51 protein-coding genes, 3 pseudogenes and 1 riboswitch (2 of these 55 only partly in view) are annotated in these 55,597 nt (G+C 65.4%); of the genes and pseudogenes, 36 read left to right on the plus strand and 18 right to left on the minus strand.

Features of this window, described 5'->3' with window-relative positions; all coding sequences use genetic code 11:
• Positions 1-936 carry the 5' portion of a sugar ABC transporter substrate-binding protein gene (locus tag K5H97_RS17135; RefSeq protein ID WP_028691455.1) on the minus strand. Its footprint begins 12 nt before the window's first position, so the window shows 936 of its 948 coding nt (coding positions 1-936); its start codon is at positions 934-936; its stop codon lies off the left edge, out of view.
• Positions 937-1,276: 340 nt separating this feature from the next.
• Between K5H97_RS17135 and K5H97_RS17140 the strand changes: the two genes are divergently transcribed.
• From K5H97_RS17140 to K5H97_RS17150, 3 genes are all read left to right on the plus strand, one after another.
• Positions 1,277-2,365 carry an asparaginase gene (locus K5H97_RS17140; RefSeq protein WP_028691454.1) on the plus strand — a complete coding sequence of 363 codons (1,089 nt, stop codon included), beginning with the start codon at positions 1,277-1,279 and terminating at the stop codon, positions 2,363-2,365.
• Between the two features lie 226 nt (positions 2,366-2,591).
• Positions 2,592-2,834, plus strand: coding sequence for a DUF1654 domain-containing protein (locus K5H97_RS17145; protein ID WP_028691453.1), 243 nt, complete (start codon positions 2,592-2,594; stop codon positions 2,832-2,834).
• A gap of 6 nt (positions 2,835-2,840) precedes the next feature.
• The gene (locus tag K5H97_RS17150; RefSeq protein ID WP_028691452.1) at positions 2,841-3,530 is read left to right on the plus strand and encodes an endonuclease; all 690 of its coding nucleotides are present in this window, start codon (positions 2,841-2,843) and stop codon (positions 3,528-3,530) included.
• A 6-nt stretch (positions 3,531-3,536) separates the two neighbouring features.
• Here K5H97_RS17150 and K5H97_RS17155 read toward each other — a convergent pair whose 3' ends face one another.
• On the minus strand, positions 3,537-3,962 hold the full coding sequence (locus K5H97_RS17155; protein WP_028691451.1) for a GTP pyrophosphokinase: 426 nt from the start codon (positions 3,960-3,962) through the stop codon (positions 3,537-3,539).
• Between the two features lie 391 nt (positions 3,963-4,353).
• Here K5H97_RS17155 and K5H97_RS17160 point away from each other — a divergent pair, with 391 nt between their 5' ends.
• On the plus strand, positions 4,354-5,766 hold the full coding sequence (locus K5H97_RS17160; protein WP_028691450.1) for a purine-cytosine permease family protein: 1,413 nt from the start codon (positions 4,354-4,356) through the stop codon (positions 5,764-5,766).
• 268 nt (positions 5,767-6,034) lie between these two features.
• Here the strand turns inward: K5H97_RS17160 and K5H97_RS17165 are convergent.
• A pseudogene (locus K5H97_RS17165) lies at positions 6,035-6,184 on the minus strand (SPFH domain-containing protein); the annotation flags it as partial.
• 120 nt (positions 6,185-6,304) lie between these two features.
• Positions 6,305-7,534: an acyl-CoA dehydrogenase gene (locus K5H97_RS17170; RefSeq protein ID WP_028691448.1), complete on the minus strand. Its 1,230-nt coding sequence runs from the start codon at positions 7,532-7,534 to the stop codon at positions 6,305-6,307.
• A gap of 140 nt (positions 7,535-7,674) precedes the next feature.
• Between K5H97_RS17170 and K5H97_RS17175 the strand changes: the two genes are divergently transcribed.
• A complete protein-coding gene (locus tag K5H97_RS17175; RefSeq protein ID WP_028691447.1) occupies positions 7,675-8,616 on the plus strand; it encodes a LysR family transcriptional regulator in 942 nt (313 codons plus the stop codon).
• A 45-nt stretch (positions 8,617-8,661) separates the two neighbouring features.
• The gene (locus K5H97_RS17180; RefSeq protein WP_028691446.1) at positions 8,662-8,880 is read left to right on the plus strand and encodes a DUF2970 domain-containing protein; all 219 of its coding nucleotides are present in this window, start codon (positions 8,662-8,664) and stop codon (positions 8,878-8,880) included.
• Positions 8,881-9,220: 340 nt separating this feature from the next.
• Here K5H97_RS17180 and K5H97_RS17185 read toward each other — a convergent pair whose 3' ends face one another.
• A complete protein-coding gene (locus K5H97_RS17185; RefSeq protein ID WP_028691445.1) occupies positions 9,221-10,297 on the minus strand; it encodes an ABC transporter substrate-binding protein in 1,077 nt (358 codons plus the stop codon).
• A 217-nt stretch (positions 10,298-10,514) separates the two neighbouring features.
• On the opposite strand from K5H97_RS17185, the gene K5H97_RS17190 reads away from it, so the two are divergent.
• Together K5H97_RS17190 and K5H97_RS17195 are read left to right on the plus strand one after the other, a co-directional pair.
• The gene (locus tag K5H97_RS17190; protein ID WP_028691444.1) at positions 10,515-12,167 is read left to right on the plus strand and encodes a nitrite/sulfite reductase; all 1,653 of its coding nucleotides are present in this window, start codon (positions 10,515-10,517) and stop codon (positions 12,165-12,167) included.
• Positions 12,151-12,645 (plus strand): DUF934 domain-containing protein, encoded by a 495-nt coding sequence (locus tag K5H97_RS17195; protein WP_028691443.1) that lies wholly within the window; start codon positions 12,151-12,153, stop codon positions 12,643-12,645. The genes K5H97_RS17190 and K5H97_RS17195 overlap by 17 nt, the downstream gene beginning before the upstream one ends.
• Before the next feature lie 65 nt (positions 12,646-12,710).
• Here the strand turns inward: K5H97_RS17195 and K5H97_RS17200 are convergent, their stop codons facing one another.
• Entirely contained in the window at positions 12,711-13,571 is an 861-nt protein-coding gene (locus K5H97_RS17200; RefSeq protein WP_028691442.1) for an AraC family transcriptional regulator, read from the minus strand.
• A 309-nt stretch (positions 13,572-13,880) separates the two neighbouring features.
• Between K5H97_RS17200 and dkgB the strand changes: the two genes are divergently transcribed.
• The 3 genes from dkgB to K5H97_RS17215 all read left to right on the plus strand — a co-directional run bounded on the left by dkgB (position 13,881) and on the right by K5H97_RS17215 (position 16,708).
• On the plus strand, positions 13,881-14,684 hold the full coding sequence (gene dkgB / locus K5H97_RS17205) for a 2,5-didehydrogluconate reductase DkgB (RefSeq protein WP_028691441.1): 804 nt from the start codon (positions 13,881-13,883) through the stop codon (positions 14,682-14,684).
• Between the two features lie 56 nt (positions 14,685-14,740).
• A complete protein-coding gene (locus K5H97_RS17210) occupies positions 14,741-15,922 on the plus strand; it encodes an MFS transporter (protein WP_036986217.1) in 1,182 nt (393 codons plus the stop codon).
• Between the two features lie 144 nt (positions 15,923-16,066).
• Entirely contained in the window at positions 16,067-16,708 is a 642-nt protein-coding gene (locus K5H97_RS17215; RefSeq protein ID WP_028691439.1) for a YceH family protein, read from the plus strand.
• 1 nt (position 16,709) lies between these two features.
• Here K5H97_RS17215 and K5H97_RS17220 read toward each other — a convergent pair whose 3' ends face one another.
• The gene (locus K5H97_RS17220) at positions 16,710-16,901 is read right to left on the minus strand and encodes a hypothetical protein (protein ID WP_028691438.1); all 192 of its coding nucleotides are present in this window, start codon (positions 16,899-16,901) and stop codon (positions 16,710-16,712) included.
• 182 nt (positions 16,902-17,083) lie between these two features.
• Here K5H97_RS17220 and K5H97_RS17225 point away from each other — a divergent pair, with 182 nt between their 5' ends.
• The 5 genes and pseudogenes from K5H97_RS17225 (at position 17,084) to K5H97_RS17245 (ending at position 20,811) form a co-directional block, all read left to right on the plus strand.
• The gene (locus K5H97_RS17225) at positions 17,084-17,548 is read left to right on the plus strand and encodes a nuclear transport factor 2 family protein (protein WP_028691437.1); all 465 of its coding nucleotides are present in this window, start codon (positions 17,084-17,086) and stop codon (positions 17,546-17,548) included.
• A 204-nt stretch (positions 17,549-17,752) separates the two neighbouring features.
• Positions 17,753-18,133, plus strand: coding sequence for a hypothetical protein (locus K5H97_RS17230; protein WP_028691436.1), 381 nt, complete (start codon positions 17,753-17,755; stop codon positions 18,131-18,133).
• 185 nt (positions 18,134-18,318) lie between these two features.
• Positions 18,319-18,535, plus strand: a pseudogene (locus K5H97_RS17235) (ArsB/NhaD family transporter); the annotation flags it as partial.
• A 126-nt stretch (positions 18,536-18,661) separates the two neighbouring features.
• A complete protein-coding gene (locus K5H97_RS17240) occupies positions 18,662-19,702 on the plus strand; it encodes a hypothetical protein (protein ID WP_028691435.1) in 1,041 nt (346 codons plus the stop codon).
• A 245-nt stretch (positions 19,703-19,947) separates the two neighbouring features.
• Positions 19,948-20,811, plus strand: a complete 864-nt coding sequence (locus K5H97_RS17245; RefSeq protein WP_028691434.1) for a sensor domain-containing diguanylate cyclase — start codon at positions 19,948-19,950, stop codon at positions 20,809-20,811.
• A gap of 48 nt (positions 20,812-20,859) precedes the next feature.
• Here K5H97_RS17245 and bla read toward each other — a convergent pair whose 3' ends face one another.
• Positions 20,860-21,735, minus strand: a complete 876-nt coding sequence (gene bla / locus K5H97_RS17250; RefSeq protein WP_028691433.1) for a class A beta-lactamase — start codon at positions 21,733-21,735, stop codon at positions 20,860-20,862.
• Between the two features lie 205 nt (positions 21,736-21,940).
• On the opposite strand from bla, the gene K5H97_RS17255 reads away from it, so the two are divergent.
• The 8 genes and pseudogenes from K5H97_RS17255 to glsB all read left to right on the plus strand — a co-directional run bounded on the left by K5H97_RS17255 (position 21,941) and on the right by glsB (position 27,793).
• On the plus strand, positions 21,941-22,258 hold the full coding sequence (locus K5H97_RS17255; protein ID WP_028691432.1) for a hypothetical protein: 318 nt from the start codon (positions 21,941-21,943) through the stop codon (positions 22,256-22,258).
• 99 nt (positions 22,259-22,357) lie between these two features.
• On the plus strand, positions 22,358-22,741 hold the full coding sequence (locus tag K5H97_RS17260) for a tautomerase family protein (protein ID WP_028691431.1): 384 nt from the start codon (positions 22,358-22,360) through the stop codon (positions 22,739-22,741).
• Between the two features lie 96 nt (positions 22,742-22,837).
• Positions 22,838-23,491: an HD domain-containing protein gene (locus tag K5H97_RS17265; protein ID WP_028691430.1), complete on the plus strand. Its 654-nt coding sequence runs from the start codon at positions 22,838-22,840 to the stop codon at positions 23,489-23,491.
• Positions 23,492-23,533: 42 nt separating this feature from the next.
• A complete protein-coding gene (locus K5H97_RS17270) occupies positions 23,534-24,313 on the plus strand; it encodes an ATP-grasp domain-containing protein (protein WP_028691429.1) in 780 nt (259 codons plus the stop codon).
• A gap of 144 nt (positions 24,314-24,457) precedes the next feature.
• Positions 24,458-25,627 (plus strand): MerR family transcriptional regulator, encoded by a 1,170-nt coding sequence (locus K5H97_RS17275; protein ID WP_028691428.1) that lies wholly within the window; start codon positions 24,458-24,460, stop codon positions 25,625-25,627.
• Between the two features lie 25 nt (positions 25,628-25,652).
• A pseudogene (locus tag K5H97_RS29725) lies at positions 25,653-26,210 on the plus strand (HD domain-containing protein); the annotation flags it as partial.
• Between the two features lie 9 nt (positions 26,211-26,219).
• Positions 26,220-26,726 carry a GNAT family N-acetyltransferase gene (locus K5H97_RS29730; protein ID WP_247284610.1) on the plus strand — a complete coding sequence of 169 codons (507 nt, stop codon included), beginning with the start codon at positions 26,220-26,222 and terminating at the stop codon, positions 26,724-26,726.
• Positions 26,727-26,875: 149 nt separating this feature from the next.
• The gene (glsB, locus tag K5H97_RS17285) at positions 26,876-27,793 is read left to right on the plus strand and encodes a glutaminase B (protein ID WP_028691427.1); all 918 of its coding nucleotides are present in this window, start codon (positions 26,876-26,878) and stop codon (positions 27,791-27,793) included.
• A 254-nt stretch (positions 27,794-28,047) separates the two neighbouring features.
• Here the strand turns inward: glsB and K5H97_RS17290 are convergent, their stop codons facing one another.
• The 4 genes from K5H97_RS17290 to K5H97_RS17305 form a co-directional block, all read right to left on the minus strand.
• On the minus strand, positions 28,048-32,268 hold the full coding sequence (locus tag K5H97_RS17290; protein ID WP_028691426.1) for a hemagglutinin repeat-containing protein: 4,221 nt from the start codon (positions 32,266-32,268) through the stop codon (positions 28,048-28,050).
• A gap of 38 nt (positions 32,269-32,306) precedes the next feature.
• Positions 32,307-34,016, minus strand: coding sequence for a ShlB/FhaC/HecB family hemolysin secretion/activation protein (locus tag K5H97_RS17295; RefSeq protein ID WP_028691425.1), 1,710 nt, complete (start codon positions 34,014-34,016; stop codon positions 32,307-32,309).
• Positions 34,017-34,436: 420 nt separating this feature from the next.
• Complete coding sequence (locus tag K5H97_RS17300) at positions 34,437-35,129, minus strand: hypothetical protein (RefSeq protein WP_028691424.1); 693 nt, start codon at positions 35,127-35,129, stop codon at positions 34,437-34,439.
• Between the two features lie 12 nt (positions 35,130-35,141).
• On the minus strand, positions 35,142-35,717 hold the full coding sequence (locus tag K5H97_RS17305; protein WP_028691423.1) for a hypothetical protein: 576 nt from the start codon (positions 35,715-35,717) through the stop codon (positions 35,142-35,144).
• A gap of 142 nt (positions 35,718-35,859) precedes the next feature.
• On the opposite strand from K5H97_RS17305, the gene K5H97_RS17310 reads away from it, so the two are divergent.
• The 10 genes from K5H97_RS17310 to glpT all read left to right on the plus strand — a co-directional run bounded on the left by K5H97_RS17310 (position 35,860) and on the right by glpT (position 46,430).
• A complete protein-coding gene (locus K5H97_RS17310) occupies positions 35,860-36,318 on the plus strand; it encodes a GNAT family N-acetyltransferase (RefSeq protein ID WP_028691422.1) in 459 nt (152 codons plus the stop codon).
• Positions 36,319-36,463: 145 nt separating this feature from the next.
• Positions 36,464-37,966, plus strand: coding sequence for a glycine betaine/L-proline transporter ProP (gene proP, locus K5H97_RS17315; RefSeq protein ID WP_028691421.1), 1,503 nt, complete (start codon positions 36,464-36,466; stop codon positions 37,964-37,966).
• A gap of 149 nt (positions 37,967-38,115) precedes the next feature.
• Positions 38,116-38,571: a (2Fe-2S)-binding protein gene (locus K5H97_RS17320; RefSeq protein ID WP_028691420.1), complete on the plus strand. Its 456-nt coding sequence runs from the start codon at positions 38,116-38,118 to the stop codon at positions 38,569-38,571.
• Positions 38,571-40,814, plus strand: a complete 2,244-nt coding sequence (locus K5H97_RS17325) for a xanthine dehydrogenase family protein molybdopterin-binding subunit (protein ID WP_028691419.1) — start codon at positions 38,571-38,573, stop codon at positions 40,812-40,814. Before K5H97_RS17320 ends, K5H97_RS17325 begins: the two co-directional genes overlap by 1 nt.
• A 17-nt stretch (positions 40,815-40,831) precedes the next feature.
• On the plus strand, positions 40,832-42,166 hold the full coding sequence (locus K5H97_RS17330) for a c-type cytochrome (protein ID WP_028691418.1): 1,335 nt from the start codon (positions 40,832-40,834) through the stop codon (positions 42,164-42,166).
• A gap of 47 nt (positions 42,167-42,213) precedes the next feature.
• Positions 42,214-43,230, plus strand: a complete 1,017-nt coding sequence (locus tag K5H97_RS17335; protein WP_028691417.1) for an XdhC family protein — start codon at positions 42,214-42,216, stop codon at positions 43,228-43,230.
• An 81-nt stretch (positions 43,231-43,311) separates the two neighbouring features.
• A complete protein-coding gene (locus tag K5H97_RS17340; protein WP_028691416.1) occupies positions 43,312-43,887 on the plus strand; it encodes a hypothetical protein in 576 nt (191 codons plus the stop codon).
• 63 nt (positions 43,888-43,950) lie between these two features.
• Positions 43,951-44,505, plus strand: coding sequence for a lipocalin family protein (locus K5H97_RS17345; RefSeq protein WP_028691415.1), 555 nt, complete (start codon positions 43,951-43,953; stop codon positions 44,503-44,505).
• A gap of 58 nt (positions 44,506-44,563) precedes the next feature.
• Positions 44,564-44,869, plus strand: coding sequence for an NIPSNAP family protein (locus K5H97_RS17350; protein WP_028691414.1), 306 nt, complete (start codon positions 44,564-44,566; stop codon positions 44,867-44,869).
• Between the two features lie 208 nt (positions 44,870-45,077).
• Positions 45,078-46,430, plus strand: a complete 1,353-nt coding sequence (glpT, locus tag K5H97_RS17355; protein ID WP_028691413.1) for a glycerol-3-phosphate transporter — start codon at positions 45,078-45,080, stop codon at positions 46,428-46,430.
• Positions 46,431-46,515: 85 nt separating this feature from the next.
• Here the strand turns inward: glpT and K5H97_RS17360 are convergent, their stop codons facing one another.
• On the minus strand, positions 46,516-46,860 hold the full coding sequence (locus K5H97_RS17360) for a hypothetical protein (RefSeq protein ID WP_028691412.1): 345 nt from the start codon (positions 46,858-46,860) through the stop codon (positions 46,516-46,518).
• A gap of 88 nt (positions 46,861-46,948) precedes the next feature.
• Positions 46,949-47,137: a DUF1289 domain-containing protein gene (locus K5H97_RS17365; RefSeq protein ID WP_028691411.1), complete on the minus strand. Its 189-nt coding sequence runs from the start codon at positions 47,135-47,137 to the stop codon at positions 46,949-46,951.
• A gap of 154 nt (positions 47,138-47,291) precedes the next feature.
• Here K5H97_RS17365 and K5H97_RS17370 point away from each other — a divergent pair, with 154 nt between their 5' ends.
• Positions 47,292-47,744: a thiol-disulfide oxidoreductase DCC family protein gene (locus K5H97_RS17370; RefSeq protein ID WP_028691410.1), complete on the plus strand. Its 453-nt coding sequence runs from the start codon at positions 47,292-47,294 to the stop codon at positions 47,742-47,744.
• Between the two features lie 44 nt (positions 47,745-47,788).
• On the opposite strand, the gene crcB is transcribed toward K5H97_RS17370, so the two are convergent.
• Entirely contained in the window at positions 47,789-48,106 is a 318-nt protein-coding gene (crcB, locus tag K5H97_RS17375; protein WP_036986235.1) for a fluoride efflux transporter CrcB, read from the minus strand.
• Positions 48,107-48,179: 73 nt separating this feature from the next.
• Positions 48,180-48,241, minus strand: a riboswitch (Fluoride riboswitch).
• A gap of 360 nt (positions 48,242-48,601) precedes the next feature.
• Here crcB and nhaA point away from each other — a divergent pair.
• Entirely contained in the window at positions 48,602-49,804 is a 1,203-nt protein-coding gene (gene nhaA / locus K5H97_RS17380) for a Na+/H+ antiporter NhaA (protein WP_028691409.1), read from the plus strand.
• A 111-nt stretch (positions 49,805-49,915) separates the two neighbouring features.
• Here the strand turns inward: nhaA and K5H97_RS17385 are convergent, their stop codons facing one another.
• The 3 genes from K5H97_RS17385 to tssA all read right to left on the minus strand — a co-directional run.
• Entirely contained in the window at positions 49,916-50,680 is a 765-nt protein-coding gene (locus tag K5H97_RS17385) for an SDR family oxidoreductase (protein WP_036986214.1), read from the minus strand.
• Positions 50,681-50,782: 102 nt separating this feature from the next.
• Entirely contained in the window at positions 50,783-54,373 is a 3,591-nt protein-coding gene (tssM, locus tag K5H97_RS17390; protein WP_028691407.1) for a type VI secretion system membrane subunit TssM, read from the minus strand.
• Positions 54,374-54,379: 6 nt separating this feature from the next.
• Positions 54,380-55,597 carry the 3' portion of a type VI secretion system protein TssA gene (tssA, locus tag K5H97_RS17395; protein WP_028691406.1) on the minus strand. It continues 240 nt past the right edge of the window, so the window shows 1,218 of its 1,458 coding nt (coding positions 241-1,458); the start codon falls outside the window, past its right edge — the gene reads right to left on this strand; it ends in the stop codon at positions 54,380-54,382.

The following is a 55,597-nucleotide window of genomic DNA, read 5'->3' on the forward strand; positions in this document are numbered from 1 at the left end:
CAGCTCGACCGGCGTCTGGATGACATTGTCGGCATCCACGCCCGGCTGCTCGCCCTTGAGCATCTTCAGCGCCGCCTGAATGCCGAACACCGCCTGCTGGCTGGCCGCCTGGTCGAGGGTGGCGAGCACACGGCCATCCTTGAGCATCGGTTTGATGGCGTTGATGTTGTCGTAGCCGACCACCTGCACCTGGCCGGTCTTACCGGCGGCGCGCACGGCCGAGACGGCCCCCAGGGCCATGCTGTCATTGCCGGCAAGCAGCGCCTTCAGCTCGGGGTATTCGTTGAGCATCGAGGCGGCCACGGCGTTGCCCTTGTCGATCTCCCAGTTGCCCGACTGCACCGAGACGATCTTCATCTGCGCGGCTTCCATGGCGTCCTTGAAGCCGGCGGTGCGCTGCTGGGCGTTGGTGGTGGTCGGCACGCCTTCGATGATGCCGACCTGATCGCCGGCCTTGAGCTTCTGCTGGGCCAGGTAGTCGCCGACCAGGCGCGCGCCCTTGCGGTTGTCCGGGCCCACGAACGGCACGCTGATGCCCTTGCTCTTGAGCACGGCAGGGTCGAGACGGTTGTCGATGTTGATCACGGTGATGCCGGCGTCCATGGCCTTCTTGATCACCGGCACCAACGCCTTGGAGTCGGCCGGGGCGATGACCAGGGCATTGGCGCCGGTGGCGATCATCTGCTCGACGATGCGGATCTGGTTGCCGGTGTCGGTCTCGTCCTTGATGCCGTTTGCCACCAGGGTGAAATCGTTCGGGTGCTCTTTCTGGTAGGCCTTGGCGCCGTCCTCCATGGTGCGGAAGAACTCGTTGGCGAGGGATTTCATCACCAGGGCGACCTTGGGCGCTTCCTCGGCGTGGGCAGTGGAGAGGGCGAAGATCAGCGAGGAGAAAACGGCGAGGGCCAGTGGACGGCCGGGGAACGGCAGTTTCATGGAAATGACTCCGAATCTTGTGGTTTTTATCGGATCGCAAACGTTTGCGGTGATCAACTATGGAAACAGCCGTAGGTTTTGTCAAATCCATTGCGTAGGCAGCCACAGCTCCACGCGTCGGATTATCCGCAATCCATCCGAAAAACCGAACATTTTTCCTACATAAATTCGGCCAGCCGAACAAAGACTACCTTCCTGACCCTGCGGTCGATTCGAGTACCCCCAGTCAAAACAGGGGTTTCAAGATGAAATTCGACGAACGGTAGTTGCTGGTACGAAATCTGCCTTATCCCAGTGCGACATAACGCACATCTCCTCCAGGAAGAGAGAAGCAGAAATGATGAAAACCGCTATCAAGACCTTCGCACCGAGCGCCCTGGCGCTGCTACTGGTACTGCCGACCACCGTTTCCGCCAAGGAAGCCGCGCAACAACAGAAACTCGCCAACGTGGTGATCCTGGCCACCGGCGGCACCATCGCCGGCGCCGGCGCCAGTGCCGCCAACAGCGCCACCTACCAGGCCGCCAAGCTGGGCATCGACAAGCTGATCGCCGGCGTGCCGGAGCTGCAGGACCTGGCCAACGTGCGCGGTGAGCAGGTGATGCAGATCGCCTCGGAGAGCATCGGCAACGACGACCTGCTCAAGCTGGGCAAGCGTGTCGCCGAACTGGCCGACAGCAAGGACGTCGATGGCATCGTCATCACCCACGGCACCGACACCCTGGAAGAAACCGCCTACTTCCTCAACCTGGTGGAAAAGACCGACAAGCCGATCATCGTGGTCGGCTCGATGCGCCCGGGCACCGCGATGTCCGCCGACGGCATGCTCAACCTGTACAACGCCGTGGCCGTGGCCAGCAGCAAGGACGCCCGCGGCAAGGGCGTGCTGGTGACCATGAACGACGAGATCCAGTCCGGTCGTGACGTGAGCAAGGCGGTCAACATCAAGACCGAAGCCTTCAAGAGCCAGTGGGGCCCATTGGGCATGGTGGTGGAAGGCAAGTCGTACTTCTTCCGCCTGCCGGCCAAGCGCCACACGGTCAACTCCGAGTTCGACATCAAGACCATCAGCAAGCTGCCGGCCGTGGACATTGCCTACGGCTACGGCAACGTGACCGACACCGCCTACAAGGCGCTGGCCCAGGGTGGCGCCAAGGCGATCATCCACGCCGGCACCGGCAATGGCTCGGTATCGTCGCGCGTGGTACCGGCGCTGCAGGAGCTGCGCAAGGACGGCGTGCAGATCATCCGTTCGTCCCACGTCAACCAGGGCGGCTTCGTGCTGCGCAACGCCGAACAGCCTGACGACAAGAACGACTGGGTCGTGGCCCACGACCTGAACCCGCAGAAGGCGCGGATCCTGGCGATGGTCGCGATGACCAAGACCCAGGACAGCAAGGAGCTGCAGCGGATCTTCTGGGAATATTGATCGGCCTGCGCCTCGGGCTGGTGTGTTGAACATACCGACCCTATCGCGGGGCAAGCCCGCTCCCACAAGTCTGCAACGACTTTGTGGGAGCGGGCTTGCCCCGCGATGCTTTCGATGGAACCAATCCCTCTACCACGGTCTTATACGGCTTTCATCCTACCTGCTGTTGCGAAACGGCTTACAGTGAAATACTGTATGCACATACAGCAAAACAAGGAACAGCCCCGTGGCCAAACCCGCCTCCGCGTCGCCAAGCAGTTATGAACTCCTGGGTCAGCGCATCCAGAAGATCATCAACAGCCCCACCGCCCAGCGCAGCCGCGCCGCCTTGATCTTCCGCCTGGAGCACGAGTCGCCCGACGACTGGGCAACCCTGCTCGAGGAAATCGCCGAGAACGACAACGTCACCCTCGCCCACCGCGACGATGGCGGCGTACAGATTTTCTGGACCGTGCCGAAGGAAGACTGACCGCGCATGAGAGTTTCGCTTTTCGCCGCCTGCCTGCTGCTGCTTGCCCCCCTCGCCCACGCCGACGCCCCGCGCACCTTCCAGGAGGCCAAGAAGGTCGCCTGGAAGCTGTACGCGCCGCAGTCCACGGAGTTTTATTGCGGCTGCAAGTACAAGGGCAACAAGGTCGACCTGGCCTCCTGCGGCTACGCGCCGCGCAAGAACCTCAACCGCGCCTCGCGCATCGAATGGGAGCACATCGTCCCGGCCTGGCAGATCGGCCACCAGCGCCAGTGCTGGCAGGATGGCGGGCGCAAGAACTGCTCGCGCCACGACAAGGTCTACCAGCGCGCCGAGGCCGACCTGCACAACCTGGTGCCGAGCATTGGCGAGGTCAACGGCGACCGCAGCAACTTCAGCTTCGGCTGGCTGCCCGAGCAGCATGGCCAGTACGGCAGCTGCCTGACCCAGGTCGACTTCAAGGCCAAGAAGGTCATGCCGCGCCCATCGATCCGCGGGATGATCGCGCGCACCTACTTCTATATGAGCAAGCAGTATGACCTGAGGCTGTCCAAGCAGGACCGCCAGCTGTTCGAGGCCTGGAACAAGACCTACCCGCCGCAGGCCTGGGAGCTGCAGCGCAACCAGCAGGTGGCATGCGTGATGGGCCGTGGCAACGAGTTCGTCGGGCCTGTCAATCTCAAGGCCTGTGGCTGAGCAGGGTCAGGCCAGCGTCTGCAGGTAGGCGCTGGCCTCCCGGTAGCGGGATAGCCGGGCCAGGTCGGCCGGGCCAGGATGGGCAATGCGCGAGAGGTCGCTGTTGTCGGCCAGGTCGGCGAGCTTGACCTGGCGCGCCAGGGGGTCGACGCCAAGACGGATGACGAAGGCCTCGTAGCTCTCCCCTTCGCGGCGGCTCAGCGCCAGCAGCGCGGCGAGGATCTTCAGCGGGAAACCTTCGCGGGCGAGGTCGGACAGGGTCAGCGGGGTGTCTTCCAGCACGTCGTGCAGCACCGCGACGATGCGCTGTTCCGGGGTGATCACTCGCTCCATCACCCGCAGCGGGTGGAGGATGTACGCCGCACCGCCTTTGTCGAACTGCCCTTCATGTGCCTTGATGGCCATCGCGATGGCCCGCTCCAGCGTCGCCATGAAGTCATCCCCTCTTTGCCCCCCCATTAGACAGCATAGCCGCTGTGCGCCCTCACTGCAGCGGACTGCCAACGGGAGCGGACGTGCCGCGTGATCACCCACGCAGCCAGTGCCAGGTTATTGCGCAGCGCGCACCACAATGGACCTTTCACGACCCGAAGGCGCTGTGCAGCCCCCGCCCGCCAAGGCCTCCGGCCACCTGGCATCCTCCTTGCTGCCGTCCCCCGCTTAACCTTTTGCCAGCCTTAGGTTTTTTAAGGTTCATGAGCACAAATTTACTAATTTCTCGATACCCGCCCACCCCGCATCATCGCTCCAACAAGAACGCGTCGCCCCTTGCCGGCACGCACCCGGGCTTCCCCCGATGCCCCACCTTGCCTTGGAGTCAGTCATGACCAGTGCAGCCAATTCGGCACCCCTCATCGAGAAACACACAATCGGCTACGTGCCGCCGCAAGACCGCCATGGAAAGGTAAGGGATCTGTTCACACTGTGGTTCGGCGGCAATATCGCGCCGTTGCCCATCGTCACCGGCGCGCTGGGCGTGCAGCTGTTCCACCTCAACCTGGTCTGGGGCATCGTCGCCATCCTCGTCGGCCACCTGGTCGGCGGTGTGCTCATGGCCCTGCACTCGGCCCAGGGCCCACAGATGGGCATCCCGCAGATGATCCAGAGCCGTGCCCAGTTCGGCTCGCTCGGCGCCCTGCTGGTGGTGGTGATCGCCGGGGTCATGTACATCGGCTTCTTCGCCTCCAACATCGTGTTGGCCGGCAAGTCGCTGCACGGCGTGGTCGACAGCGTGCCGGTGCCGGTGGGCATCGTCATCGGCGCCCTGGGCTCGGGCATCATCGGCATCATCGGCTACCGCTTCATCCACGTGCTCAACCGCATCGGCACCTGGGTGCTGGGCATCGGCATCGTGGTTGGTTTCGGCTACATCTTCAGCCATGTGCAGAGCGACGACTTCCTCACCCGCGGCGGCTTCAACCTGGCCGGCTGGCTGGCCACCGTGTCGCTGGCGGCGCTGTGGCAGATCGCCTTCGCCCCCTACGTTTCGGACTACTCGCGCTACCTGCCGGCCGACGTCAAGGTGTCCTCGACCTTCTGGACCACCTACCTGGGCTCGGCCCTGGGCTCGAGCCTGTCGTTCATCTTCGGCGCGGTCGCGGTGCTGGCGATCCCGGCCGGGATGGACACCATGGACGCAGTCAAGCTCGCCACCGGCACCCTTGGCCCACTGATGCTGGTGCTGTTCCTGCTCAGCGTGATCAGCCACAACGCCCTCAACCTGTACGGTGCGGTGCTGTCGATCATCACCCTGGTGCAGACCTTCGCCTACCGCTGGATCCCCACCGCCAAGAGCCGCGCCGTGCTGTCGCTGATCGTCCTGGCCGCCTGCTGTGTGGTGGCGGTGTTTGCCTCGGCGGACTTCATCGGCCACTTCGTCGACATGGTGCTGGTGTTGCTGGTGGTGCTGGTGCCGTGGACGGCGATCAACCTGATCGACTTCTATGTCATTCACAAGGGCGACTACGACATCGACTCGATCTTCAAGGTCGACGGCGGCATCTACGGCCGCTACAACCCACAGGCGCTGATCGCCTACGCGGTGGGCATCGCGGTGCAGATCCCGTTCATGAACACGCCGCTGTATGTCGGGCCGGTATCCGTACACATCAATGGCGCCGACCTGTCGTGGCTGGTGGGGCTGGCGATCACCTCGCCGCTGTACTGGTGGCTGGCCACTCGCGACAGCGCGTATCGCCGTCGCCAGGTGAGTGCAAAGCTGGCGGCGGGGGTCTGAATCCGCCGGGCTGATGATCGACAGGAAGACCCGCCACGGCGGGTCTTCTGCCCTTGCCAGGCATACTCAAGGCTCATCAAGAAACGTCCTACATCGCAAGCGGACCCAGCTGACTACTTCAGGCAAAACACCTTGGCGAGCATGCGCACTTCCCGCACAAGGAGTGTCCCATGCAAAAATTGCCAGCCCCCGACTTCCCGGTCCGACAAGCCAGCCCCGCATTGGGAGTCTCAGGTACCAATGCGGGGACCAGTGGCCAGATTTTTACTCAAGGCGTCTTGAGGTCCAGCACCAGATCCCTCGCCGCCTTGGTCGCGAGCACGCTTATCAGTTTGCCCATCTCGTCCTGACGCCCAAGCCCCGCGTCGGAGCCTCCCATCATCACGCTGGGCACCGGCGCCTGGGCTGCTGCGTTGGCGTGGGTCATCTGGCCCGCTTCGTTGTAGAAGAACACTTCGTTGAACACGGCAGCGATGGCGCCGAGGGTGAGCCCGTTCAGGCGTGCAGCCGAACCTGAGCGGGCGGTTCACGATGTTCTTCAGTGTCCGCTGCGCAACATCTCCTTGGGCACATACTTGCCAATCTCATACTTGCCGATCGCCGCCCGGTGCACTTCATCCGGTCCGTCGGCCAGGCGCAGGGTGCGTTGCATCGCATACATGTACGCCAGCGGGAAATCACCGCTCACCCCGGCCCCGCCATGAATCTGGATGGCCCGGTCGATCACCTTCAGCGCAACATTCGGCGCCACCACCTTGATCTGGGCGATCTCGCTGCGCGCCACCTTGTTGCCGACGGTGTCCATCATGTAGGCGGCCTTGAGGGTCAGCAGGCGGGCCATGTCGATCTCCATCCGCGAGTCGGCGATCTTGTCGACGTTGCCGCCCAGCCGCGCCAGGGGCCGGCCGAAGGCGGTGCGCTCGACCGAGCGCTTGCACATCAGCTCCAGGGCGCGTTCGGCCATGCCGATCGAGCGCATGCAGTGGTGGATCCGGCCTGGGCCGAGGCGGCCCTGGGCGATTTCGAAGCCGCGGCCCTCACCCAGGAGCACGTTTTCATAAGGCACGCGCACGTTCTCGAACAGCACCTCGGCATGGCCGTGGGGCGCGTCGTCGTAGCCGAACACCGGCAGCGGGCGGACGATCTTCACCCCGGGCGCGTCGGTGGGCACCAGGATCATCGAGTGCTGCTGGTGGCGCTGGTCGTCCGGGTTGGACAGGCCCATGAAGATCATCACCTTGCAGCGCGGGTCGCAGGCGCCGGAAGTCCACCACTTGCGGCCGTTGATCACCCATTCGTCACCGTCGCGCACGGCGGTGGCGGCCATGTTGGTGGCGTCCGAGGAGGCCACGTCCGGCTCGGTCATGGCGAACGCCGAGCGGATCTCGCCGCGCAGCAGCGGCTCGAGCCACTGGCGTTTCTGCGCCTCGCTGCCGTAGCGCACCAGCACCTCCATGTTGCCGGTGTCCGGCGCCGAGCAGTTGAACGGCTCGGGCCCCAGCAGCGAGCGGCCCATGATCTCCGCCAGTGGCGCGTACTCGAGGTTGGTCAGCCCCGCGCCGTACTCCGATTCCGGCAGGAACAGGTTCCACAGCCCCTCGACGCGGGCCTTGGCCTTGAGCTCCTCGACAATCGCGGTGGGCTGCCAGCGGTCGCCCTCGGCGACCTGGCGCTCGAACACCGGCTCGGCCGGGTAGACGTATGCATCCATGAATGCGCTGACGCGCTCGCGCAGTGCCTGGACCTTGGGCGAATAGGCGAAATCCATCGGGGCTACCTTCAGTCAATGAAGAACATGGGCCTGAGCCTAGAACAGCCACCCTTCATCCACCTAGTCTATTTTCTACGTGTATAAACATTCATAACCAATATATGATCACCCGATAATTCCAACAAAGAGCGGCGCCCATGAACCTCAGCAAGGTCGACCTCAACCTGTTCATCGTCTTCGACGCCATCTACACCGAAGCCAACCTGACCCGCGCCGGGCAGATCGTCGGCATCACCCAGCCGGCGGTGTCCAACGCCCTATCGCGCCTGCGCGAGACCTTCAACGATCCGCTGTTCGTGCGCACCGCCCAGGGCATGGTGCCCACGCCCATGGCGCAGAACATCATCGGCCCGGTGCGCAACGCGTTGTCGCTGCTGCGCACCTCGGTGCAGGAAAGCCGCATCTTCACCCCGCTGCAGGCCAGCAAGACTTTTCGCATCAGCATGACCGACCTCACCGAGGCGGTGATCCTGCCGCCGTTGTTCCAGCGCCTGCGCCGCCTGGCCCCGGCACTGGTGATCGAGAGCTTCCTGTGCAAGCGCCGCGAGACCACGAAGGAACTGGCCGCCGGGCGCCTGGACTTCGCCGTCGACGCGCCGCTGAATACCGACCCACAAGTGCGCCACGTCAAGCTGATGCAGGACCGCTACGTCTGCGCCATGCGCCCCGGCCATCCGCAGGCCGACGGCAAGCTGACCCTGGACAGCTACCTGGCCATGACCCACATCCATATTTCCAGCCGCCGCAACGGCTTGGGCTATGTCGACCTGGCCCTGGGCAAGATGGGCGTGCAGCGCCGTGTCGCGCTGCGCTCGCAGCACTACCTGATGGCTTCGCAGGTGCTGCAGCAGACCGACATGGTCATGACCGTGCCCGAGCGCTTCGCCCGCCGTCATCAGCTGCGTCACCAGCCGCTGCCGGTGGAGGTGCCGGCGCTGGAGACCCACCTGTACTGGCACGAAAGCACCGACCAGGACCCGGCCAACCGCTGGATGCGCGAGCAGATCATCGAGCTGTGCGAGCGGGTGGTGGCCCAGGATGAGCAGGAGCAGGCGGATTCGTCCATGGCATCGGCCTGAGTCGCCTACACTGTGGGGGATTGCCTCTGAACCCGGGAGCCACTCATGGACGACCACCAACACGGCAAGCCACCGACCTTCTGGCAGATGCTGCAAAGCATCCTCGCCGCCGCCTTCGGCGTGCAGAGCGGCAAGAACCGCGCGCGCGACTTCACCTACGGCAAGGCCAGCCATTTCATCGTGATGGGAACGCTGTTCACGCTGATCTTCATCTTCGTGCTGATTGGCCTGGTGCAGCTGGCGCTGCACCTGACGGCGCGCTAGCCGCGCCAGGGCCAGCCCCTGCACAAGGCCGCTCCTACAGGGGGTATGCATTAGCTGGCCCAAACGCAACCCGCCCGCGGATATCCCTTCCGCGGGCGGTTCAGGTGTTACTCACGGTCTCGAGCAGTTTTGCGCTACTGGCTACTGATGGCTGACCCAATACACCGCAGTGACCACCACCAGCACGATCAGACACAGGATCGCCCAGGCATCGACACTGCTGTCAGCTTTGCGGACCTTGGTAGAGTTTCCCATTGCATTGCCTCTTGTAGTGGTTATGGGAATGCACTTCACAAGCAGCAGTTAAGTCCAGCAATGCCCTTCCCTCAAGCAGGGGTTTTCAGTAGTCGACGGGTGACGTGAGAAAGGGGTAGCGAAAGTCCGTCGGCCTGCCCTCGGCACTGAAGCGGTGGAAGTCGATGCCGTGGTTGTCCTGTTCCAGCAGCTTGAGCCAGCGCCGGGCCTTGTCCGCGTCGATCAGTTGCAAGGCCGGCACGCTATGTTCCCGCTGGCCGTCGCGCCCCACTGCCAACCCCTGGGCATCATCATGCAACATGACCATGGCCCAGCCGCCGAGGGTAAAATGCCCGCCCATCAGCACGCTCAGACGCCCGTCGATCCGCGCCCGCAGGGCCTCGGGCGAGCTGTTGACCGCGCTGAACAGGGCATCGCGCCCCGGCACCTTGCCCAGGGCCTCGAACGCTTGCATGGCGCCGAACGCCATCTGGTCGTTGGCCGACCACACCAGGCGCGTGTCGGGGTAGCGCTCCAGCAGCATCTGCGCCTGCTCGAAGGCGCGTTCGCGGCGCCAGCCGCCATACACCACCTGGCGCAGGCGCACCTGGGGGAACTCCGCCAGCGCCCGGCGCATGCCCTGCACCCGCAATTGCGAGGCGGGCGTGGTCTTGATCCCGGCGAAGGCCAGCAGGTCAACCGGCCCTGCGTCAGTCGGCACCTGCGCCACCATCGCCTTGAGCATCTGGTAACCGGCCTCCTCGTCGTTGCTGACCAGGGTGCCGAGCACTTCAGGATACTTGTCGGGCTGTGCCTGGACGCTGTGCGCCTGGCTGTCGGTGAGGCCGTTGTTGACCAGAAAGAGCTTGACCCCGGTGCCCCGTGACAGGCGGATGATCTCTGGCGCGACATACTGCTCGTTGACCAGCACCAGGTAGTCCGGGCGCTGCGGTCCTTGCAGCACTTCGCGGGCCTGGGTCAGCGCGAGGTCGGCACGGCGCTCGCTGTACTGCACGCGCAAGGCCATGCCCAGGTCCTGGGCGGCGGCCTGCATGAAGCGCGAATAATCGACCCAGAACGTCTCATTGGAATAGCCCGGGTTGAGGAACACCACGGACGCTGCCTGTGCGCTCGCTGCCAGTGGCAGGCTCAGGCACAGGCTCTGGCACAAGGCCTTGAGCATGCTGATACTTCCCTGCGGAGCAAACCCCGGATTATAGCGCCGCGATGTACCGGCGCGGACAAATGCCAGTCAGTCTCACTTAGTCCAAATGGTTCTTTTCATATGCAAAAACATCACTTTAGCGCATAAACCCACTCTGCTATCGTGCCTCGGCTCCGACCTGGAGTGCGCGGCCGTGCGCGCGATTAGCTGCATGCTAGCCTGAGACAGGACTTATATGTACGTATACGACGAGTACGATCAGCGGATCATCGAGGACCGCGTCAAGCAGTTCCGTGATCAGACCCGCCGCTACCTGGCCGGTGAGCTGAGCGAAGAAGAATTCCGCCCTCTGCGCCTGCAGAACGGCCTGTATATCCAACGTTTCGCGCCGATGCTGCGTGTCGCCGTGCCCTATGGCCAGTTGAACGCCCGCCAGGCCCGCATGCTGGCGAAGATCGCCCGCGACTACGACAAGGGTTACGCGCACATCAGCACCCGCCAGAACGTGCAGTACAACTGGCCGGCGCTGGAAGACATCCCGGAAATCCTGGCTGAACTGGCCACCGTGCAGATGCACGCGATCCAGACCAGCGGCAACTGCCTGCGCAACGTCACCACCGACCAGTTCGCCGGTGTCGCCGCCGACGAGCTGGTGGATCCGCGCCCGTGGTGCGAGATCGTCCGCCAGTGGACCACCTTCCACCCGGAATTCGCCTACCTGCCGCGCAAGTTCAAGATCGCCGTGAACGGCTCCAGCGACGACCGCGCCGCCATCGAAGTGCACGACATCGGCCTGGAGCCGGTGCGCAACGCCGCCGGTGAGCTGGGCTTCCGCGTGCTGGTCGGCGGCGGCCTGGGCCGCACCCCGGTGATCGGCTCGTTCATCAACGAGTTCCTGCCCTGGCAGGACCTGCTCAGCTACCTGGATGCCATCCTGCGCGTGTACAACCGTTACGGCCGCCGTGACAACAAGTACAAGGCGCGGATCAAGATCCTGGTCAAGGCCCTCACCCCGGAAGTGTTCGCCGAGAAGGTCGAGGCCGAGATGGCCCACCTGCGCGGTGGCAGCACCACCCTGACCGAGGACGAGGTGCAGCGCGTTGCCCGTCACTTCGTCGACCCCGAGTACCTGGCCCTCGACAATGTCGACTACAGCGCCCTGGACGCCGAGCACCCAGGCTTCACCCGCTGGCGCTCGCGCAACACCCGCGCGCACAAGAAGCCGGGCTACGTCGCCGTGACCCTGTCGCTCAAGCCCACCGGCGTCGCCCCGGGCGACCTGACCGACAAGCAGCTCGACGCCGTCGCGGACTTCGCCGAGCGCTACAGCTTCGGTTTCCTGCGCACCTCCCATGAGCAGAACATCATCCTCGCCGACGTCGAGCAGCGCCAGCTGCACGCGCTGTGGCTGGAACTGCGCGAGCAAGGCTTCGCCACCCCGAACATTGGCCTGCTGACCGACATCATCTGCTGCCCGGGCGGTGATTTCTGCTCGCTGGCCAACGCCAAGTCGATCCCGATCGCCGAGTCCATCCAGCGCCGCTTCGACGACCTGGACTACCTGTTCGACATCGGCGAGCTCGACCTGAACATCTCCGGCTGCATGAACGCCTGCGGCCACCACCACGTCGGCCACATCGGCATCCTTGGCGTGGACAAGAAGGGCGAGGAGTTCTACCAGGTCTCGCTGGGTGGCAATGCCGCACGCGACGCGAGCCTGGGCAAGATCCTCGGCCCCTCCTTCGCCCAGGACGACATGGCCGACGTGATCGAGAAGCTGATCAATGTGTACGTCGAGCAGCGCACCGAAGACGAGCGCTTCATCGACACCTACCAGCGGATCGGCATCGACCCCTTCAAGGAACGCGTCTATGCAGCGAATCATTAAGAACAACCAGATCGTCGACGAAACCTGGCACCTGCTGCCCAAGGACGTCTCGATCGACGAGCTGACCAACTGCGACGACTACATCGTGCCGCTGCAGCTGTGGCGTGACCATCCGAGCCTGCTCAAGGCCCGCGACGGCGGCCTGGGCATCTGGCTGGACAGCGACGAGGAAGCCGAGGAAATCGGCGAAGACGTCGAGCACTTCCAGGTCATCGCCCTGAACTTCCCGGCCTTCACCGACGGGCGCAACTACTCCAACGCGCGCCTGCTGCGTGACCGCTACAAGTTCAAGGGCGAGCTGCGCGCCATCGGCGACGTGCTGCGCGACCAGCTGTTCTACATGGCCCGCTGCGGCTTCGACGCGTTCGCCATCCGTGCCGACAAGGACCCGGAAGACGCGCTGCAGAGCCTGAAGGACTTCTCGGTGACCTACCAGGGCGCCACCGACGAGCCGCTACCGCTGTTCCGCCGCCGCTGATCGCTCCTGGCCCTACGCAACAGCCCGCCAATCGGCGGGCTGTTGCGTTTGGGGCCGACCGTGCTTTAGCGCAACGGCACGTAGATATCGGTCTGCCACTGCTCCAGCGGCGTCTGCGGGTAGATGCTCAGGTAATGGAAGAACAACGGATGATCGCGCAATTCCTCGCCACTGGCCGGCAGCCAGTCGCGGTAGAGCGGATAGATCGTCTCGCCGATATGGTCCGGCGAGCCGACATGCCGCACCACCGCGCAGCGTCCGGCGGGCAGGCTCGACTCCCGCACGCCCTGGGCGTTCGGCGCCACCGCCTCGTGGATTTCCCCGCAGATGGCGAAGCGGAAGTCTTCCGGCGCCGTGGTGTCCGGATTGTTGTAGGGAATGCCGAAGCTGCGGCTGCTGGCCACGGGCGACTGCCCGCTGCTCATGCGCCAGTCGATGAAGTGGCGCACGGTCTCGCTGACCCGATTGGCCGGCCCACGGTGCTCGAGCGCCGCAAGGCGCACGGCGGCGAAATCGACGATTCGTACCTGCATGGTGATGCTCCTGGAAAAATGAGGAATGGCCAACACCGTATTCCATACCTGCCAGTCAGGCCGGCGGCGGAACGCGCTGGGCGCATGCCCGAAGGCCCGGCGGAACGCCCGGCTGAACGCTTCCGGGCTTTCGAAGCCCGCCTCCAGCGCCACCGCCAGCACCGAGTGGCCTGGCTGGCCGAGCAGCCGCTGGGCCGCGCGACGCAGTCGCATCAGTTGCACGTAGCGGGCAACCGGCACGCCCACATAGGCGCTGAACTGGCGATGGAAGTGGAACACCGAAAAGTGCGCCACCGCGCTCAGGGCCTCCACCGACAGGTCGCCTTCCAGGTTGTCCTGGATATAGGCGAGCACGGCGTCGAAGCGGGTCTTGTAATGAACGTTGACGGGCAAGGTCAGTGTGCTCCTGGAAATACGGCAGGCCACAGCTTCGTCGATCCGCGCTCGGGCCTGCCTAGCCGCATTTGCTCAATCACAACCACCTGCAGGTTTGCCATGATGCCGGATGCATCCCCCTGCTTGATACCCCTATTGCCTAGCCACCAATCACAACCCACCCTCCCATTCATGACTCCAAGTCAAAGGACCTTGACTCACCGGCGTCTTAATCAATCCCGCCGAACGGCGCAAACTGCGCTCACTCGTTCGAACCCGCACCCCACTGTCCGGGCTTCGATCCCCTCACTCGACAGGAGCAGATCCATGAGCATTCCTTCCTTCGGCCTGGGCACCTTCCGCCTCACCGGCCAGGCCGTCATCGATTCGGTCAAGTCGGCGCTGGAGCTGGGCTACCGCGCCATCGACACCGCGCAGATCTACAAGAACGAGGCCGAAGTCGGCCAAGCCATTGCCGAAAGCGGTGTGCCGCGCGACCAGCTGTTCATCACCACCAAGATCTGGGTCGACCACTACGCCGCCGACAAGCTCATCCCCAGCCTGCGCGAGAGCCTGGCCAAGCTGCGCACCGACCATGTCGACCTGCTGCTGATCCACTGGCCGGCACCAGGCAACGGCGTCGAGCTGCCCGAATACATGCAGGCCCTGGCCGAGGCCAAGCACCAGGGTCTTACCCGCCAGATCGGCATCTCCAACTTCAACATCGAGCTGACCCGCCAGGCCATCGCCGTGGTCGGCCAGGGCGAGATCGCCACCAACCAGATCGAGCTCAGCCCGTACCTGCAGAACCGCAAGCTGACTGCCTTCCTCCAGGAGCAGGGCATCACCACCACCTCCTACATGACCCTGGCCTACGGCAAGGTGCTGAAGGATCCGCTGCTGGCGCAGATCGCCGCCAAGCACAAGGCCACCGTGGCCCAGGTGGCCCTGGCCTGGGCCTTGCAACTGGGCTACGCGGTGATCCCGTCGTCCACCAAGCGTGAGAACCTGGCCAGCAACCTGCTTGCCCAAAGCCTGCGCCTGGACGCCGACGACATGGCGCGCATCGCCACCCTGGAACGCAACGGCCGCGAAGTCAGCCCGGACGGCCTGGCGCCGAACTGGGACTGATCTGCACCGGGCATGGAAGCCCACCCCCGTTCTCAACCGCTTTTTCGGAGCTCCCAATGAGCACGCTTTCCCCCAAACGGGTGCTGTTCGCCCTGGCCATCGGCGCCTTCGGCATCGGCACCACCGAGTTCACGCCCATGGGCCTGTTGCCGGTGATCGCCGATGGTGTCGGCGCCAGCATTCCCAGCGCGGGCATGCTGATCACCGCCTACGCCATCGGCGTGATGGTCGGCGCGCCGATCATGACGTTGCTGTTCAGCCGCTTCGGCAAGCGCGCCGCACTGATGATGCTGATGGGCATCTTCACCCTCGGCAACCTGCTCTCGGCCCTGTCGCCGGACTACTACACCCTGCTCCTTTCACGCCTGATCACCAGCCTCAACCACGGCGCCTTCTTCGGCCTGGGCGCGGTGGTGGCCGCCAGCGTGGTGCCCCGGGACAAGCAGGCCAGTGCCGTGGCCACCATGTTCATGGGCCTGACCATCGCCAATATCGGCGGCGTGCCAGCCGCCACATGGCTCGGCCAGCAGGTCGGCTGGCGCATGGCCTTCGCTGGCACCGCGGTGCTCGGCGTGCTGGCCATCGCGGCGCTGTGGTACGCCCTGCCCAAGGGCGAGCGCGGCAGCGTGCCCCATGTGCGCAAGGAACTGGCGGTGATCGCCCGCCCCAACGTGCTGCTGGCCATGGCCACCACGGTCCTGGGTGCCGGCGCCATGTTCACCCTGTACACCTATGTCGCCCCGGTGCTGGCCGAACTGACCGGTGCCTCCGACAGTTTCGTCACCCTCGGCCTGGTGCTGATCGGCGTCGGCTTCACCCTCGGCAACAGCCTGGGCGGCAAGCTGGCCGACTGGTCGCTGGACGGCGCCGCGCGGATCTTCCTCGGCGCGCTGGCGGCGATCATGCTGCTGATGCCGCTGGTGCTGGGCAGCCATGTCGGCGCCGCCCTGGCGCTGCTGGTGTGGGGCGTGTTCACCTTCGCCGTGGTGCCACCGCTGCAGATGCGGGTGATGACCGCCGCGGCCGAGGCGCCGGGGCTGGCGTCGTCGATCAACGTGGGCGCGTTCAACCTGGGCAATGCCGTCGGCGCCGCCCTGGGTGGCGCGGTGATCAGCCTGGACCTGGGCTATGCGGCGGTGCCAATGGCCGGTGGCCTGCTGGCCGCGACCGGCTTGCTGCTGGTGTGGCTGGGCGGGCGCGGCAAGGCCAGCGACCAGGCATTGGGCAGCACTGCCTGATCGCTGTCGCCGCAGCGGGTCGGCTCCGCTATCACTCATACCCTGGGTGATGCGTGCAGGCCCGGCTCGCGACGGCGGCAGTGATTGCTTAAGCCCGACGCTTTACCTAGGCTAGTGGCCTTTTCCTCGCAACGAGACAGGGCCATGTCAGAACACGAAACCATCGGCGAAGGCCGTTTCAGCAGCATCGAGATCCGTGTGCTCGGTTCGCTGATCGAGAAGCAGGCCACCAGCCCGGAAACCTACCCCCTGACCCTCAATGCCCTGGTCCTGGCCTGCAACCAGAAGACCAGCCGTGAACCCGTCATGAACCTGACGCCCGGCCAGGTCGGCCAGGCCCTGCGCAACCTGGAGAGCCAGGAGATGGCGCGCCTGCAGATGGGCAGCCGCGCCGATCGCTGGGAGCAGCGGGTAGACAAGGCCCTGGAGCTGGTGCCGGCGCAACTGGTGCTGATGGGGCTGATGTTCCTGCGCGGCCCGCAGACCCTCAGCGAGCTGCTGACCCGCAGCAATCGCCTGTACGCCTTCGAGGACGTCGATCAGGTCCAGCACCAGCTCGAACGCCTGGTCTCGCGCGAGCTGGCCCTGCACCTACCGCGCCAGGCCGGCCAGCGCGAAGACCGCTACACCCACGCCCTGGGCGACCCGGCCGAGATCGAGGCGATTCTCGCCGCCCGCCAGCAGGACGGCGGCCACCGCTCCGCCAGCGTGGCGGACGAGCGCATTGAGGCGCTGGAAGCCCGGGTGGCTGCGCTGGAAGCGCGCCTGGCCCAACTCGAAGGTTGACTCAGGGCTTTTCGGCGTCGGGAAAGTTGCGGCAGCTCTTGCGTTCGGCCAGCTCCCGCGCGCTGGGGCGCTGGTCGACAAACACGGTGCGGCCGTCGGCGTAGATTTCCAGGTAGCCCCAGTGCAGGTCCTGCTCGGTCTGCCCGGGTTTGGGTGGGACGAGCCACCAGGGTTCGCGGCTGATCAGGGTCATGGGTGGGCTCCAGTGGGGCTGGGGGTAGTTTGTGCGGTAACTATAGACAGCCAGGCTTGGCACTCCCGCCCGGACTGTTCCTCCAGGCACAATTCTCAAGTGCCCGGCGCACCGATTCTCCCTGTCCTGGGATGGGTCTAATCTGGCTCCTGCAAACCCACTCCCCACAAGGAACGACCACGATGTCCCGCCCACCACTGCCCCCCTTTACCCGTGAAACCGCCATCGAGAAGGTACGCCTGGCCGAAGACGGCTGGAATAGCCGCGACGCCGCCAAGGTGGCCCTGGCCTACACCCTCGACACCCACTGGCGCAACCGCGCCGAGTTCTGCAACAGCCGCGAGCAGGCCCAGGCCTTCCTCACCCGCAAGTGGAACCGCGAGCTGGAATACCGCCTGATCAAGGAACTCTGGGCCTTCACCGACAACCGCATCGCCGTGCGCTACGCCTACGAGTACCGCGACGACAGCGGCCAGTGGTACCGCGCCTACGGCAACGAGAACTGGGAGTTCGCCGAGGACGGGTTGATGCGCAACCGCCACGCCAGCATCAACGAACAGCCCATCAGCGAGGCCGAGCGCAAGTTCCGCTGGCCGCTGGGGCGCCGCCCGGACGATCATCCGGGGCTGAGCGAGTTCGGTTTCTGAACAGTGACGCCGGATTTGCGGGGCCGCTCAACGGCCCCGAACAACCGGCGGGCACATAGCGGGATTACCGAGCAGACGAGACAGGTCGTACGCAGCCTCCAGAACTTTTTCCGTTTTCCCGGTCTATTGGGTGAGTGCGCTCCACGGTTGTTCCAGCAACCACCGAACGCACCTTCAATTGCCAATCAGAGGTTGTCTTCACTCATGAACTTCCCTGCCCCATGCCTGCTGCTCGTTGGCCTGTTCGCACTTGTGGCCGCAGGCTCGGCATCCGCCGCCCCCATGAAGACTTCGACACCTCCCGCCCACAGCCTCGACCTGGCGGACCGCCAGGCCAGCGAACGCCCTTGGCCAAGCCTGGCCAGCACGCCGTCCGCACCGCTGCTGGCCCACGACGAACGCTACCGGCACGACGAACGCTGGCATGACCACCGCGACGACTGGCGTCGGGAACAGTGGCGGCGAGAACAATGGCGCCGGGAACAGCACCGTCGGGAAATGCAACGGCAACGCTACTGGGAGCGCCATCACGAGCGTGCCCTGCGTCATCGCTATGACGACGATCACCGCTACTATCGTCGCTGAACAGTTCACAGGCTGCCTGCCTCGGGCAGGCAGTACCTTCGCCTCTCTCTCCTGAACCACACCCCTGCCATCGCGCAGACGGGCTTGCTATTCACATATGGGAACCCGCATATTCGGCCCTCCACATGTATAGACCATCATCATGCTCACGCCCCGAGGTATTCAAATGCCTCGCCGGCGAGACCATCGGTGCCCTGTCGATCCAGGCCAGCGATGCCCAAGGCCTGGTGCGCGAAGCGATGATCTACGCCAATGTCATCGGCTGCGACCTGGGGCCCAAGCCCCCCCATCGGCAGCCTCGCCACCCTGCTCTGGCTGCACGTACTGGAGCGCAAGGGCATGTGCGTCACCTGGGGCGACTACTTCAAGGTCGGCATCCTGAACGCCGGAGAAAGCCTGTAGGCGCTCAAAAGCACCTGGCCTCATCGGTTCGCTCAACTACCGTGGGCTGATCATCTTCGGCCCACTGGACGAGTAGCCAGAATCGCCCTAGCATCGGCGCCCCCACGGCCTCACTCACGGACGATCATGCCCTCCGCCACCCGCCTGCTTGCCCTGTTCGCCCTGTCCACCCTGGTCAGCGCCTGCAGTATCAATGGCACCTACATCGACAGCACCCGCCCTGATGCAGCCAAGCTGCGCTACATCTCGGGCAATGGCAGCGCCACCCTCGACCTGTTCGACAGCGCGCGCTGTGAAGGCCGGACCAGCGGCATCCTCAACAACCTGTTCGTGCCCGACTCTCGCCGACGGGCCGACATGAGCGTGCCGCCGCCGGCAAACAGCAACAGTTACTACGAGATCCGCCTCGAACCCGGTCAGCCGATACATGTTCGCGCCAACACCCAGAGCGCCAACACGGTCTGCTCGGCCTCGTTCACCCTGACACCGCAGGCAGGCTCCGAATATGAACTGCGCTTCGACCAGTCGCCTGGCTACTGCCAGGCAACGCTGGTGCGCCTGCAACGGGTCGAGGGCAAGGACCAACGCCAGCCCTATCCGATGATCGACACCATCCCGAGCGCCTGCTGGGGTACCTCGGCGTTATTCCCGAAACAACCCACACCGCTGCCCGACACCGCCCGGCGCACCGCGTTGATCGACAGCATCATCCGCGACAGCGTCACCCCGGAGATGGAGCAACTGACCACGTTGCGCAAAGCCGTCGCCCTGACTCGGCAAGCCTCCCCCGAAGTCCAGGTAGCGGCGCGCAAGCGGGAACTGGGCCTCGATCTGCCAGAGGCCTACTGGCAGCAGTACCAGCAGAACCTGCAAACCTTCGCCGAGGCGCTCGCCAACCTCAAGGCACGCACGCTGGAACGCTACGACGCCGACAGCCGCGCCTACCTGCGCAGCGTGCGCGACGAGCAGTTGCAGGTCTGGGCCGGTGGCACCAACGATGCGCGCCTGCCGAGCAAGGCCCAGCGCATGCGCGACATGGCCTACTACTACAACTATGTCCTGCAGGAGACGATCGCGCAGATCAGCCTCGAACACTTGCGCAACATGGCTGAACTGGATCAACGCGAAGGGGTTTGCAAGCGCTTCGCCGGATGCTGGAAACTCTAGGCCGTCACCGAGCGACGGTCTGCCCCATGCTATCGGGGCATGACGGTCACGGTCTGCGACCCGGACCTGGCAGGGGCGCTGAAGCTGCCGACGGTTTGCTTGTCCGCAGGTAGTGTGCCGCGCCCCCGAGCCTGTGTATGCTGCACGGGCGCGGCGAGCGGCCCCCGGCGGCTTGCAGGACCTCGCGCGGCCGCCCTGCGTGATCGGACCATGACCGGGCTACCCGTTTCGGACACTTCTGCCCTATGCCCGTCGATCTGCAAGCGCTCTACCCCAGGCTGATCCACCTGATGCTGGACACCGTGTTCGTGGTCGACCGGGACGACACCATCGCATTCGTGAGCAACGCCTGCGAGGCCTTGCTCGGCTACCGCGCCGACGAACTGACCGGCACCCCGATCACCCGCTACATGCACCCGGATGACCTGGAAACCACCCGCGCCTCGATCGCCCGGGTCATGGACGGCACCCCGCACTTCGACTTTCGCAACCGCTATGTACGCAAGGATGGCGAGATCGTGCATATCCTCTGGGCGGCCTTCTGGTCCGACGAGGTGGGCGCGCGGATCGGCGTCGCCCGCAACATCACCGCCCTCACCCAGGCCGAGCAGGAACTGCGCTTTCTCGCCCATCATGACCCGCTGACCAAGCTGACCAACCGCTCGCTGTTCAACGACCGCCTGGCCACCGCCCTGCGCGCCGCCCGCCAGCAGCAGCGCCGGCTGGCCCTGCTGTTCCTCGACGTCAACGACTTCAAGGGTATCAACGATGTACACGGTCACGCGGCCGGCGACCGCGTGCTGTGCACCATCGCCCGACGCCTGCAGGACAGCGTGCAGGAAGCGGACACCGTGGCGCGGATCGGCGGCGACGAGTTCATCGTGCTGCTGACCGATGTACCGTCGGAGGACGCCGTGTACGAGGTGGTCGAGCAGATCGCCATGGTCATGGAGGAGCCGCTCGGCGCCGAGTTCGGCGACGTCAGGATGCCGTCCTGCAGCATCGGCGTGGCCTGCTACCCCACCGATGGCGAGGATGCCGACACCCTGCTCAGCCATGCCGATGGCGAGATGTACCGCAAGAAGCGGCGGCGGGCGCGGGTGGGGTGATGGCCAGGTGTTATCTGGTCTTGCCCGCGATGTGGCCCGCACACTTGCTCAGCCCTTCCAGGCTTCCACCACCACCCGCGTGGCCGCCGCGATCGTCTCGCTGTTCCACGGCGCATCCTGTTTCGTGCCACGGCTGAACACCACCAGGATCCACGGCGCCCGGCCCTTGGGCCAGATGACCGCGACGTCGTTGGCCACGCCATAGTCGCCCGAACCGGTCTTGTCGCCCACCACCCAGTCCTTTGGCAGCCCGGCGCGAATACGTGCATCACCCGTGGTGTTGCCCTTGAGCCAGGCCTGCAGCTGTTGTTGCGCGGCGGCGGGCAGGCCATCGGTGAGCAGCAGGCGCTGCAAGGTCACGCCCATGGCCAGGGGCGTCGTTGTGTCACGCGGATCGCCCGGCAAGGCGGTGTTCAGTGTCGGCTCGTTGCGATCGAGGCGGAAGGTCGGATCGCCCAGGCCGCGGACGAACGCCGTCAGCCCGGGTGGACCGCCGACCAGCTCGAGCAGCAGGTTGCCAGCAGTGTTGTCGCTGTACTGCACGGCGGCGGCGCACAGTTCGGCGACGGTCATGCCGGGCCCGACATGCTTTTCGGTGACCGGTGAATAGACCACCAACTGCTCGGCGCCATAGGCGATGCGCCGCGCCAGCAAGCCCGGCTCGGCCTCGTTGCGGTGCAGGACGGCACCGGCGAGGACGGCCTTGAAGGTGCTGCAGAAGGCGAAGCGCTCTTCGCCGCGCCAGGCCAGCTGCCGACCGCTGCCGGTGTCCAGGGCCCACAGGCCGATGGTACTGCCGCTGGCCGCCTCGAGCTGTTGCATCGCCTGACGCAGCGGATCGTGCGCCCAGGCGGGCAAGGTCAACAGGGCCGAGCAGCCGAGCGCGCCCTGGAGCACGCGGCGGCGGCTGAGGGTTGAAATCATGCAGGCATCCCTTGTGAAAATAATCAAAACGCGAAGGCTAGAACGTTTTAGCACCCGAGCCAAGCACCTCCTTACCGCTCCGGCAGGCGAGCATAGGCCGTGGGCAAGCGGATTCTTTTCGCGCCACTGCCCTGGCCACCCTTGCGTTGACCGGCAAAAGGCAGGACAGTAACCGGGTGTTCCCGCAATGAAACGGAGATTCGCCTTGACTACCGATCGCCTGAGCCTGCTCCAGTTCGAGCAACTCAGCCTGAAGCCCGCCGCCGCCAGCCAGTTCGCCCTCTCGCTCAAGGAGCTCGAACAGCTGACACTCCCCGAGCGCTACGCCTATCGTGCAGCCCACTACCTGGGCGACATGGCCGAGGCAGAGAACAGCCAGCAGCTGGCTGTCGCCAAGGACCAGGGCATCGGTTTCACCCAGGGCCTGCTCACTGCAGCGGCCATCGAAGATGCCCTGGCGAAAAGGCTGATCGAGGTCTTCAATAACGCGAGCGAGCGCGCCTCCAAGCTGCTGCCACAGTAACGGTAGTTGCCTTCTCGAGCCCGGCGCCTGTCCGGGCTCACGCCTGATCCTGCCCTACCAGCTTCTGCGTCTCGCCTGGCCATCGTCCAAGGAGTCCACATGCCACTGGTACGCATCGATATCAAGCGCCACCCCGACCCTAACCATCTGCGCACACTCGGCCAGATCGTCTACGCTTGCATGCGGCGCACGATCAATGTGCCCGAGCACGACAATTTCCAGATCCTGACCGAACACGACGGCGACGGCCTGGTGAGCGACCCACGGTACCTGGGCATCCAACGTTCCGACGGCCAGGTGTTCATCCAGATCACCCTCAACGAAGGCCGTACCCTGGAGCAGAAGAAGGCGCTGTACCAGGCCATCGCCGAAGGTTTCGAGCACGAGGCCGGGGTGCGACCGCAGGACGTGTTCATCAACCTGGTCGAGGTGCGCAAGGAGAACTGGTCGTTCGGCAACGGTATCGCCCAGTACGCCAGTTGAGGTAAGGCCGCGCCCGGACAACGGCAAGGACAATGCTCCGGCTTCGCTAATCGCCAACGTAGAATTCAATCCTCCCTTTGATCGGTGAACCCTTTCATGGCAAGCGCGCCATTTTTCCCCTTGCAAGCCCTGGCGGCCCAACTGCTGCCCTATCTGCCCGCCGACGGTAACGACGGCTCCCACGACCTCGCCCATCTGCAACGGGTCTGGCGCAATGTCCAGCGTATCCAGGCCAAGGAAGGCGGCGACCTCGACGTACTGCTCGCCGCCACCGTGCTGCACGATTGCGTGGCGGTGGAAAAGAACTCGCCCCTGCGTGCGCAGGCCTCGACGCTTTCGGCCGAACGCGCCGCCGCGATCCTCGCCGACATGGGCTGGCCGCTACCGCGCATCGAACAGGTGGCCCATGCAGTGATGACCCACAGCTACTCGGCAGGTTTGCCGCCACAGATCCTGGAAGCGAAGATCCTCCAGGACAGCGATCGCCTCGACGCCATCGGTGCCGTCGGCATCGCCCGCTGCTTCTATGTGGCCGGGCGCACGGGGTCGGCGCTCTACTACGTCGAGAACCCCACCGCCGCAGACCGGGACTATCGCGACAACCGCTTCGCCATCGAGCACTTCCCGACCAAGCTGCTCAAGCTCGCCTCAGGCTTTCAGACCGGCGAAGGTGCGCGACTGGCCGCGCTCAGGCATCAGCGGCTGGCGTCGTTCCTCGCCGAATTCATGGAGGAAATCGGGGTAGACTGACAGCCTTTGCGCCTCCCACCCTTGCCATGGACAGCAAACCCGATGCGACTGCTCTATCCCTGCGAACCCTTCAACCTGAAACAGCCCGATGAACAGTACGCCGAGGAGTACAACGCGGCGCTGGCGGCCGGACTGGACACCCTGCTGTTCTCATTCGAAGCCCTTCAAGCCGGTCTGCTCGAAACCTCCCGCGCCCTTAATCCCGGCGATTGCATGTTGTACCGGGGCTGGATGCTGACGCCCGAGGCCTACGCCGTGCTGGTCGACCTGCTGCATGGTTGTACCGCGGTCGCGCTGACCAGTCCCGAGCAATACCGGCAGTGTCATCACCTGCCGCAGTGGTACCCGTTGCTGGCCGCGCATACAAGCGAAACGGTGATACTGCCCGACGACGCCGATTTCGAGCAGGCGCTCGCCGGCCTGCAATGGCCGGGCTATTTCATCAAGGACTATGTGAAATCGCTGAGCACCGGCAACGGCAGCCTGGTGGACAGCCCTCGGGAAATCGCGCCGCTGGTGGCCCAAATGCGCCAATACCGCGGCCAGGTCGAGGGCGGTATCTGCGTCAGGCGGCGGGAAAGCTACCTCGAGGAAACCGAGCGTCGTTACTTCGTACTCGATGGATGCGCCCACGGTGCGGATGGCAAGGTGCCCGAGCTGGTGCGAGAGTGCGCAAAGCGGATCGACAGCCCGTTCTTCTCGGTCGACACGGTGATGCGCGCCGATGGCGTGCTGCGGCTGGTGGAGCTGGGCGACGGCCAGGTATCCGACCTCAAGGAATGGCCCACAAAGCGCTTCGTGGGCCTGTTGAAGAGCCGCTGAGAAAACATCCTTCAAGGGCACGCCGGCGCTGCCTGTGATCACAGGCAACCCCGATCTCAAGAAACGCCTGTTTCTGTAGAAACCCGCTTTACCTGTCTATAGCTTCATAGTTCATCATCGCCCCACTGCATGAGGGGAAGACTGGTGTACCGCATATCCGAACTGGCGGCGAAGGTGGGCCTGAGCCGCTCCACGCTGCTCTATTACGAAAAACTCGGACTGGTGTCCTCGCGGCGCCAGGCCAACGGTTATCGTACCTACGGCGAGCAGGACCTGCAGCAGCTGCGGCTGTTGCAGCAACTGCAGGCCGGCGGGCTGAGCCTGAAGGAGTGCCAGGCCTGCCTGGAGGCACGCCTGGACCGCGCGGCCCTGCTCGAACGCCTGCACACCCTGGACGAAGAGATCGCCGCCCGGCAACGCTCACGTGACCTGCTGGCGGCGATGCTCGGCATGTCGTCCATGCGCCCCTGGCACGAGGCCCTCGAGCAGCAGGCGCCCGGCGCCCACCTGGCGTGGCTGCGCCGGCAAGGATTCAATGAGAAGCAGGCCCTGCGCCTGAAATGGCTGTCCCGCGACATGAACGAACACGACCGCTACATGGCCGACTTCGAACGCCTCTTCGAGGGCCTTGAGCACCTTGGCCCAGGGTCGCCAGAGGACTCACTCAAAGCACTGCACGCCCTGCCCCACGCCCCCGCGACACTGCTGGACATCGGCTGCGGCCGTGGCACCTCCAGCGTGCTGCTGGCCGAACACAGCCAGGCGCACATCACTGCGCTGGACAACGACGAGCACAGCCTTGGCTGCCTGCGGGCGACCCTGTTCGACAAGGGCCTGCAGGCACGGGTCACGCCGATTTGCGCGAGCATGACCCAGCTGCCGTTCGCGCCTCGGCACTTCGACGCGATCTGGGCCGAGGGCTGCGCCTACATCATGGGCTTCGACAACGCCCTGGCGTACTGGCGTACCTTCCTCAAGCCCCAGGGTTACCTGGTCGTCAGCGACCTGGTGCGGGTGGCCGACAGGCTCGCCCCTGCGGCCGAGGCGTTCTGGCAGACCGCCTACCCCGACCTGCACAGCGTCGACACGCGCCTGGCCGCCATCGCCCGCCTGGGCTATCGCACCCTGTCGCACTTCCCCTTGAGCGCGCAGGCCTGGGCCAACTATCTGGAGCCGCTGCGCGCACGCGTGGCCAGCCTGGCGAACGAGACCTTCGCCTCCCAGGCCCTGGCCGACATCCGCCGCGAACTCAAGATCCACGAAAACCACCTGGGCGAGTATGGGTATCATCTGTTCGTCATGCAGACGCGCTGAACCCGCCCCAGGACATGGAGCCACCATGAACATCGAAAAACTGCAGAACCGCCTCGCCTTCCTGCGCCAGGCCGAACAACTCAAGAGCGTGATCCGCAGCGCCCACACCTCCAGCGGCCGCGCCGAGAGCACCGCCGAGCACACCTGGCGGCTGTGCCTGATGGCCATCACCTTCGCCGACGAACTGGGCGACCTCGATCTGCTCAAGGTGTTGAAGATGTGCCTGGTCCACGACCTGGGCGAGGCCATCAGCGGCGACGTCCCGGCCGTCAGCAAACAGGGCTTCCCCGACAAGAGCCGGCAGGAACGCGAAGACCTGCTGCAACTGATGGCGAGTCTGGACGCCGCCCTGCGCGACGAGATCATGGCGTTGTGGGAGGAGTACGAGGCCGCCACCTCGGCCGAGGCACAGGCGGTCAAGGCCCTCGACAAGCTGGAGACCCTGCTGCAGCACAACCAGGGGCGCAATCCTCCGGGCTTCGACTATGCCTTCAACCTCGACTACGGCAAGCGCTACACTGCCGCCACGCCGCTGTTCGAGGCCCTGCGCGGCCTGATCGACGCCGACACGCGCCGGCATCTCGACAATGGCATCAGCCTGCGCGACGAGCGCCCGGAGGACGCCACCACGATCGGCCGGCTGACCGAAGCCGCCTTTGCCAACGCCGAACACAGCAGCCACACCGAGCAGTTCATCGTCAACGCCCTGCGTCAGGCCGGAGCGCTCACGGTATCGCTGGTGGCCGTGGAGGCCGGTGTCATCGTCGGCCATGTGGCGATCTCCCCGGTGACGCTGTCGTCGGGTGCCGAGGGTTGGTACGGGCTGGGGCCGGTCTCGGTGCTGCCGCGGCGTCAGGGCCAGGGCATCGGCTCGGCGCTGATCAACGCCGCGCTGGCCCGCCTGCACGGTCTGGGTGGCCAGGGCTGCGTGGTGCTGGGCGACCCGGGGTACTATGGCCGCTTCGGTTTCAAGGCCCAGCCGGGCCTGAGCTTGCCGGGCGTACCGGCCGAATACTTCCAGGCCCTGTCCTTCAGCGGTGATGTGGCGCAGGGCAGCGTGCAGTACTGCGCGGCGTTCGAGGCAACCTCCAACGCGTAAAACGCGGTCACTGCAGGAGCGGGCTTGCCCCGCTCCCGGAGGTTGCGCATCACCCCGCGAGCCGACACGAACAAATGTGCTCCGCAGCCAGCGACCATCGTCTACCTGAACGTTTTCGAACGCGCCTTTCCTTCGCACCAGGTTTCCCGATGCAAGCACTCCTGCAAGAGATCCTCGACCACGTCCGCCCCCTGCTCGTCCAGGGCCAGGTGGCGCAATACATCCCCGCCCTCGCCCAGGTCGACCCGAACCAGCTGGGCATCGCCGTGCAGAGCCTGGACGGCCAGCTGCACTGCGCGGGCGATGCGCACACGCCGTTCTCGATCCAGAGCATCTCCAAGGTGTTCAGCCTGGTGCAGGCGATCAACCACAGTGGCGAGGACATCTGGTCGCGGCTGGGCTACGAGCCGTCGGGCCAGGCGTTCAATTCGCTGGTGCAGCTGGAGGTGGAGAAAGGCCGGCCCCGCAACCCGTTCATCAATGCCGGGGCGCTGGTGATCTGCGACATCAACCAGTCGCGCTATGCCACCCCCACCCTGTCGATGCGCGACTTCGTCCGCCGCCTGGCGGCCAACCCGCGCATCGTCAGCGACACGGTGGTGGCCGAGTCGGAATACCAGCACCGCGCGCGCAACGCGGCCATGGCCTACCTGATGCAGGCCTTCGGCAACTTCCACAACGATGTCGATGCGGTGCTGCGCAGCTACTTCCATCACTGCGCGCTGTCGATGAGCTGCGCCGACGTGGCCCGCGGCTTTGCCTTCCTGGCCAACAGCGGCTACTGCCCGCACAGCGGCGAGCAGGTGCTCAGCCCGCGCCAGGCGCAACAGGTCAACGCGATCATGGCCACCAGCGGGCTGTATGACGAGGCCGGCAACTTCGCCTACCGGGTCGGCCTGCCAGGCAAGAGCGGCGTGGGCGGCGGCATCGTCGCGGTGGTGCCGGGGCGCTACAGCATCTGCGTGTGGTCGCCGGCGCTGAACGCCTCGGGCAACTCGCTGGCAGGGCTGCGGGCGCTGGAGCTGCTGAGCGAGCGAATGACCGGGTCGGTGTTCTCGGCGGTCTGAGCGAGGTTGTTGCAGGCAGGCACTGGACTGCACACATAACCTGCGTGGGGGCGGGTTTGCCCCGCGCTGGAGTCAGATGCGCCCATGGTACGGCCTGGTCCTGTGCTATCGCGAGGCTAGCTCGCTCCTACAGCTCTCGCGCCAGGCCCAAGGGCTCACCCCCACCCATCGGTTTTTCGTACGAAGCTTAGAGTTTCAACCAACAAAAAGGGGCGCAAAGCGCCCCGGACCTCATTGGTGTGAATGGAAGACGTTCAGCCTTCGATACGCCCTTCGACCGTCACCGGCCCAACCTTCAGCTTGCCGTCATCCAGCGACACGCTGGGCAGACCGGCTTCAGGCAGCTTGGGCAGGTCGAGGGTGGCCTTGACCTGGTAGCCGAGCGGTTTCACATCGGCACCGAGCGTGGTACCGCCCTGCTCCACACCCTTGACCTGCAGACCCAGCCCACGCTGTGCCGAGATGCCCGAAGCCTGCGTAACTCCGGCCTTGCGCACGAACTCGCCCTGGGCATTGAACGACGGCGTGTAGTCGAAGCCTGGTTTCTCCTGGCCCTCCTTCGCCTCGCCCGGCTTGCCGGCCAGGCCCGCGCCCAGGTCGACCCGTACCGAGGTGGTGGTGTCCTGGCGTTCCGCGACCGTCAACCCGCCCGCCAGCTTGCCGCCGACCTGCTGGCCGTCGACCCGTGCGCCGCTGAGTTGCGCCGCACCGGCACTGTTCAAGGTCACATCGCCAGCGGAGATATGGCTGTTCTGCTGGGTGGTGGCCTGCAGATGGTCCACCTGCACCTTGCCGCCCAGGTCGAAGTCATGGGACGAGCTGACCTCTTGCCCCGCGTCCGCCGGCGTAGTGCGGCTCAGGTTGCTCCCGGCCTTCACCTCGACGCCCCAGTTGGTGCGGGCCTGAGTGGACTGCGCCGACTCCAGCGCCAGGCCACCCTCGCCTGCGCTGGCGTTGACGCCCGTGGCACCGACCTGCGTACCCTGCAGATGCACCGACTGGCCGGACAGGTCCACGTTGCCATGGCTGTTCAACTGGCCGCCGGCCAGGGTCTGCGAACGTTCGTTGGTCTGGCCCACATTGAAGTTGCCGCCCAGCTTGCCGCTCAGATCACGCCCTTTCTCACCGGTGGCAGCCTTGCCGCCGAGGTTGAGGCCGCCGCCCAGATGGCTGCCGCTGACAGTCCGGGTATCGCTGGCGGCCTGCAGGTCGAGGGCGCCACCGGCCTTGAGTTCGACCGGGCCGTTCGCGTCGATGCGCGTGCCCTGCAGGGTCTGGTCGCCACCACTGCCCAGTCGCACCGGGCCGTTGCCGCTGATGCTCGCCACCTGGGCCTTGCTGTCGACACTGTGCTCGCCGGCATGGTCGAGTTGGAACCCGGCGCCCAGGTCGACCTTGTCGCCCACCGGCAAGGTGCCCACGGTCAACGAACCGCTGCCACCGAGGCTGCCGGTGTCGCGACGCGCCTGGTTGCTGGCCTGGTCCAGGGCCAGCTTGCCGCCGGTGTTGACCGCCACCGCGCCCTGGCCACCGTCGAGGCGGCTGCCTTCGAAGCGGGCATCGCCACCGACCTGGATGTTCAGGCCCTGGCTGCCACTGAAAGTACCGACCACGGCAGTGGATGTATCTTCGCTCAAGTGCTTGCTGCCACCGGAACCATTGGCGGTCACGTTGAGGTCTTCGCCGGTCTTGGTGTAGATCCGGGCGGACACATCGGCGTTCACCTGCTGCTCGCTGCGGCTGTGGGTGTTGCTGGCCGCGTCGGCCTGAAGCGAACCGGCCTTGATGTCCAGCGCGCCGCCGTTGGCGTTGTAGCGGGTGCCCTGGTCCTTCAACGCACCGGCCACGTCCAGTTGCACACCCTGGCCATTGAACTGGCTGACCACCGCGGTGCCAGTCTGCTCGCCCTGTTGCTGGCTGGCATGGCCCACGGCCAGGTCGACGCCCAAGTTCGGCGTGCCAAGCTTGCCCAGGGCGGCGGTCAGCGAAGTCTTGCCGTCCAGCACGTCTTTGACGTCATTAAGCGGCAGCTTGCCGTCGAGCGTATCCTTGACCGACACCTTGCCGTCCACCACATCCTTGACCGCCCCGGCGATTGGCCGGGCAATGTCCTTGTACTCGACGTTGACACCGACATCCGCCGTCCAGCTGCTCTGCTGATGGCTAGTGTTGGTGGTGTCGCGGGCCGCGCGGTTGTCCACCTGACCTGCGCTGATGCTCAGGGTACCGGCGCTGTTCACCTGCGCGCCTTCGCTGGCCAGTGTGTCGGCCTTGATTTTCAAGCTGCCGGCGCTGTCGAGGCCGGTGGTCTTCGCCGTGGTGCTGCTCGAGGCGTCCTGCTGGGTGCCATGGGCGAAGTCGACCCCGGCGCCGGCACGGTCGAGGCCAGCGGTAAGGTAGACGCCACCGCCGGTGTGGCTGCTGTCGCGGGTCTCGCTGCGGCTGTCCTGCTCGGCCAGCAGCGACACCTGCTTGCCGACCAAGGTGGTATCGCCCGCGGTTGACTTCACCGCGGCGCCCTTGACGCTCAGGTCACCGCCGGCGGTCAACTGAACTTCGCTGCCGCTGAGGCTGGAGCCCTGCTGGCTGACCTGGCTGCCACTGGTGCTCTGACGATCGCTCGCATAGCCGACGCCAGCACGATACTGCCCGGAGCCCGGCGCGGTCTCCTTGGCCGACGCAACGAAGCCACGGCTGCTGCTGGCGCTCTTGTGCTCGCGGGTGTCCTGGGCCGAGGCGACCTTCAGATCCCCCGCCGCATCAGCGTTCAGCGCACCGCTGGCCTTGACCGTCGAGCCGACCACGTCGATGCCCTCGGCGCTGTTCAGGCCGACGCTGCCACCGGCTACCAGCTCGCTGCGCACCGCGGTGCTTTCCCGGCTGTTCTGCTTGGCTTCGTTGTGGCTGACGCCGAAGAACTTGCTCTGCTGGTTCTGGCTGTCACGCTGGTCGGTGCGCAAGGCGTTGCTGATCTGCACCTGCTTGCCGGCGATGCGGATGTCCTGGCCACTGGTCAGCTGGGCACCTTCGGCCAGCACCGAGGCCTTGGCGTGCAGTGCGATGTCGCCCCCCTTGAGCTGGCTGGTGACGCTGCGCTGGGTTTCATTGCGGTTGTCCCAGTCGGCCTTCCAGAAACCCTTGGCGTGCTTGCCCTGGTCGGTCTGCACCTGGCGCTCGGTGGCAGCGGTCAGACGCAGGTCGGCGCCGCTGTCCAGGCTCAGCTTGCCGGGCGCCTCGAGGCTGGCGGCGCTGAGGGTGAGATCCTGGCCGGCGTTCAGCCCGGCATCACGCTGGGCCACGACCCGGGTGGCGTGCTCGCGGGTGTCGCTGTCGGTCTGGGTGCGCTGGTAGGTCTCCCAGTCGATGCCCAGCGCGCCGCTGCGCCAGTTCTCGCGTTTTTCCTGGAGCTTGCGGCTTTGCACGGTGCTCAGGGTGAGGTTGCGTCCGGCGTCGAGCTTCACATCGCGCCCGGCCACGTCGGCGGCGGCCAGGGTCAGGTCCTGGGCGCCACGCAGTTCGACATCACCCTGGCTGCTGCGCACGCCGGCACGGGTCGCTTCCAGCGAGTCGGCCACGGCAGCGCCGCTGACGTTCAGGTCTCCCGCCGAGTCGATGCGCACGCCGTCGCGGCCGTCGACCTGCCCCGGCCCAACCCGCACCCCGGCACCTTGCGCGGTGCTGACGATATTGATGCGTCCGGCCTGCATCGCGCCGAACAGGCTGGCATCGATACGCTGCTCGCCACTGGCCGCGCCGCGGTCGACGACCTGGACCTGGCCGCTGACGTAGTCCACCTGGTTGCGGCCCACGGTGAGGTTGAGCTGATCACGGGCATCCAGACGGCCCTGGCTGTCGATGCGCGGGGCGATCAGGTTGACCGAGCCGCCATCGTTGCGCAGGCCGGCGCCCTGCACCTGCAACTGGCCGCTGGCGTCCTGGGTGCCCAGGGCCTTGAGCCGGCCCGCGTCCAGTTCAGGGCGGCCCACCACCAGGCTGGCATTGGGCGCGTTGATGAAGCTGGCGCCGTTGATCGAAATGCCGTTGGGGTTGGCCAGCACGTAGTCGGCGGCGCGGCCGAAGATTTCCTGGGCGCCATTGATGGCGGAGGCGTTGCGGCTGACCACTTCGTTGAGGATCACGCTCGCCGCCTGGCCCTGGAACTGCGGGTTGGCCGCCAGCTCACCGGCCAGCTGCGAGTGGCCGGCCTGCAGGGCGTTGTTCAGCACCAGGCCCTGGCGGTCGACGTTGTAGTCGAGAAACTGGTTGTGCGACAGGCCCGCGCCGTTGGGCGCGACGATATTGACGATGGGCACGCCGCCCTGGGTCTGCAACTGTGCCGTGCCCCCGGGGCCGGGGGCGACCACGACGCCGCCGGCCAGCGCCTGGGGCAGGCTCGTGGCCAGGAACAGGCTGGCTATCGCCCAGCGCAGCTTGCCTTGCGGGGACAGGTTGAAGGTAAAAGGGGTCTTGGGCATAGGTCACTCTCCATGTCGGTACTGCTAATTCGGTGCGCTCAAATCTGCACGGCGGCCCTGAACAGCCAGACTTCGGGCTCGCGGTGGTAACCGCTGGGGGTGGTCAGGCTGCGCTGGTAGTCAACGTCCAGCTGCAGCGCCTTCCAGCTCAGGTTCAGGCCCAGGCTCGCGCCGCTCAGGCGCTGGCTGGCGGCGCCGTGGTCGGCCTTGATCCAGCCGTGGTCCAGCCCCAGCCGCGGGGTGATGGTCAGCAGCCCCTGGGGCTGCAACGGCAGGCGCAGGGTGTTGCGCCACACCGCTCCGCTGGCCCCGGACAGGCTGCTGAGGCGGTAGCCGCGCACGGCGGAATCGTCGGTACCGAGCAACTGCTCGATGGCCGGCAGCGGGTCGGGGCTGTACTGCAGGTTGAGCTGGCTCTGCCACTGCCAGGCCTGGCCCAGCAGGTGGCCATTGCGCCACTGGCCGAGGCCGGCGCGGTACTTGCGAAACTGCGCCATGGGCAGGTCGGGCACTGGCCGATCGGCATCGTCGTCGGCGCCAAACCAGTGCAGCCCCTGGGCGTAGTTGAGGTCCAGGTTCCACACCGCGCTGTCGAGCCAGAACAGGTTGAGCCCGGCTTCGGCCACCGTCAGCGTCGGGCTCTGCACATCCAGGCGGACCTTGGCGAATTCGCTGTCGACGTCCTTGTGCGCCAGTTGCAGGCTGGCGCTCAGTTGATGGCGCTGGTCGCGCCACAGCACGCGCTCGCCGCGCAGGCTGAGCTGATCGGTGATGCCGGTGCTGTGCAGGGTCAGGGTGCTGAGCTTGATCGGCGAGCGGTACTCGGCATGGCTGGCGAACAGGCTGAACGTCCAGTAGCCGTAGGGAATCGCGTAGTACAGGCTGGCATTGCGGCTGTAGCGATCGCCCTGGTTGAGGGTGTCGCTGGCCGACAGGCTGAGCAGGTCGTTGAGCGCCAGCGGATTGTCCAGGCTCAGGCTGTACACGCTGCGGTCACGGCCAGTGCTGGCGCTGCCGAGATTGTCCAGGCCCAGGCCCACGGAAACCCGCGGTTGGCCGGCGCTGCGTGGGCGCAGGATGATCCGTGAGGCACCCGGCTGGCTGCCGGGGGCGATGTCGGCACTGAGGTCTACCGAACGCAGGCGATTGAGCTGGTCCAGGCCCTGCTCCAGGTCGCGCAGGTTCAGCGGCTCGCCGAGCATGCCGGGGAAGGCCCCGGCCAGGGACACCGGCAGGCGCTGGTCGGCCAGCTCGATGGCCTCCAGGTAGCCTTCGTCCACCAGGATGTCCAGCGACTGCCCGGCCGTCGGGGCGCTGCTCAGGTAGGGGCGGCTGGCGATATAGCCCTTTTCCAGGTACAGCGCGGTGATGCCCGCCAGCAGCTGGTTGATCTGCCCCACGCCCATGCACGCGGCCACCAGCGGGTCGATGCGGGCATCGAGGGTGGCACGGTCGATCAGCGTGACACCGCCGATGCGCACCCCGGCCAGCGGCCAGCAGCGCGCATCCGCAGCCGAGGCCTTGGGTGTCTGCGCAGTGTTGTCGGGTGCGGTGAATGCACCGCGTTGCAGTTGCCGGCGGCGTTGTTCCAACTGCAGTTGCTGCAGGTCGTGTTGCTGCTGTTGTTGTTGGCGCAGCACTTCCTGACCGGGCGTAAATGTCTCGGCATGCAGGTTGCCAACACACAGGCAAGCCAATGCGACAGACAGCGTTAATTGACGACGATCAACAGCAGACAGGTACGACATACAACACCCATTCGCAGGCAAAGGCACAGCGAGAATCGCAGTACTTGGAACTTCCCGGCACGGTCACCGAGGGTTATCGGCACACGCGCAATAACTTTAGAAAGTTGAGCGTTGTTTGTTGAAACGCTCGCGGAAAAGTTAACGACTGCTAATTACCACATGGCGCCAGGCATGACCGCATGGTCACTGGCTAGCCCGTGGCAGAGCGGGTAAAGGGGTTGACGAGATCTAATTGTCCAACAATCGAACTTGATGACTGTCTGGCCCCACGGTACTTGTAGAAACGAGTGAGAGACACCGGACTTTAGTCGTACGTGACCTGCTGGTTAAACTTTCCGGCTTGCGAGCAGAAGGAAAGTCTGGCGAACATCAATAGAAAGCTCAACGTCGTATCACTGATCAAATTTTCTGTACACCGGACTACTCCACCAGATAAAGGGGGTGAGTATCACACAAGGGGTGAGCGCTATTCAGCACCCGCTCCAGCAAGCAACGTTCTAATTCGGTGAAATACGTCGCCCCGAAGTCGAAAAAGGCCCCGGCTGGATTTCGCTGTACATGGAACAAGCCGACAAGGTTATCGCCATCACGTTCGAAGATCAGTTCCAGATGCGACTCGGCTCGCGTACTACCGACAAGATAAATGTACCCCGCCACCTCTGCCCAACCGCACCAGCTCAGTTCCGCCCATAACTGCAGGCTGCCATTCTCGGTCGCTGCTTGAGGCAACGCCCAAGCCCCGGTACCGTTTGCCCATCCACACAAGGCCGGTAGCAATCGCTCCAGGGACAGAACCTCCAGCATGTGCCCGCGCAGACCGAAATGCACAGAGTCGATCGTCGATTCAGGGGCAGCATCGAGTGCAACCACCCTGGCGTGCAGCACATGGCTAAAGGCGATTTCAGAAGGTTGCTCACTCCAGCCATTGAGGTCGGAAACACTTGGGCACCAGATGAGCCGAACGGTTTCATCAACCTGAATGCGCTCATTGCGCTCGAAATAAGCGAGCGTGACCGCCCCGACAACCGGCAACAGCGCATCGAGACGCACCTGCGGGGCGCTGTGATCGACTTTGCTGTCATTGGGCCAGAACAGTGGCCAGTAAGTCTGCATCAGAGCACATCCTCAACCGTCCATGCTCTTGGTCAACGCTTCGCTGCCCTTGGGCGGGTAGACCACCTCTCGGGTATCGAGGTCGCGAATCTCGGAGGTGATGGTGATGGTCATCGTCTCTCGACCGGGCGGGCCATTGATGGCATCGACGGTGTCGAAGTCGACGATGTAGCGCTTGCCTGCGCGGAACTCGACGTCGCGCGCGGTGAAACCGCATTTGCCGCCACCGGTCCCCAGCGCGTTCATCGAGGCCCAGCACCAGCTCAGCGAGTGCTTGCCCGGCGTCAGCCGCAGCGCCTGCTTGCCCGCGATATCGAGGATCGAGCGCCGCCCGGCGCCTTCGAGCAACTGGTCATCGACATGGGTGGCCAGCAGCAGGCGATGAAACGGCACGCCCAGGGCGCGGTAACGGACGGTAGCGAAGTACACGACCGGTGCGTCGGCCTGGTTGCCGGACAGATCATAGGGCGTCATCGTCTCAGGCGCCCAGTCACCCTGGTACTCCTTGTAGTGGTAGTTGGAGCAGGCACCGAGCAGGCTGGCAAGTGACAGGGCGACAAGCGATTTGAGGCAGGACGACAGACGCATGGTTCTTCCTTGATGAATGCAGGCGCAAGGATAGCGGCTGCGTGCGCTTAAAATCAAAACGCCATCACCCTCGGCGAGCACGCATCGCGGTGTATGCTTCGCGCAAAGCTCCGCCCCTCCTGCCCCTGAAAAGGACATCGTCATGCTCCGCCTGGACTGGCTGAAACACCACATGGCCCACAGCGACACCCTCGCCCAGTGGCTGCACCAACAGTTTCACTATGAGTACGCGGACGTGCCGCTGGCCGACTGGCAACGTGAATTCGCCGAAGGCCAGCACAACGGTCAATGGCAATGCCTGGTCGCCCTGGACGGCGACCGCCTGCTGGGCAGTGCGGCCCTGGCCAGCGACGACCTGCCCGGGCGCAGCGACCTCGGTCCCTGGCTGGCCTGCGTGTTCGTCGCCCCGCAGGCGCGTGGCCAAGGCCTGGCGGAGCAGCTCATCGAAGGTGTCTGCGAGCATGCCCGCAGCAACGGAGTTGCCACGCTCTACCTGCATACCCACGACCAGGACGCCTACTACGCCAAGCGTGGCTGGACGCATATGGAGCAGTTCGAGGCCTGGGGGCATAGCCATTGGTTGATGTCTCGCACGCTCTGACCAGCGCCGCTCCTACAGAAATCGCGCATGGTTTACCCACGCAAATGACCCCGCAGGGAATTATTTAGCGCGCCGTTGTATCTGACCCTAGGTACAAGGCTGGCCAAACCATGGCCACGCCCCAAGCCTTCAAGGACAACGGCCCATGAAATCACGCAGGAAACCCGTCAAGCCCATCGGTTTGAAGGACATCACCATCGTCGACGACGCCAAGATGCGCAAGGCCATCACCGCCGCCGCCCTGGGCAATGCCATGGAGTGGTTCGACTTCGGTGTCTACGGCTTCGTCGCCTACGCCCTGGGCAAGGTGTTCTTCCCCAACGCCAGCCCCGGCGTGCAGATGATCGCCGCCCTGGCCACCTTCTCCGTGCCGTTCCTGATCCGTCCGCTGGGCGGGCTGTTCTTCGGCGCCCTGGGCGATCGCTACGGACGGCAGAAGGTGCTGGCCGCGACCATCGTGATCATGTCGCTGAGCACCTTCGCCATCGGCCTGATCCCCTCCTACGCCAGCATCGGCATCTGGGCGCCGATCCTGCTGTTGCTGGCGAAGATGGCCCAGGGCTTCTCGGTGGGCGGCGAATACACCGGAGCGTCGATCTTCGTCGCCGAGTACGCCCCGGACCGCAAGCGCGGCTTCCTTGGCAGCTGGTTGGACTTCGGCTCGATCGCCGGCTTCGTCCTTGGCGCCGGGGTGGTTGTGCTGATCTCGACGGTGCTTGGCGAGGAACAGTTCCTCGAATGGGGCTGGCGCCTGCCGTTCTTCCTGGCCCTGCCGCTGGGCCTGATCGGCCTGTACCTGCGCCACGCCCTGGAAGAAACCCCGGCGTTCCAGCAACACGTCGACAAGCTCGAACAAGGGGACCGCGAAGGCCTGGCCAGCGGCCCGAAGGTGTCGTTCAAGGAAGTCGCCACCCAGCACTGGCGCAGCCTCTTGACCTGCATCGGCGTGGTGATCGCCACCAACGTCACCTACTACATGCTGCTCACCTACATGCCCAGCTACCTCTCGCACAACCTGCACTACAGCGAGGACCACGGCGTGCTGATCATCATCGCGATCATGGTCGGGATGCTGTTCGTGCAGCCGATCATCGGCCTGCTCAGCGACAAGTGGGGACGCAAGCCGTTCATCATCATTGGCAGCGCTGGCCTGTTCCTGCTGGCGATCCCGGCGTTCATGCTGATCACCAGCGGCAAGCTGGCGGTGATCTTCGCAGGGCTGTTGATCCTCGCCGTGCTGCTGAACTTCTTCATCGGCGTGATGGCCTCGACCCTGCCGGCGATGTTCCCCACCCATATCCGCTACAGCGCCCTGGCCAGTGCCTTCAACATCTCGGTGCTGATCGCCGGCCTGACCCCGACCCTGGCCGCCTGGCTGGTGGAGACCACCGACAACCTGTACATGCCGGCCTACTACCTGATGGTCATTGCCGTGGTCGGCCTGCTCACCGGCCTGACCATGAAGGAGACCGCCAACCGCCCGCTGCGCGGCGCCGCCCCGGCCGCCTCGGATATCGAGGAAGCCCGCGAGTTGCTGCAGGAGCACCACGACAACATCGAGCAGAAGATCGAGGACATCGACGCACAGATCGCCGAGCTGGAGGCCCGGCGCCAGACGCTCGCACAACAGCATCCGCGCATCGATTGAGGGCTACTTGCGCATTCCGCCGGATTGCTTGCCTGATCCTCTGAATCTGTGGGGTGTATCGGTTGCGCAATGGGCCTCTGTGCTAGCGTTTCCGGATTGGGGAACAGCGTATTCCCCGCTTCCACAACCGATGATCAGCAGGTGAGCCCATGGAATTACGAATCAACCAGCAGACTTACCAGGTCGAGGCTGACGCCGACACGCCCTTGCTCTGGGTGATCCGCGACGATTTGGGCCTGACCGGCACCAAGTATGGCTGCGGCCTGGCCCAGTGCGGCGCCTGCTCGGTGCTGGTGGACGGCAACGTGGTGCGCGCCTGCGTCACCCCGGTGGCCGGCGTGGTCGGCCGCGAGATCACCACCATCGAGGCCATCGAGCACGATGCCGTGGGCAAACGCGTGGTCGCCGCCTGGGTCGAGCACCAGGTCGCCCAGTGCGGCTACTGCCAGTCCGGCCAGGTGATGGCGGCCACCGCGCTGCTCAAGCACACGCCCAAACCCAGCACTGCGCAGATCGACGCGGCGATGGTCAACCTGTGCCGCTGCGGCACCTACAACGCCATCCATGCCGCCGTGCAGGATCTCGCCGAAGGGGATAAAGCCTGATGAGCACACGCATCGATACCCCCGAAGACTTGCTGAAACTGCCCGCAGGTGAAACTGTCAACCTGTCGCGCCGGCGCTTTCTGGTCGGCACCACCGTGGGCGCGCTGGTGCTCGGCTTCGGCATGCCAGTAGGCGCACCACGCGTACAGGCCGCCAGCGCCCCGGAGCGCGGTACCCAGGTGCCGGCCTTCCTGGAGCTGCGCCCGGACGGCAGCGTGCGCCTGCTCAGCCCATTCATGGAGGGCGGGCAAGGCGTCAACACCGCCATGGCGCAGATCGTCGGCGAGGAACTGGACCTCGATCCTGCCCGCTTCCTGGTCGAAAGCGCGCCCGCCGGCGAAGCCTACGTGGTGATGGAAAACGGCCTGCGCATCACCGGTGGCAGCATGTCGGTACGCATGAGCTACCCGACCATGCGCCGCCTCGGCGCCCTGGCCCGGGCCATGCTGCTGCAAGCCGGCGCCCAGCGGCTGGGCGTGCCGGTGAGCGAGCTGACCACCGAACCGGGCAAGGTAGTGCATGCCGCTTCGGGCCGTTCGCTGGGCTACGGTGAACTGGCCGAAACGGCCATGGACCTGCCGGTGCCGGACCCCGCCAGCGTCACCTTGCGCGACCCCAGCCAGTTCCGCTGGATAGGCAAGCCGGTACAGCGCCTCGACGCCTACGACAAGTCCACCGGCAAGGCCCTCTACAGCATCGACATCAAGGTCGACGGCATGCTCCACGCCGCCGTGCAGCATGCGCCGCGCCTGGGCATGAGCGTCGGCGGCCTGCGCAACGAGGAACAGGTCAAGGCCATGAAGGGCGTGCATTCGGTGCATCAGCTGCCCGGCGCGGTGGCCGTGGTCGCCGAACGCTGGTGGCACGCCAAGCGCGCCGTCGAAGCACTGCAGGTGGACTGGAAGGAGGCGGCTGCCGACAGCCAGGTGCGTGCGATGCCCGCCGATTTTTCCAGCGACGGCTGGCGCGACCACCTGGCCGCCCAGACCGGGCCAAGCCGTGACGAGGAAAACCAGGGCGACGTGGCAGGCGCCCTGGCAGGCGCCAAGACCACGGTCGAGGCCACCTACCACAACCAGTACCTCAACCATGCGCAGCTGGAGCCGCCCTCCGCCACCGCCCGTTTCAATCCCGACGGCAGCCTGGAGGTGTGGCTGCCGAACCAGGCCCAGGACATGTTCCGCGACGACATCGCCAAGCGCACCGGCCTGGACCCGGCGCGGATCACCCTGCACTCGCCGCTGCTCGGCGGCTTCTTCGGCCGCCACTTCCTGTACGACTCGGCCAACCCCTACCCACAGGCCATCGCCCTGGCCAAGGCCGTGGGTCGGCCGGTGAAGCTGATCTGGAGCCGCGAGGAGGAGTTCCTGCGCGATGCCATGCGGCCGATGGCCGTGGTCAAGTTCCGCGCCGGCCTGGACGAAAAAGGCCTGCCGGTGGCCATCGAGGCGATCAGCGCCACCGAAGGCCCGACCGAGTCGCTCGCCGGCAAGCAGGGCGACAAGGTCGACCCCACCGCCCTGGAAGGGCTGTCGGGCAAGGCCTACGCCATCGCCAACAAGCGCACCGCGCAGATCTATGTCAAAGGCCCGGCCATGCTCGGCTACTGGCGTTCGGTGGGCAACTCGCTGAACGACTTCTTCTACGAGTCGTTCCTCGATGAGCTGGCCGACAAGGGCGGCCACGATCCCTTCGAGCTGCGGCTGCAACTGCTGCAGGGCAACCCGCGCCTGACCACCCTGCTGCAGGCGGTGGGCGAGTTGTCCGGTGGCTGGAAACGCGGCCCGTTCACCGCCGAGGACGGCAGCAAGCGCGCCCGTGGCGTGGCCATGGCCTCGCCGTTCGGCTCTGAGGCGGCGGTGATCGCCGAGGTGTCGCTGGAGGGCGGCCAGGTCAGGGTGCACGACATCTGGCAGGCCATCGACCCGGGCAGCATCGTCAACCCGGCGATCATCGAGGCCCAGGTCAACAGCGCGGTGTCCCTGGGCCTGTCCCAGGTGCTGCTGGAGGAATCGGTGTGGCTCAACGGCATGCCACGGGCGCGCAACTACGACCTGTACCCGGTACTGCCGCCGTCGCGCATGGCCCGGGTGCATGTGCGCATCGTCGAGAGCGGGGCGAAGATGGGCGGCATCGGTGAGCCACCGCTGCCGGCGGTGGCGCCCGCGGTGGCCAACGCCGTGGCGCAGCTCACCGGCCAGCGCGTGCGCAGCATGCCCCTGAGCCGCCATACCTTCAGCTGACACGACAAGGACAGCCCATGAACAACCGCCGATTCGCAAGAACCGCAGGCTGGCTGGCCTTGCCGTGCCTGGTCGCGGCAGGCCTGCTGGCCTGGTACGTCACCCGCGAGCCCGCCTCGCCCTTCAGCGCCACGGACAGCGCCGACGCCGCCCTGGTCAGCCGCGGCGAATACGTCGCCCGGCTCAGCGACTGCGTGGCCTGCCACAGCCTGCCGGGCAAGGCGCCGTTTGCCGGCGGCCTGGAAATGGCCACGCCGCTGGGCGCCATCCATGCCACCAACATCACCCCGGACCGCGAGCATGGCATCGGCGCCTACAGCCTGGCCGACTTCGACCGCGCCGTGCGCCAGGGCGTCGCGCCGGGTGGGCGACGGCTCTACCCGGCCATGCCCTACCCATCCTACGTCAAGCTCAGCGACGACGATGTGCGGGCGCTCTACGCGTTCTTCATGAAGGGCGTGCAGCCGGCCGCCGAGGCCAATGTCCCCAGCGACATTCCCTGGCCGCTGAACCTGCGCTGGCCCATCGCCCTGTGGAACGGCCTGTTCGCGCCGACCAGCGCCTATGCGCAGAAGGCCGACCAGGACCCGCTGTGGAATCGCGGCGCCTATATCGTCCAGGGCCCCGGCCACTGCGGCAGTTGCCACACGCCTCGGGGCCTGGCCTTCAACGAGAAGGCCCTGGACGAAAGCGGCGCGCCGTTCCTCGCCGGCGCCCTGCTCGATGGCTGGTACGCGCCGAGCCTGCGCCAGGACCACAACACCGGGCTCGGGCGCTGGAGCGAGCCGGAGATGGTGCAGTTCCTCAAGACCGGGCGGAACAAGCACGCGGTGGTGTACGGCTCGATGACCGAGGCGTTCAACAACTCCACGCAGTTCATGAGCGACGACGACCTGAACGCGATCGCCCGCTACCTCAAGTCACTGCCCGGCGACCCGGGGCGTGACGGTGCACCCTGGCAGTATCAAACGACTGCTGCGCAGCCCGACACACCGGGGGCGCATACCTACGCGACCCGCTGCGCCAGCTGCCATGGCCTGGACGGCAAGGGCCAGGCCGAGTGGATGCCGCCACTGGCGGGCGCCACCTCGATGCTGGCCACGGAGAATGCCTCGGCGATCAACATCACCCTCAACGGCTCGCAGCGCATCGTCGCCGCCGGGGTGCCGGACGCCTACCGCATGCCGGCATTCCGCGAGCAGTTGTCGGACCAGGAGATCGCCCAGGTGCTGAGTTTCGCCCGCAGTGCGTGGGGCAATCACGGCGGCGCGGTAGAGGCCAAGGCGGTGGGCACGTTGCGCGGGCATACCGACCCGGCCAGCAGCAGCCCGATCATCCTGCATATGCGCTGATACCGCTCCCACGGGTAAAGCGCGAGCTACGGACTCACGAGGACACCATGGAAAGCATCGACCTGCTGGTCCTGCGCACCACCCATGACTGGCTCCAGGCCGGCCATCGCGTGCTGCTCGCCACCGTCGCCCGCACCTGGGGTTCGTCGCCGCGCCCGGTCGGCTCGATGATGGCCCTGCGCAACGACGGCCGGGTGGTCGGCAGCGTGTCCGGCGGTTGCATCGAGGACGACCTGATCCACCGCTACACCACCGCCTACGGCGGCCCCGGCCTGCTCGAGGGGGCGCCCGAGGTGATCCGCTACGGCATCAGCGCCGACGACGCCCACCGCTTTGGCCTGCCATGCGGCGGTACGTTGGAACTGATTCTCGAGTTCATGCCCGCCATCGCCTCGTTGCGACACCTGCTGGAGCAGCTCGACAACGGCCAGCTGATGCGTCGCCAGCTGACCCTGGCCGACGGCGCGGTCGAGCTCGAACCCACCGCCACCCCGGAACAGTTCTGCTTCGATGGCCGGCAGATGACCAACACCCTCGGCCCCGGCTACCGCATGCTGCTGATCGGCGCCGGTGCGCTGGCCGAGTACCTGGCGACCATGGCCCTGTTCAACGGCTTCCGGGTGGCGGTGTGCGACCCCCGGCCCGAGCACATGGCCACCTGGTCGGTCGCCGGCGTCGAATACCTGAAGGGCATGCCGGACGATGTGGTACGCGACTTCAAGGCCGATCTGCGCACCTGCATCATCGCCGTCAGCCACGACCCCAAGCTCGACGACCTGGCGCTGCTTGAGGCCCTGCACGGCCCGGCGTTCTACATCGGCGCCATCGGCTCGCGGCGCAACAGCCAGCTGCGCCGCGAGCGGCTGATCGAGCACTTCGGCGAAACCGAACAGTCCCTCGAGCGCCTGCATGGGCCCATTGGCATCTACATCGGCAGCAAGACCCCGGCGGAAATCGCGGTGAGCGTGATGGCCGAAGTGCTGGCGGCCAAGAACGCCGTGAACTTGCCGGGGGCGGTGAGTGTGTCCGGGGCCAAGCGCCAGCGTGACCATCAACCTTTCTAGTGCCTGAACCTGCCGCACACCTGCCAACCAGTGTCTATGCTTCCTCTCGCATGCACCCTCGACCACAAGGAAGACAGGCCAATGAACCCGACCCGCGCCATCGCTCTCACCTCGCTCATCTTTGCCGCCAACCTCACCACCCACGCCGCCGAACTGCCCATCGCCAGTGAGGCGCTGGAAAGCCATGTCACCACCGAAGTGACCAAGATCGACCTGACCAATCGCCAGGTCACGGTGAAGGGTCCCCACGACAAGGACGTGACCTTCCAGCTCACCGAACAGGCCAAGGCCCTGCCCAACCTCAAGGTCGGCGATCAGGTCGACATCTACGTGACCCGCGCCGTGGCCTACGTGCTCAACACCAAGGAAGGCGGCGCACCGAAAGCGTCCGAGGAATCCGGCACTATCCGCGCCACCAAGGACAACCCCAACCCCGGCGGCGAGGCGTTCCGCCAGGTAAAGGTCACCTCGCAGATCAAGAAGATCGACCTCAACACCCATGAGGTCACTCTGCTGCCGCCTGAAGGCAAGGTACAAGTCGTCAAGGTCGAGGACCCGGACCTGCAGGCACGCATGAAGAACCTCAAGGTCGACCAGACCGTCGACGCCATCTATACCGAGATCCTGCGCGTGGAAACCTCGCGCCCAGCCCAGTAAAACCTTTGGCCGGCCTGCGCATCGAACATCATGTGAGCCCTTTCCCCCTTCAGGAGGTTTTCCATGGCGATGCGCCTGGCCGTGCCATTTTACTGCTGCCTCACCCTCGCGTTCACGGGCTGCACCAGCGCCCGCGACGAGCCGCCGCCTACCACGCAACAGATAGAACTGCAGCGCTACCAGGGCACCTGGTACGAACTGGCGCGCCTGCCGATGTTCTTCCAGCGCAACTGCGTGCAATCCGAGGCCCATTACGGCCTGCGCGAGGACGGTCGTATCGATGTGACCAATCGCTGCCTGGAGAAGGACGGCCAGTGGAATGAGGCCCACGGCCTCGCCGAGCCACAGGTGGCCGGGCGCACCGACAAGCTCTGGGTGCGCTTCGACAACTGGTTCAGCCGCCTGGCCCCCGGCCTGACCAAGGGCGAGTACTGGGTGCTCTACCACGACCCGGACTATCGCGTGGCGCTGGTCGGCCATCCGAACCGCGAGTACCTGTGGCTGCTGTCGCGCTCACCGACCGTCAGTGCCCAGACCCGAGAACAGCTGCTGGAGCTGGCACGCCAGCAGGGCTATCCCACCGACCAACTGATCTGGCGCCAGCCAGCCCCCCAGTGACGGCCGCCATCCGCCCCTGTAAGGTGAGCCACCCGGCTCACCCAAAGGATTGCATGCAATGATCACCTGCCACCTCAAGTACATCATCGACCCCTACCAGATCCCAGCCTTCGAGGCCTATGGCAAGCTGTGGATCGGCCTGGTCAACCGCATGGGCGGCACCCACCACGGCTACTTCCTGCCCAGCGAAGGCGCCAACAATGTCGCCTACGCCCTGTTCAGCTTCCCCAGCCTGGCGGCCTACGAGCAGTACCGCACTGCCTCGGAAACCGACCCGGAATGCATCGCCGCCTTCGCCCTGGCCAGCGAGCAACGCTTCATCCTCAGTTACGAACGCAACTTCCTGCGCCCTGTGCTCGACTGAGCCAGGGTCATTTGCGCCACATCACAGCTCTTTTATCAGTTGGTCGGGGCGTGTGCCGCCGTGAACCATGCCCTGTGCCGGGCTTGCTTCATGGCGGCAGCCGACCAGGTTCACAAAACAACATAATCTCCCAGCGAAACCGGTATTTTTTCTGTAACGAAAATGTAAAATTCGTTTTCGCATACCTATAACAAGTTGGGAGCTTCACATGTTTGCCTTCTTCCGCCCTGCCGCGCACCAGGCGCCGCTGCCCGACGAGCGCGTCGACAGCACCTATCGCCGCCTGCGCTGGCAAATCTTCGCCGGGATCTTCTTCGGCTACGCCGGCTACTACCTGCTGCGCAAGAACTTCTCACTGGCCATGCCCTACCTGATCGAGGAAGAGGGCTACACGCGCGGCCAGCTGGGCGTGGCGATTTCCGCCATCGCCATCGCCTACGGCCTGTCCAAGTTCCTCATGGGCCTGGTCTCGGACCGCTCCAACCCGCGCTACTTCCTGCCCTTCGGCCTGCTGATCTCGGCCGGGGTGATGTTCATTTTCGGTTTCGCGCATTGGGCCACGTCCAGCGTGACGATCATGTTCGTGCTGCTGTTCATCAATGGCTGGGCCCAGGGCATGGGCTGGCCGCCGAGCGGGCGAACCATGGTGCACTGGTGGTCGCAGAAGGAGCGCGGTGGCGTGGTGTCGGTGTGGAACGTCGCTCACAACGTCGGCGGCGGCCTGATCGGCCCGCTGTTCCTGCTGGGCCTGGGCTGGACCAACGACTGGCATGCCGCCTTCTACGTGCCCGCCGCCGTGGCCGTGCTGGTGGCTGTGTTCGCCTTCGCCACCATGCGCGATACCCCGCAGTCGGTCGGCCTGCCGCCGGTCGAGCAGTACAAGAACGACTACCCCGAAGGCTACGACGAGAGCCACGAGCAGGAATTCAGCGCCAAGCAGATCTTCGTCGAGTACGTGCTGCGCAACAAGCTGCTGTGGTACATCGCCATGGCCAACGTGTTCGTCTACCTGCTGCGCTACGGCGTGCTCGACTGGGCGCCGACCTACCTGAAGGAAGCCAAGCACTTCAGCGTCGACACCACCTCGTGGGCCTACTTCTTCTATGAGTGGGCCGGCATTCCCGGCACCCTGCTGTGCGGCTGGATGTCCGACAAGATCTTCCGCGGCAACCGTGGCCTGACGGGGATCGTATTCATGGCCCTGGTGACCGTCGCCACCCTGGTCTACTGGCTCAACCCGCCAGGCAACCCGACCGTCGACATGATCGCGCTGTTCGCCATCGGCTTCCTGATCTACGGGCCGGTGATGCTGATCGGCCTGCAGGCGCTGGAGCTGGCGCCGAAGAAAGCCGCCGGTACCGCAGCCGGCTTCACCGGGCTGTTCGGCTACCTGGGCGGTTCGGTCGCGGCCAGCGCGGCGATGGGTTACACCGTCGACCACTTCGGCTGGGACGGCGGCTTCGTGCTGCTGGTGAGCGCGTGCGTGCTGGCGATCGCGTTCATGGTGCCGACCCTTTGGCACAGCAAGGCGGCAAGTGCAGGTCGCGAGGCGATCGCCTGATAGCCCCCTGAACCGGCGACACGTACCGTAACGACACTGCCTGGACGACCAGGCGGTGTCGCGGTCGCCTCCTGAAGGAGCGTCCTTACTCCGCCCGGAAACTCCAGACAATCTCGACCACTCGCGACGCCAGGATGAGATAGAGCAGGCACAGGATGACCTGCAGTACCGTGTGGTATGGCAACTTCGCCAGACGATGCAGCGTGTCGCTGATGTTCAACAGCAACAGCAACGCCGACACCAGGATCAACCCCCAGCCGGTGAAACTGGACACCCACAAACCCAACAGCATCTGCTGGTTGCCATGGATCGCCTCGGTGCCCGCGGCGAACAGCAGCGCGCACACCAGCAAGTTCTTGAAGTTGTCGAAGACCTTGTTACTGAGGTCCGCATCCAACAGTGCGAGGTACCTTCGCCACAGTCTGCGCATAGCTTCCCCATGAATTCGGATCATCAGCAGGTGTCAGGGACACGCAAGCGCGCCTGACGCCCGGGCCAGGCCGCAACGGCGTCTTGCCCTAGCGCTTGGCGTTCTTCTTGACGATAGCCTTCATTCGCGAAGCCGCCCGCTGCACGGTCGCCATCTTCTCCGGGCGCTTCATGCCCCGCCATTTGCGAATCTCATCCCGGGTTCGGCCACAGCTCACGCACAGTTCGCCATTGAGTTGGCACAGCGAGACGCAGGGGTTGTCGATGTCCTTGGCCATGGGGCGCTCCAATATCGGGGGGCGCATGATAACGATTCGACAATCGCCCTTGAACCGGCCAGTCCCTAGGGCGCGGCTCCCTGCGCGCCGATTAATCGCTACTTCCCATCCAAAGCCTCTAAAATGCCGCTTCCAGCCTGAACGGAATCAAGCGATGCCCGCCTCCCTGATGCGCCCCTCTCACGCCCCTCTGCTCGCGCCAGGGGAAACCGTGCTGCTGTTCGATGGTGTATGCAAGCTGTGCAACGGCTGGGCGACGTTCGTTATCCGCCACGATCGCCACCAACGTATCCGCCTGGCCACGGTGCAGTCAGCCGAAGGCCAGGCATTGCTGGCCTGGGCAGGCCTGCCCGTGATGGCGTTCGACACCATGGCGGTCATTCGTGACAACCACTACTGGGTGCGCTCCGAGGCATTCTTCGAGGTAGTACGCCAACTGCCCGGCGCCTGGCCACTGCTGCGCATGCTGCGTCTCTGCCCTCGCAGGTTGCGGGACGGGTTGTACGATCGTGTGGCGCTCAACCGCTATCGGCTGTTCGGCCGATATGAGCAATGCCTGATGCCCAGCCCAGACCATCAACGTCGTTTTCTCGGGCAGCAGCCATGAACCGTCTTCACCAGGTCCACTGGCTGGCCCGCGCCACCTGGTTGTCACAGGTGTGCCGTGGCCATCGCCCAGCCAGCGCGGCCGTGCATGAGCATCGACAGCACTTCGGCGCAGAACGTCGAAAAGGTGGTCAGCCCGCCGCAAAAACCCGTGGTGATCAGCAGCCGCCAGGCCGGATCGAGATTGGGGAAGCGCAAAAAGAAGGCCATCGCGCCGCCGATGACGAAACCACCGACGAGGTTGACCAGCAAGGTGCCCAACGGCATCCCGGGAAACAGCGAGTTCAGGCGCAGGCCAAGGATCCAGCGCAATACGCAACCGACACTGCCACCGACGACAACGGAAATGAACGAGAGGTACATCGACTAGCTCAAGGAAAGGTCCGAAAGACCCCCATGGAGAGAGACAGGCACAGGCCTACGCGCCCTCCAATGGGGTTGCGCAGGCATCATCAGCGCTGAGGCGGTTCAAGGAGGAATGCCATCTCCTGAGGAGCGATGCTACGGGTCGAAACCTTCGCTTGGCAACATTTCGATGCAAAAATGCAACACAACCCTTCGACTGCACAGCTAGAATGGTCGCCTGGCGTGTGCTGCGTGCGCCCGGGAGCCTTCCCGAATACGGAGAACATTCATTTGTTTTCCGTGAGATCCGTCCATGTTGCACGCATGCCTCCATTCCCCATGGCCCTTCCTGCCCCGTGTCCTCACGGCGTGGGTCGTTGCGCCGCATTTTCCATCCTTCTTCTCGCCCTTCGCCGCAGTGGCCCGTCTTGCCCGGAGCCAGCGTCCCGCCGTGCCCGTTGCCCGTCGCGACACTGCCACCGCGAGGGTGATGCCATGAACGAGGAGCGTTATATGACCGCACCCCTTCCACCCCTCAAGCCGCGCTCGATGCTGCGGCACCTGCTGGCCACAGAGGCGGCCGGTGGCGTCTTGCTGATGTTCACCGCCGCGCTGGCCATCGTCATCGCCAACAGCCCCTGGGCCAGCGCCTACCAGCACCTGCTGCACCTGCCCGTCGGCCCGGTGCTGACCGACAAGCTCGGCCCAATGACCGTGCACATGTGGATCAACGATGGCCTGATGGCGATCTTCTTCCTGCTGGTGGGCCTGGAGATCAAGCGCGAGCTGGTCGACGGTCGCCTGGCCAGTTGGGAGCAGCGCCGCCTGCCGGCCCTGCCGGCACTGATGGGCATGGCCGTGCCGGCGCTCATCTACCTGGCGGTGTCCCGTGGCGAGCCGGGCCTGGCAGACGGCTGGGCGATCCCGGCCGCCACCGACATCGCCTTCGCCGTCGGCGCCCTGGCCCTGCTCGGCCGGCATGCGCCGCTGTCGCTCAAGGTGATGCTGGTGTCGGTGGCGATCATCGACGACATGGGTGCGGTGGCGATCATCGCCGTGTTCTACACCTCGTCGCTGAACCTGCTGGCCCTGGCCGGCGCCGCCGGCATCGTCGCGGTGCTGCTGGCCTGCAACCGCCTGCGCGTGGTCAGCCTGTGGCCCTACCTGATCGGCGTGGCCGCACTGTGGTACGTGACCCTGCTGTCGGGCGTTCACGCCACCATCGCCGGCGTGGTCGGCGCCCTGCTGATCCCCTACAGCACCGGCGGCAGCGAGGCCCGCGAAGCCAGCCCGCTGCTCAAGCTGGAGCATGGCCTGGCGCCCTGGGTCGGCTTCCTCATCGTGCCAGCCTTCGGCTTCGCCAACGCCGGCGTGTCGTTCGGCAATCTGGGCCTGAGCGACATCTTCGCTCCATTGCCACTGGCCATCGCCCTGGGCCTGCTGCTGGGCAAGCAGCTGGGCGTGTTCGGCGGCGTGCTGCTGGCGGTCAAGACCGGCCTGGCCAGCAAGCCCCATGGCGCCAGTTGGCTGCAGATCTACGGCGTGGCGATGCTGTGCGGCATCGGCTTCACCATGAGCCTGTTCATCGGCGAGTTGGCCTTCCCCGGCCAGGCCGATAAGATCGACGCAGCCAAGATCGGCATCCTGCTGGGCTCGCTGCTGTCGGCGGTGATCGCCTGCCTGATCCTGCGCTTCGCGCCCAAACCGGCGGATTGATGCAAGCGCTCGGGGCTGCCTGGCAGCCCCGTTCAATCTACTGGTAACTGAACTTGCGTGGGCTTGCCCGGCGATCGTTTTTTCAGCGCCACGCGGAACCTGCAGCCCACCTCACCCCCGCACCACCGACACCCCGCCATCCACCACCATGGCCGCCCCGGTCATGAAACTCGATGCCTCCGACGCCAGGAACAACGCCGCCTCGGCGATCTCCTGCGGCCGGGCCAGACGCTTGAGGGCATGCAGCCCTTCGACATGGGCCCGGGCCTCGGGGCTGTTCATCGCACTACGGCCCATAGGCGTATCGGTACCGCCGGGCAGCAGCGCGTTGGCGCGTATGCCACGGCAGCCCTGCTCCGCCGCAATGACCTGGACCAAGCCGACCACGCCGGCCTTGCTCGCCGCATAGGCGGCCATGCCCGGCATGCCCACGCTGTGGCCGACAAAGGTCGAGGTGAAAATCAGCGAGCCGCCACCACGGGCCAGCAACGCCGGAATCTGCGCCTGGGCGCAGAGGAAGGCGCTGGTGAGGTTGGTGTGCAGGGTGTGTTGCCAGCCCTCCAGGGACAGCTCGGGGACGGCGGCCAGTTCACCGAGGGTACCGGCATTGTTGAAGGCGATATCCAGGCCACCGAAGCGCGCCACCGCCACGTCCACCAGTTCCCTGACCAACGCCGCATCGGTGATGTCGCCAGCCACGGCAATAGCCCGGCCTTGCCCGGCCGCCGCGATGTCCGCCGTCAATTGCTCGAGTTCGGCCTGGCGCCGGGCCGTGAGCACAAGGTTGGCGCCGTGCCGGGCGAACAATGTCGCCGCGGCTCGGCCGATACCGGAGCTGGCGCCGGTGATGATTGCCACTTTGCCGGCCAGTTGCATGATGAGTACCTCGTCCTGAAGATGGGTGCAGGGTGCACGGGGTACTATCGGGTGGTGTGGTGCCGGAAAGCTCTCCGTTTCTTGTCCATTATGAGCCCCTGCTCAAATCGCGTCCCGGGCAGTGACGACGGGTTGCTGCAGCAAGGTACGCGGCAGCTTGAAGCCCTTGAACGGCTGCTGGGTGATCGGGTTGAAGGCTTTCTCCGAACTCAGCCGATAGCGCATCACGCCGTCTCCGGTCTTGAAGCTCAGGTCCACCGCGGTGGCGCTGCGGCCATTCAGGGCGCCACGGCTGAGTAGACGGAACATCGACCAGGGGCCCCGGTATTCCAGGCTGCTGCTGTTGCCATTGAGCCTGAGCAGGGTGAGGTTGCTGCGCACCTGCTGGCCGAGCGTGTTGGGCCAGATCACCCCGGTGATCTGGCTGGGCCCATGGGTGTAGGAGACCAGTTGACCATCGAGGTCCAACAGGCTGGTGCGCTGGTTGGCGCTGAGCCCCAGGGGCTCAATGCTGAACTGCACGCCGAGGTTGCCGCGCGGGTCGAAGAAGGTTTCGCGGATGCGGTCTGCCAGGGCGAGTTGCTCGATGACTTCGTTGCGGATCAGGTAGCCATCCTGATTGTCGGCGTACAGCGCGTCGAGGTTGTCCTTGATAAATGCGTTCAGGTACCGCTCCTGAAACTGCTGCAGACGCCCCTTGGGTCCGAAGAACGCCTCGAAATCATCGAGGGCGGCATCAGCACCCCCAACCACAAAGGGATATCGTCCTGCCAGCCGCTGCTGGAAGAAGCTATAGACGTCGGCATCCCAGCGCCGCTCGAGCTCACGCAGCGCCTCGACGACCAGCACTTGCGCCGTCTGGTCCGCCACAGCCCTCACCTGCTGGGCGACCGGATCGGGCAGCCCTGTCGCAACCCGCTGCAAGGTGGCAATCGGATCCGCGCCGCTCATCGAAAAACGCTGCAGCACTGCCTGCAGAGCGGCCTTGCCCCTGTCGGGGCTGTCCTGCACCCCTCTCGCCTGGTCATGGACGGCGGCAATCGCGCTCAAGGTTTCATCGTAATAGCTGGGCCTGTCCCCTTTGGCCTGCAGCATGTCGTTCAAGCCCGAGAAGGCCCGGCGAATACCGACCAGATGCTGGTCGACAGCCGGCCCCGCCAGATTCGGCGCCTCTGCGTTGTCCGCCAGCGTGGACATCGCCGTATTGGCGCGCACGCTCTCCAGCAGTCGACGCAAGGGCTCTGCCGGACCTGTCAACTGCCCCAGCACCGAGACCCCATGCTCCAGGTCGCGGAAATGAGCAATCGCCAGTGCATTCAAGGCTCGCCGCCAGCTGTCGATATAGTCCGCGCTGTAGAGATTGCGGACCCCCTCGATCAGTACTTCGCGATCAGCCGGTGAATAGTCAAGCTGGCGGCGCTCGCCCAGCGCCCACTGATCGACCATAGCCAGGTCAGTGACCTGTACGCTGCGAGGCGTGAAGTATTCGCTGAAGCCCTTGGCCGTCAGCATGGGCGCCAGGAACAGATCAGCGGGCACCTGGGCGTCGCCGGACCTGAGCTGGAACACCGAATCGAAGGCAGGCCCGACCTCGTGGCGCAGGTCCAGGCCATGGTGCAACTGCTCCTGGGCCTGCCGTTTCAGGCTGACATACACCCGCTGCGCCATTGGCACCGCACGCAGGACTTGCTGGGCCTGGCCAAGCCGTTGACGGAACTGCGGCAGCTCGGTATCGGCATAGGCCAGGGCGTATTGCAGGTGACGCATGAGGGCCTGCTGCAGTTGCCCCTGGCCAGGGAAGGCCGCCTGCCATTGCCGGGCCATCCACTGCTCGACCCATTCTGGCCGCCGGTTGTGGCGGTCCTCGATCATCCGGTACACCCTGAGCGCGGCCATCTGCTGCTCGCTGCCCGCAGGCGCGGCATCCATGGCATCGATCACCCCGCTGGCGACGGCTGGCAGGAAGCGCCTGGACAACAGGTTCAGGTAGGCCTCATCGACCCGCGGCCCCAGCAGGCGCCCCTGGTAGAGCCCCAGGTCCGCCACCACCGGCCAGGCTGATCGATAGTCGCCAAACACGGACACTGCCTCGCGAATCTGCTCCAGTGGCGCCAGCAGGTTGCGGCCGGTAGGGTCCAGCCGCTGATCCAGCTCATGGCGGGCGAATGCCCGACTTATATCCAGGACCTTGGCCACCTTGTCACTGTTGGCCTCGTAGTAGCGCTGCCAGGCACTGCCCATGACGACCAGCGCCAATGCCCCGACACCCGAGCCAACCCACAGCAGGCGTCGCTTGCCAAGCGCCACCCTGATGTTGTCGCCGGCCAGTCCGGCCTCCGGATACACCACCTGCTTGAACAGGCGTTGAGCAAAGTACGCCTGTTGCCTGCCCTGGGGCTTGCCCTCGCTGACCGGCGCATCGGCCTTGAAGGGATGGGCCACATTACGCTGGAAGGCGTTGAGCACCTGGCCCTGCTGAAGCATCGAGGACAGATACACGCCCCGCACCAGTGCAGGCGTGGTGAAGCGATCACTCACCAGCATCTCGCGCAGGAAGGCCAGCAGTATCGGACGCAGGCCAAGCAGTTGGCCCTGCAACGACACCAGCCGTTCACGCAGGTCGGCCTTGCCCAGCACGCCCAGGTCATTGAGCACCTGCTCCTCGGTCCGCCTCACCAGCCAATCGTATTGTTCGGTCAGCTCATCCAGCCAGGCATCGAAGGCGCTGACGGCATCCAGCCTGAAGGTGAATCCGAGCAACCGCTCACGCTCGGCCTGCGTCAGGCGCGCAAACAACTGCTCGAAGCCATCCAGCAAATCGAACTTGCTCAGCACGACATACACAGGCAAACGCGCGCCCAACTGGTTGCTCACTTCATGCAGGCGAGCCCGCAAAACCTGGGCCAAGGCCATGCGCTGCTGCGGCGTGGCCAACTGCAAGGCGGCAAGATCGACGACCAGCACGACGCCATTGAGGGCGTTGCGACTGCGCGTGCGGGCCAGCCAACCCATCAGGTCCATCCATAACCGGGCCTGGGTGCCAGCCGGCAATACCGGCCTGGCCTTGTCGAGCGTATCGGGCAGGTTGCCGTCCGGGGCCTGCCGGGTCATGAGCGCCCCCGGCGGGTCGATGACCACCGCATCGTCGCTGATCCACCAATCCACGGGATAGGCCAACGCCTCGTCCTGGAGCCCGTGTGCCTGAACCTTGCCGATCCGCGTCAGGGAAAAGCGCTGGTCCGAGCGCTCCATCAGACTGGTCTTGCCCGCGCCCTCGTCGCCCAGCAGCAGATACCAGGGCAACCGATACAACGCACCATACCCGCCGGCATGCTCCAGGTAGCTTGCCAGCCCCGCATCGAGGGCGCGCTGCTGTGCCATGAGCACAGGCAATATCGGATCGGCGCTCGCCTCGATATCCCGCTGGCGTTCAGCCTGCAGCCGGCGAAAGCGCGCACGCAGCACGCACAGCCAGATCAGCAACGGCAACAACATCAGCAGCAGGGTGGCAACGCTGCGATGCGCCAGGCTGGCCAACGGCTGCTGCCCGTGCCACTGCCATTGCGGCCCGAGCCACCAGATCAGCACCAGCAGCAACACCGCCCCAAGCCCCAGCAACAGCGGCATGGCCATATTGATTCGGGACGCCAGCGGCAGGCCCCAACGTTTGAAAAGCGCCCAGAGTTTGCTCATGGCGGTTCAAGACTCCCTGTTCTGATCGTTCAACCCTGATGTCGCGGCGAACTGCTGCAACTGCTGGTAGACCTCGGGCTCCCACGCCTCGGCAGTCATGCCACGCATGGTGCGGGCGACATTCGCGCACAGCTCCTGGGCGAGCCAGGACACGCCCCGTGAGGCCAGCAGATCGGCGGCGATCACCGTGCTGTGGCAACGCTCACGTGGTGACCGGTAGTCCGCTTGCAGCCCCTGCAGCTTCAACAGCACCGGCTCCACGCCTTCGACCTCGAGCTGGCTGGCCAGCTCCTCGCGCAGGCCGATGAACGCCCGGGTGGCGCCATCCCCTGCCAGCGTTGCCTGGCTGCCCCTGAGCCAGGCCAGGCACTGGTCATCGACAAACGCGGTGCCATCGCTGAAGCACAATTGCTCAAGCGCCGGCAGGCGCCGTACGAACCTGGCGGTGGCACAACGAATGGCCTCGGCGACTTCATTCATTGCCAAGCGCGTGGCGATGCCCGCCGCCAGATAGCTGCCGCGAATCCAGTAAGGCGCGGCCGCGACACTTCGCTCGACTTTCATCAACAGGGTCGGGTCGAGCGCCGAAGCAGACAGCGCGTCCTCGTAGCCGCCGACAATGTCGGCAGGCACCGCCATCAACTCGGTGCGAAGTCCCTGACGCGTGGAGGGCAACGTCTGGATATGCGCCCACAGGCCGAAGCGCCTCAGCTGGTAGCCCGTCGGATCATAGATATCCTGCTGGTTGATGAACTCGGCCATACCCAGTACCGCACGGCGAGTCTCACGTTCATTACCCAGGGAAATACTGGTACTGGCAGGTCGGAACACATCGGTCAGCGGTGCGACAGGCGTCTGCGGTGGTGAAGATTCCTTGCGATTGGTTTGCGCCGTCCCCATCGCCTGCTCGGCCTGCTTGAGCAGTGCACGCTCCAGTTCGCCCAGCGCGGCAGGATCGAGCTGCGCCAGGGGCGCCTGCTGTTGCAGGCAGGCCAATGCCTGCTGGGCAGCCTGCTTGCAGGCCGGGGTGTAACTGAAGCGGTCGAGGCCGGGCAGCGCCGCCGACAGGCGCCCGAGCAGCAGCCCGATCAGCTTGCGCTTGCCCAGGAAGCCCTTGGGGCCTGGCTTGGGATGGGCGCTTTCCCAATAGTGCTCGACCATGCCTGCCAGCAACGCCAGCGTGCAACACCAGCGCTCCCAGCATCCCGTGCGCAGCCAGGCGAC

Origin of the sequence: Pseudomonas mosselii (assembly GCF_019823065.1) — a bacterium.
GTDB lineage: Bacteria > Pseudomonadota > Gammaproteobacteria > Pseudomonadales > Pseudomonadaceae > Aquipseudomonas > Aquipseudomonas mosselii.

What these genes read in the sequence shown, in the direction of transcription:
- proP (WP_028691421.1), top strand. Translation starts at nt 36,464, where the DNA reads ATGAAATCACGCAGGAAACCCGTCAAGCCCATCGGTTTGAAGGACATC.
- K5H97_RS17290 (WP_028691426.1), bottom strand. Translation starts at nt 32,268, where the DNA reads ATGCCCAAGACCCCTTTTACCTTCAACCTGTCCCCGCAAGGCAAGCTG.
- K5H97_RS17300 (WP_028691424.1), bottom strand. Translation starts at nt 35,129, where the DNA reads ATGCAGACTTACTGGCCACTGTTCTGGCCCAATGACAGCAAAGTCGAT.
- K5H97_RS17225 (WP_028691437.1), top strand. Translation starts at nt 17,084, where the DNA reads ATGTCCCGCCCACCACTGCCCCCCTTTACCCGTGAAACCGCCATCGAG.
- K5H97_RS17295 (WP_028691425.1), bottom strand. Translation starts at nt 34,016, where the DNA reads ATGTCGTACCTGTCTGCTGTTGATCGTCGTCAATTAACGCTGTCTGTC.
- K5H97_RS17240 (WP_028691435.1), top strand. Translation starts at nt 18,662, where the DNA reads ATGCCCTCCGCCACCCGCCTGCTTGCCCTGTTCGCCCTGTCCACCCTG.
- K5H97_RS17245 (WP_028691434.1), top strand. Translation starts at nt 19,948, where the DNA reads ATGCCCGTCGATCTGCAAGCGCTCTACCCCAGGCTGATCCACCTGATG.
- bla (WP_028691433.1), bottom strand. Translation starts at nt 21,735, where the DNA reads ATGATTTCAACCCTCAGCCGCCGCCGCGTGCTCCAGGGCGCGCTCGGC.
- glsB (WP_028691427.1), top strand. Translation starts at nt 26,876, where the DNA reads ATGCAAGCACTCCTGCAAGAGATCCTCGACCACGTCCGCCCCCTGCTC.
- K5H97_RS17170 (WP_028691448.1), bottom strand. Translation starts at nt 7,534, where the DNA reads ATGGATTTCGCCTATTCGCCCAAGGTCCAGGCACTGCGCGAGCGCGTC.
- K5H97_RS17185 (WP_028691445.1), bottom strand. Translation starts at nt 10,297, where the DNA reads ATGCTCAAGGCCTTGTGCCAGAGCCTGTGCCTGAGCCTGCCACTGGCA.
- K5H97_RS17330 (WP_028691418.1), top strand. Translation starts at nt 40,832, where the DNA reads ATGAACAACCGCCGATTCGCAAGAACCGCAGGCTGGCTGGCCTTGCCG.
- K5H97_RS17215 (WP_028691439.1), top strand. Translation starts at nt 16,067, where the DNA reads ATGTCAGAACACGAAACCATCGGCGAAGGCCGTTTCAGCAGCATCGAG.
- K5H97_RS17365 (WP_028691411.1), bottom strand. Translation starts at nt 47,137, where the DNA reads ATGGCCAAGGACATCGACAACCCCTGCGTCTCGCTGTGCCAACTCAAT.
- K5H97_RS17350 (WP_028691414.1), top strand. Translation starts at nt 44,564, where the DNA reads ATGATCACCTGCCACCTCAAGTACATCATCGACCCCTACCAGATCCCA.
- K5H97_RS17325 (WP_028691419.1), top strand. Translation starts at nt 38,571, where the DNA reads ATGAGCACACGCATCGATACCCCCGAAGACTTGCTGAAACTGCCCGCA.
- K5H97_RS17340 (WP_028691416.1), top strand. Translation starts at nt 43,312, where the DNA reads ATGAACCCGACCCGCGCCATCGCTCTCACCTCGCTCATCTTTGCCGCC.
- nhaA (WP_028691409.1), top strand. Translation starts at nt 48,602, where the DNA reads ATGACCGCACCCCTTCCACCCCTCAAGCCGCGCTCGATGCTGCGGCAC.
- K5H97_RS17195 (WP_028691443.1), top strand. Translation starts at nt 12,151, where the DNA reads ATGCAGCGAATCATTAAGAACAACCAGATCGTCGACGAAACCTGGCAC.
- K5H97_RS17230 (WP_028691436.1), top strand. Translation starts at nt 17,753, where the DNA reads ATGAACTTCCCTGCCCCATGCCTGCTGCTCGTTGGCCTGTTCGCACTT.
- K5H97_RS17320 (WP_028691420.1), top strand. Translation starts at nt 38,116, where the DNA reads ATGGAATTACGAATCAACCAGCAGACTTACCAGGTCGAGGCTGACGCC.
- K5H97_RS17150 (WP_028691452.1), top strand. Translation starts at nt 2,841, where the DNA reads ATGAGAGTTTCGCTTTTCGCCGCCTGCCTGCTGCTGCTTGCCCCCCTC.
- K5H97_RS17265 (WP_028691430.1), top strand. Translation starts at nt 22,838, where the DNA reads ATGGCAAGCGCGCCATTTTTCCCCTTGCAAGCCCTGGCGGCCCAACTG.
- K5H97_RS17220 (WP_028691438.1), bottom strand. Translation starts at nt 16,901, where the DNA reads ATGACCCTGATCAGCCGCGAACCCTGGTGGCTCGTCCCACCCAAACCC.
- K5H97_RS17160 (WP_028691450.1), top strand. Translation starts at nt 4,354, where the DNA reads ATGACCAGTGCAGCCAATTCGGCACCCCTCATCGAGAAACACACAATC.
- K5H97_RS17140 (WP_028691454.1), top strand. Translation starts at nt 1,277, where the DNA reads ATGAAAACCGCTATCAAGACCTTCGCACCGAGCGCCCTGGCGCTGCTA.
- K5H97_RS17345 (WP_028691415.1), top strand. Translation starts at nt 43,951, where the DNA reads ATGGCGATGCGCCTGGCCGTGCCATTTTACTGCTGCCTCACCCTCGCG.
- K5H97_RS17305 (WP_028691423.1), bottom strand. Translation starts at nt 35,717, where the DNA reads ATGCGTCTGTCGTCCTGCCTCAAATCGCTTGTCGCCCTGTCACTTGCC.
- K5H97_RS17180 (WP_028691446.1), top strand. Translation starts at nt 8,662, where the DNA reads ATGGACGACCACCAACACGGCAAGCCACCGACCTTCTGGCAGATGCTG.
- crcB (WP_036986235.1), bottom strand. Translation starts at nt 48,106, where the DNA reads ATGTACCTCTCGTTCATTTCCGTTGTCGTCGGTGGCAGTGTCGGTTGC.
- K5H97_RS17360 (WP_028691412.1), bottom strand. Translation starts at nt 46,860, where the DNA reads ATGCGCAGACTGTGGCGAAGGTACCTCGCACTGTTGGATGCGGACCTC.
- K5H97_RS17385 (WP_036986214.1), bottom strand. Translation starts at nt 50,680, where the DNA reads ATGCAACTGGCCGGCAAAGTGGCAATCATCACCGGCGCCAGCTCCGGT.
- K5H97_RS17210 (WP_036986217.1), top strand. Translation starts at nt 14,741, where the DNA reads ATGAGCACGCTTTCCCCCAAACGGGTGCTGTTCGCCCTGGCCATCGGC.
- K5H97_RS17310 (WP_028691422.1), top strand. Translation starts at nt 35,860, where the DNA reads ATGCTCCGCCTGGACTGGCTGAAACACCACATGGCCCACAGCGACACC.
- K5H97_RS17175 (WP_028691447.1), top strand. Translation starts at nt 7,675, where the DNA reads ATGAACCTCAGCAAGGTCGACCTCAACCTGTTCATCGTCTTCGACGCC.
- tssM (WP_028691407.1), bottom strand. Translation starts at nt 54,373, where the DNA reads ATGAGCAAACTCTGGGCGCTTTTCAAACGTTGGGGCCTGCCGCTGGCG.
- K5H97_RS17260 (WP_028691431.1), top strand. Translation starts at nt 22,358, where the DNA reads ATGCCACTGGTACGCATCGATATCAAGCGCCACCCCGACCCTAACCAT.
- K5H97_RS17190 (WP_028691444.1), top strand. Translation starts at nt 10,515, where the DNA reads ATGTACGTATACGACGAGTACGATCAGCGGATCATCGAGGACCGCGTC.
- glpT (WP_028691413.1), top strand. Translation starts at nt 45,078, where the DNA reads ATGTTTGCCTTCTTCCGCCCTGCCGCGCACCAGGCGCCGCTGCCCGAC.
- K5H97_RS17335 (WP_028691417.1), top strand. Translation starts at nt 42,214, where the DNA reads ATGGAAAGCATCGACCTGCTGGTCCTGCGCACCACCCATGACTGGCTC.
- K5H97_RS17155 (WP_028691451.1), bottom strand. Translation starts at nt 3,962, where the DNA reads ATGGCGACGCTGGAGCGGGCCATCGCGATGGCCATCAAGGCACATGAA.
- K5H97_RS17370 (WP_028691410.1), top strand. Translation starts at nt 47,292, where the DNA reads ATGCCCGCCTCCCTGATGCGCCCCTCTCACGCCCCTCTGCTCGCGCCA.
- dkgB (WP_028691441.1), top strand. Translation starts at nt 13,881, where the DNA reads ATGAGCATTCCTTCCTTCGGCCTGGGCACCTTCCGCCTCACCGGCCAG.
- K5H97_RS17270 (WP_028691429.1), top strand. Translation starts at nt 23,534, where the DNA reads ATGCGACTGCTCTATCCCTGCGAACCCTTCAACCTGAAACAGCCCGAT.